The following is a 57,671-nucleotide window of genomic DNA, read 5'->3' on the forward strand; positions in this document are numbered from 1 at the left end:
CAGCGGTCATTTGGCTGGTTGGTGAAACGGCGGTTCACGCAGAAACAGCCGAGCGCCTGCGTGCATGGAGCGAGCTTCGTATCGTACCGTATGAGCTGGAAGGAAGATGGGTTGGCCGTCTTGGGGCGGATAAGCTGCTTTGTCAGGAACATGACGAGTTACATACGCTGGTTCCAAACTATACCCAGTTGGCGGAGGCGGAAGCCAATCTGCTTCGTCAGCGCTGAAGAGAGCGGTGAACAACATGGCAAAGAACATACAACGGGAAGAAAAGCTGGAGTTTCGACTGATGCAGTTGGATGATATTCCCGATGTGCTGGCGATTGAGCATGAAGCGTTCACGCTACCGTGGACGGAAGAAGCGTTCCGCAATGAATTGACGATGAATCATTTTGCTAAATATATGATTATGGAGCTGAACGGACAGGCCATCGGCTACGCAGGGATGTGGACGATTATGGACGAGGCCCATATTACGAATATAGCCGTTCGTGAGGCCTATCGCGGGCGCAAGCTTGGAGATAAGCTGCTGGACGAGCTAATGCAAACTGCCTCTTATCTGGGGATGGAACGCATGACGCTGGAGGTACGGGTGACGAATCGGATTGCTCAGGGCTTATATGAGAAAAAGGGCTTTAAGCCAGCGGGTGTCCGCAAGGGCTATTATTCGGATAATAACGAGGATGCTGTGATCATGTGGGCGGATCTTCCCGCACATGGGCCATCCGGTGAACAGGAAGGAAGCGTGCAGAAGCAATGACGCAGGAGGAAAAAGCAGGTACAGGCGCCGCCTCTGGCGAGCCTTGCTATATACTGGCAGTGGAAACGAGTTGTGACGAGACAGCTGTGTCCGTCGTGAAAAATGGCACCGAGGTGCTTTCTAACCTGATTTCCAGTCAGATTGAAACACATAAAGCCTTTGGCGGAGTTGTGCCGGAGGTAGCATCCCGCAAGCATGTGGAGAGCATTACCTACATGCTGGACGAGGCCATGCAAGCATCGGGAATTACGCCCCGCGAGCTTTCGGCGGTTGCCGTGACGCAAGGGCCGGGACTGGTTGGTGCGTTGCTGGTGGGCATTGTTGCTGCCAAGAGCGCTGCCATGGCGTTCGGCAAGCCGTTGATTGGAACACATCATATCGCAGGACATATTTATGCAAATCAGTTGGAGCATAAAATCGTATATCCGTGCATCGCACTGGTCGTGTCGGGAGGACACACGGAGCTGGTATGGATGGAGTCTGAGGGTCATTTTCACCTGATTGGGCGCACGCGGGATGATGCGGTTGGGGAAGCCTATGACAAGGTAGCCCGGGCTATTGGATTTCCGTATCCCGGCGGTCCGCACGTAGATCGAACGGCTCATGAATCCGAGGAAGCTATCACCTTGCCCCGTGCATGGTTGGAGCCGGATTCTTATGATTTTAGCTTCAGCGGCTTGAAATCGGCGGTATTGAATGTGATCAACCAGACGAAAATGCGTGGAGAAACTGTTCATGCCGGAGCTATCGCAAGAGGCTTTCAAGAGTCGGTCGTGGAGGTGCTGGTAGAAAAAGCGATTCGTGCTATGCGTGAATACGGCGCGAAGCAACTGCTGCTATGCGGCGGTGTTGCCGCCAATCGCGGACTGCGGACGGCACTTCACGAACGTTGTGAGCGTGAAAGTATCGAGTTACTTGTGCCATCTATGAAATATTGTACGGATAATGCAGCTATGATTGGTGCGGCTGCTTACGCCAAGTGGAAGCGTGGCGAATTCACCTCACTGGACATGAAAGCTGATCCCGGGCTGTCTCTGGAAGAGTGGTCCGTTCAATCTTAATTGAAGAGGCATTAGGCGAGTGAGCAGAAGGTAAGTGAAAAAAGTAGAAAGTATATTGGGACATGACTCGTTTGGGTCGTGTCTTTTTATGTTTCATATAAGCTGAACTCGAAAAATGCTTATACAGATGAACCCATTTCATAATACCCTCAGTAGCTTTAATAAAGAGTACATATAGATCAAAGTGCTTTAGATTGTCTATATGTAGTATACATTTCGTTGACTTAATCATTTATGAAATGGATTCAGATCTATATATAAAATTCAAGAGGTATAAATACAGGATTTTGAGCAGGTGAATTTCCGTGTCTAATTTCCCCGCAGCGTTCGTCATGATGTTGCACGGTTTTTCAGCATTCATCAAAAAAACCTGAAATTTAATACTCCCCGAACAATGATATGATTTGTCAAGTTGTGAACAAAGTTATCCACATATCCTATCAAAAATGTGGATAATCAAGCTCAAAGCAAGCGGATTAAGACTTTTTTAGGATACAAGAACAGGGGACATTTTGTATCTTTAGGTTTTGTGAAATCTGTGGATAATGTGGATAAAAGAGTGGATAAATTTGGTTTTCATATGAAAATGGCTTTTTATCAATAAAAAAATGGCCCCAAAGGCCATTTTTCAATACATTTCATGCACATATTCTGTGGATATCTTTGTGTATAAAAAGACGGATGGAGCAAATGTGAAATTTTTAAGTCCATGTTTTAAAGCATGCCTTAATCTTCTAACAGTTCCTCCCATGATGCGTAGGTTGCTGTCAATTCATGCTTGCGTGCGTCAAGCTGCGCCTGAATATCCTGAAGCGCTGTGTAATCCTGATAAACTTCCGGTAGAGTCATTTGCACCTCCAACCCGGTAATTTGCTCTTCCAGCTCTTTGATTTGATTTTCTAGTGTCTCCAGCTTGCGCTGGCGACTACGTTCCTCGCTCTTGGCCTGTTTGTCTGCGGCATAGGCTGCTGCACCTGTTTTGGGTGTTGTCTCATCCGTTGCGGATACAGTAGATGCTTTGCTGCGTGTTGCCTGACTGGCCTCCAGCGCTTCCTGCGCAATCTCCTCCAGCTCCTGCTTTTTGTCTACATAGTCATCATAATTCCCCAGGAAATGTTTTATCCCTTCAGGATGAAGCTCAATGACACGTTCCGCCATTTTGTTAAGGAAGTAACGGTCATGGGAGATGAACAGCAGCGTGCCGTCATAATCGATTAGGGCAGCCTCCAGCACTTCTCTACTGAACAGGTCGAGATGGTTGGTAGGCTCATCGAGAATCAGCACATTGGCTTCGCGCAGCATTAGCTTGGCGAGAGAGACACGGGCTTTTTCACCGCCGCTTAGTGTGGCTACCTTTTTGAGCACATCGTCACCGCTGAACAGGAAGTTGCCCAGCACTGTGCGGATCCGCGCTTCCTCCATATGGGGGTATTCGCTCCATAGCTCCTCCAGCACTGTATTGGCCGGGTTCAGGTTCGTTTGCTCCTGATCATACAGGCCGATTTTGATTTTTGTGCCCCAGTGAATCGACCCGGCAGCAGGCTTTAACGTTCCGGTCAGGCATTTGAGCAGCGTTGATTTTCCGATTCCGTTCGGACCAATCAGCGCAACGGTATCGCCGCGTTTTAAGTCGAAGGATGCATGCTGAAATAGCGGTTTTTTACCTTCATAGGCGACGGAGAGGTCACGTACCTCCAGTACTTCCTTTCCCGACATATAAGCTGTTTCAAAGGAAAAATGGGCTTTTTTCAGATCCCCCATCGGCCGATCCATTCGATCCATTTTATCCAGCTGCTTGCGGCGGCTCTGGGCGCGTTTGGTCGTGGAAGCCCGTACGATATTGCGTTGTACGAATGCCTCCAGACGGGCAATTTCCCCTTGCTGCTTCTCATAGTGCTTGAGATTGGTTTCGTACTCGGCAGCTTTCAGCTCCATATATCGACTGTAGTTACCTGTATACCGGGTCGAACGATGACGCTCGATTTCGATAATGGTCGTCACCAGTCGATCGAGAAAATAACGATCATGGGATACGACCAGCAGCGAGCCGGAATAGCCGCGCAAATAATCTTCCAGCCAGGTCAGTGTTTGAATGTCCAGATAGTTGGTCGGCTCATCCAGCATGAGTACGTCAGGAGCGAGCAGCAGGATGCGAGCCAGCGCGAGACGTGTTTTCTGTCCACCGCTCAGTGTGGATACAGGCGTTTCCGGTGCAAACGAGCCAAAGCCCATACCATGAAGCACACTGCGAATGCGTGTCTCCATTTCATAGCCGCCGTGATCCTTGAACCAGTCCGACCTTCTCGCATATCTTTCCAGCAGGTCTGCATAGCGCTTCTCGTTCTGCGCATTAGCCGGGTCAGCGATTTCCTGCTCCATCTTCCGCAGTTCCCGCTCTGCTTCGATCAGCGGAGTGAACACCAGCATCATTTCTGCCCATATGGATCGGTCGGAGTTCAAGCCGCTGTTTTGTGCCAGATAACCAATACTGGTTTCCTTCGCCTTGAAAATTTGCCCACCGTCATAGGATATTTCACCAGCGATGATTTTGAGCAATGTTGATTTGCCCGCGCCGTTCACACCTACCAGTCCAATACGTTCACGTTCCAATATTTGAAGGTTAATCCCGTCCAGAACGGGCTCAATTCCATAGGATTTCATAATTCCGGTTACTTGCAATAGCATCGCGTATCGTTCCTCCATTACATTATGCACAGTTTTCCCCGCTTTCTCCGCAGGGCGTCTGCCTTCCAGTTTACATGAAAATACCCACTATTGCACTGCTATCACCCAGTAAACCCTTGAGCCGCGTGTAGTCAATTTGTATAAACAATGATAAACTTAAACGAGAACTGAAAAAAAATGAAAAAAGCTTGCAAGGTACAAGATTTACTGACAATTGAACAAATAGTAACGTTTTAAAGCATTATCGACGATTGTGCGGGAGGACGGATATTTTTTGAATGTCTGTAGTGTGAAGAACGCGCTGCGCTTGCAGCAACGGGAGGCGCGGGATTCCCTGGACCGGCTGACGCGGCAGGAGGCATCGGCTGTGGCCAGTCGGCATGCAATTGAGGCATGGGAGCAGCTTAGAATAGACAGAAACGGAGATAGGCTGACGGTATTTAGCTATCTTTCTTTTGGCAGCGAGATTTCTACGACTCCCTTTATCGAGCATTGCTGGTCACGGGGGGACCGTGTGCTGGCTCCGAGAGTGGACCCGGTGACCCGGACCATGGAGCTGAGGCAGATGGGTCAGCACGGCGATATCGTGCCCGGCATGTGGAACATTCCTGAGCCTGCGCCCACATGCGAGAAATGGGTGCCTGAAATGTGGTCGGAAATCGACTGGGTTGTCGTGCCGGGTTTGGCTTTTGACCGTCATGGTGGCAGAATCGGCTACGGCGGGGGCTACTATGATCGTTTCACCGTACAGGTAGAGGCGCAGAAGTGTGACAACGGCAATGCAGGTCCGCTTTATGTTTCGCTGCTGCTGCCGGGACAATTGCAGGAGCAGGTACCCATGGAGCCGGGAGATTTGAGGGTGGATGTGCTTTTTACCCCGGAAGGTCCCATACATTGCGATATTACAAAGTCAGAAAAAACAAACGATGAATGAAGCGAAGTATGGCGTGTGAAAGGAGCTGTGAGGGAGTCGTGGATTCCTTTACTCATTTTAACGAACAGGGACGAGCTCGTATGGTGGATATTTCGGGCAAAGCATCCACGGTTCGTACAGCAGTCGCCGTGTCGCGGATTACGATGAATCCGGCTACGCTCACGGCTGTGAAAGAAGGAAGGATTGGCAAGGGCGATGTTCTTGCTGTGGCCCAGGTCGCCGGGATTCAAGGCGCGAAAAAAACGTCGGACTGGATTCCGATGTGCCATCCGCTGGCCCTGACGGGCGTGAATATTACGTTTTCTGATAACGGACATGATGTGCTTCATATTGAAGCCGAAGTGAAGACTGAGGGCAAGACAGGTGTGGAAATGGAAGCTTTGACAGCGGCTTCAGCCGCAGCGTTAACCGTGTATGATATGTGCAAGGCGCTGCAAAAAGACATGATCATCGGCCCTACCATGCTGCAATCGAAAACAGGTGGCAAGCATGGGGATTTTCAAAGGGAGGACCACCGGGAGCCTTGACATAGCCATACATGTCGCCTAGAGGGTACTGTGATGTGATGGAGGATGCAGCGTGGCTGTTTCTGATTTTCAGAAGAGAAAGTATTCTTTCATGATAGGAGAAGGGTGATCTTATGGTGTGGAAAACGGCGATCCTGACAGCCAGTGATAAAGGGGCGAGGGGAGAGCGGGAGGATACAAGCGCACAGGTCATCCGGGAACTCATCGAAGAAGAACTGGGCGGAGAGATTGTGGAGTACCGGATCGTTCCCGATGAACCGGATGAAATTATTGCGGCTTTAATCGAAATGACCGATTATTTTCATGCAGACCTGGTGCTGACGACGGGTGGAACCGAACTGGCGATCCGTGATGTGACACCCGAGGCGACTCGGCGGGTCGTGGAACGGGAAGTACCCGGCATGGCAGAGGCGATGCGTATGATTGTGATGCAGAAAAATCCGGCGGCCATGCTTTTTCGTGGCATCGTAGGGATCCGGGGGCGTACGCTGATCGTGAATTTGCCGGGAACGCCCAAGGGTGTGCATGAAAATTTGGCGGCTATTATGGATCAGTTGCCAGAGGCGCTTCTCATGGTGACAGGCCAGTTCCGGTAGAAGGCAGTATACTGAGTGTGATATGATATCCGTAAGAATTTACATGACTGTATGCGAGCAAACCATACAAGAAACATACAACGGACAAGTAGGGTACCCATAGTTGCGTCTGTGTACCAGATGCTGGTTCTTGTTTGTAGTTTTTGCCCGTCAATATAAGGAGGATAACACTCATGCCTAATATCGGAGCACCGGGTTATATCTTGTTAATCATTCTGGCGCTGCTGCTATTCGGACCGAACAAGCTGCCTGAGTTGGGTCGCGCTGTAGGGCGTACATTCCGTGAGTTTAAAAACGGAGCACGTGATATTTTGTCTGAAGACCAACGGGCTGAACACAAAGACAGTAAGGACAGCGTAGTCAAGGCATCCCAGACAGCAGCTCCAGAAGTGCAGCCCCAGCCAGAGGATAAACGGTTGTCTTAGGTTAGTTTCATTGTTAATGCTTTTACAATTTCAAGAAGAGCCTCTTCTCCAGGGAAGGGCTTTATTTTTTAGGAGGCGCATCTGCGTCCAATCAAGGAAGGAGGAATGAGTGTGATCCCGCCAGAGCATGAAATGCCGCTCATGGAGCATCTAGGCGAGCTACGCCGTAGGATCATTTATGTGCTGAGTGTATTTGTTCTGGCACTGGCTGGTGGTTTGTTCGCCGCAGGTCCTGTCTATGACTGGCTTATTCGCTCCGGTTCGGCGCAGGCTTTTCAGCTGAATGCATTTTCCTTCTGGGACGGAATAGGCATCTACATGAAGATCGCCATGCTGATCGGAATTGCGGTTGCACTGCCGTTTGCATGCTACCAGCTGTGGAAGTTTGTTAGTCCCGGCTTGCGACCGCAAGAACGGAATGCGACTTTGCGGTATGTGCCTTATGTGCTGCTGCTGTTTGTGATTGGTGCAGCTTTTGCCTATTTTATTGTTTTCCCGATGGCGATTCAGTTTACCTCGTCTGTCACTAAAAGCATGGGACTGCATGAAACGTACGGTATTGCTCAATATTTCACCTTCATGTTTAATATTGTGCTGCCTGTGGCTTTATTGTTTGAACTACCGCTGCTCATCATGTTCCTGACAGGTATTCGGGTACTCACTCCGATGAGGCTTCGCAAATGGCGGAAAATTTCTTATTTTCTGCTTGTTTTTGTTGCTGTCGTCATAACTCCCCCGGATTTTATCTCCGACTTTCTGGTGGCGATCCCGTTACTGGTACTGTATGAAGTGAGTGTGTACATGTCGGCAGTGGTATATCGCAGACAGTTGCGCGCTGACGAGGAACGGGAGGCACAATTGCGTATAGCGCCAGAGCGATAATGGGCAGGAACCCGAATTTCCGTGCAAAACGGTATTTTAGGGTTCTGGAGCTGCATGGCAAGTTGCAGAACATGAAGATCAGGGATCAGCAGATCATTAAAAGCAGCAGCTTGGCTGACTTGAAAACAGCTCATAAAAGATAGCAGCTTCGTTGCATAAAAATAACCATTAGCCTGAGGTAACGGTTATTTTTATGACGGATGGATATAATCGAGAAGGGCCGTCCATAAAAATTCCCATAAAAAATACATAAGGGACTTGAAATTCAATCTCAAGTTGAGTATCATAAAGTTGGTTGTTAGCACTGACGAGTGTCGAGTGCTAACACATACAGCATAACAACCGTATAACGGAATAAAACACTTAATAAGGAGGCTATTTTTTCATGATCAAACCTTTGGGTGAACGCGTATTGGTGGAGGCAATTGAGCAAGAGACAACGACTTCCTTCGGAATCGTACTTCCTGACTCTGCTAAGGAAAAGCCGCAAGAAGGCAAAATTATCGCGGTTGGCGCAGGCGCATTGAAAGACGGTGCCCGCATTCCTCTGGAAGTAAAAGAAGGCGACCGTGTAATCTTCTCTAAATACGCTGGAACGGAAATCAAATATGAAGGTAAAGAATATTTGATTATGAAAGAAAGCGATATCCACGCGATCATTGGTTAACCGGAATCCGGACAAGACCTGAATATAGGAATCGAACAAATCATTCATAATCCATGGGAGGTTTATCGTAAATGGCAAAAGACATTAAATTTAGTGAAGACGCTCGTCGCTCCATGCTTCGCGGGGTAGATGCATTGGCTAACGCTGTTAAAGTAACACTCGGACCGAAAGGCCGTAACGTTGTACTGGAGAAAAAATTCGGTAGCCCGCTCATTACCAATGACGGTGTAACGATCGCAAAAGAAATCGAATTGGAAGACGCGTTCGAAAACATGGGCGCTCAACTGGTTAAAGAAGTAGCAACCAAAACCAACGATGTAGCTGGTGATGGTACGACAACCGCTACTGTTTTGGCTCAAGCCCTCATCACAGAAGGTTTAAAAAACGTAACTGCTGGAGCAAGCCCAATCGGTATCCGTAAAGGGATCGACAAAGCGGTTAAAGCTGCTGTTGCTGAACTGCAAGCCATCTCCAAGCCAATCGAAAGCAAACAATCCATTGCACAAGTAGCCGGTATTTCCGCTGCTGATGATGAAGTAGGCGAACTGATCGCTGAAGCTATGGAAAAAGTGGGCAAAGACGGTGTGATCACGGTTGAAGAATCCCGCGGTTTTGCAACGGAGCTGGAAGTGGTTGAAGGTATGCAGTTTGACCGTGGCTACATTTCCCCGTACATGATTACAGATACGGACAAAATGGAAGCTGTACTGGACAATCCGTATATCCTGATCACAGACAAAAAAATCACAAACACACAAGAAATTTTGCCTTTGCTTGAGAAAATCGTACAACAAGGCAAGCCACTCGTGCTGATCGCTGAAGACATCGAAGGCGAAGCGCTGGCTATGCTCGTTGTTAACAAACTGCGTGGTACATTCAACGCTGTAGCTGTTAAAGCTCCAGGCTTTGGTGACCGTCGTAAAGCAATGCTGCAAGATATCGCTGCCCTGACAGGCGGTCAAGTGATCACGGAAGAACTGGGTCTGGACCTGAAAACTGCTTCCGTAGACCAACTGGGTACAGCACGTCAAGTGCGTATTACGAAGGAAAATACGATTGTGGTTGACGGCGCTGGTAACAAAGCCGACATCGACGCTCGTGTTAGTCAAATCCGTACACAACTGGAAGAAACGACTTCCGAGTTCGACAAAGAGAAGCTGCAAGAGCGTCTGGCTAAATTGTCTGGCGGCGTAGCAGTTATCAAAGTCGGTGCGGCTACTGAAACAGAATTGAAAGAACGCAAACTGCGCATCGAAGATGCCCTGAACGCAACCCGTGCTGCGGTTGAAGAAGGTATCGTATCCGGTGGTGGTGTAGCGCTTCTGAACGTATACAAAGCCGTTGCAGCCGTTGAACTGCAAGGCGACGAGCAAACAGGCGTGAACATCGTGTTGCGTGCTCTGGAAGCTCCAATCCGCACGATCGCTGCTAACGCAGGTGAAGAAGGCTCTGTCATCGTTGAGCGTCTGAAACGCGAAGAAGTTGGCGTAGGCTTTAACGCAGCTACTGGCGACTGGGTAAACATGATCGACGCTGGTATCGTGGACCCTGCAAAAGTAACTCGTTATGCACTGCAAAACGCTGCTTCCGTAGCAGCAATGTTCCTGACCACCGAAGCAGTTATCGCTGACAAGCCAGAACCAGAAAAGGCAGCAATGCCTGATATGGGCGGCATGGGTGGAATGGGCGGAATGATGTAAGTAAAAGGCTAAAAAGCCTGTAATACCGCTATTTAAAAGGCTCCCGAGAGGGAGCCTTTCTTCATTAAATCACGAAAAAATCACATTTCTTGCAAAGAGAGATGATCTTTCGTGAAATTGAAGTTCAATATATTTGCAAAGTGAATTCTTATTTTCTCATTTGCGTCCTTTTTCATCTTATCTGTGACGTGTGTGTAGATCTTTAGAGTTGTTTCCAGGTCATCATGTCCCACACGCTTCATAATCGTTTTTAGGTCTACTCCAGCCTCTGAGAGCATGCTTATATGGGTGTGTCTGAAGATATGGGGAGTACTTCTTTTTTGATTGATGTTTTCTTTAAGATTCTATCCATTCTAATCAAGATGTTTTTTTGGATGAATGGATATCCATTGTCACGACAGAATACGAAATCCTTGTCATGATAATCAGGGTACATTTTTCTGTTTTCCTGAACTATTTTTTGCTGTCTATTTCTATAATCGGCAAGCAAGTTCATAATGGTTTCGTCCAAGTCGAAAGTGCGGATAGACCCTTTAGTTTTAGGCGGAGTGAGTTTATATAGCTTCATATTGTTTTGCTCATTATATAGAGTCTTGGTCACTCGTATTTCATTCGTTTCAAAATTAATATCCGTCCATTTTAAGGAACATAGTTCCCCTGAACGCATGCCTGAAAAGGCGAGAAGATAAAAACGCTCTAAATCCATTGGTAGGCCATGCAGGTATACTGCCTGAAGGAACTCCGTTATTTCAGGCTTTTCTAAAAATTCGTCTTCAATGGTCGTATTTTCAATTTCTTCTACAGTCAGCATTTTGGCTGGTATGACTGCACCGGTGCAAGGATTATCCAATCGCATTTTATTTTTTATCGCATATTTCATAATCATATTCGCAGTGACATGTACCCCTTCAATTGTGGTTCGGGCATATTTTTTATCATCGAGATCATTGAGTATGTTTTGGTATTGCTTATGCGTTACCTTGTCAATATTTACTTTGGGAATGTATCTCACCAAAATTTTAATTTCTTTGCTTCTTACTCTGACGGTGCTTTCTTTAACCTTTCCTTCAGAGTAGGTTTTAAGCCAATCCCATGCAACTTCCTCGAAAGGGAGCTTTTTTACTTTCTTGGCATCCACGCCATGTTTAACAAGATCATCTAGAACTTTTTGAGCACGAGCAAGAGCTTCCTTCGAGGTATCTGCTTGCGCTTCCCCGTCACAGGATCAGGAGGGCCCTCCAACGTACATATCCATTTATATCCCTGTTTGTTATTGGCCTTAATTTTAGTATAAGATGCCATGCAGTCTATCTCCTTATACATAAGTACAAATGTTCGGTTTAATGGTGAAAAGAAAAGCCCTTGCGGGCTTAGCGGTTTTTGAGCTTCTCAATGTCAGCTTCCAAACGAAGCTGACGACGATTCAATATATCTATGCTGTGTTCATGCGTATTTAGATCAGTGGCAGCCTTTCGCTCGAAGCTGCTCTGAGAGGAATCAATTTGCTTGGTGATCGTCAGGGTTTCCAGCACCGCTTGCTTGATCAGAGGGATATCTTTCGTTTGTTCCTCGATTTTGGTTAGGCGTTTATTTGTGTTCTCTTGACTTTCTTTAATGGATTTAAGCTCAGCTAGAATTTGATTCAATATTTGTTCGCTCATGAAGCGTTCCTCCTTTAAGTGAATCACTGTAATTATTGTACCATTTCAGAAGGGGATAGAAATTTCTACTTTCAGGAATTTTACTTTGCTGCTTTTATGCCGAACGTAGCCATATTGTCATCCTGAATTTTAAATCTATATTTCACTTTGTTTCTATCAGTGGCTCCCTCAAAGTCTTGTAGATTGACATCGTTCGCTAAAAGTCCTATATCTTTCAGGACATCTTGTGCATCATTATAACTGTAATTACTATTTGTTGTCATTATTAACGTGATGATGGCTGTCATTAAATTTCCACCAGTCTCCTCTTTGAAACCTCCATTTGCTATAAACATAACTTCCTGTAATTTTTGATTGGAATCGATTGTACCTACCATGCTTAAATCGTCATTAAAAGTGTATTGAAATGTCTTGGAATCTATTTTCAATCTGGATATGTGCAAATAATCCAACTTATATTTTTCAACAACGGCATTGAATGCTTCCGTAAATTCCTCGGCGCTCATACCAAACACATACATACCTGAATCTGAAGGCGAAGTCGGGAGAACCTCGCTAGTCTCAAACACTTTTGGTGTTTCAAAGGGTGCTTGGGTATCTACTGTAGTAACAGTAGTTTGCTGAGATTCATCTTTTGGGGATGAGCCCACTTCATAGAGTCCTACCAAACTTGCGACTAAACAAATAGCTGCGGTTCCGAACTGCTTTGGAGCTTTTCCATTCTTCTTTTTTAAGGATAGAATAGCAATCGGAATGTAAACAATAAAAGCTATTAGCCCTCCAATAGCTGCAATCGTACTTATAACGTCTCTCATAAAACTCTTCCCTTTTATAACCCCATCGGTTGGGGGAGTTGCTCATTTCGTCTTGCTAAAATTATTATCGAATAATAATTTTAATTATGTAATACTTTGTAAGTTTTTACATAATGATAATAAACTATGGCTGTTCTATCATGAAGTAAAAACAACAGGAGTAGTCAGCATGATAGTAACGTGCGTAAAAATCCATGATCGGGATGGGACAGACTCGGATTTTGTCGAAATTTCGCTATACGATGTGAATTACATTGATTTGTGGCAGCCAACCAAGAGTAAGGAGTCATGTCCTGCCTACCATACCTCAACAGGCTCATACATAGGTTTGAGAACGCTAAAGGACGTCTCAAGGGCTTATGCTAAGTATGGCTTCAAATCCTATGATCGCTCAACGGTTGTGAACGAGAACATGATTAAGCGTACTGAAACGGATGCTCATGGTAGTAAAATATTCTTTGATGATGGTAGTTTTGTAGGAATAAGAACAAAACTATAGGCTTGTCAATCCCCCTTAAACATGGTTTAACCCCCCTGAAATTGGCCCTTGAAGCCGCGTATTTCGACAGACTCCGACCACCGAGCGATGCTAAAGTTAATCCTGCAAATGGTTGTACAACATATTCACCAGCAATTCGACAATGAACGAATATATATGAACCTGTGGGGAAGATCGGCATAAGTAGTTCGCGGTATAGCGAACTATTACCCGGTCGGAGTGACGTAGTGTCACTCAGTGCTGCTGAATTCGATTCGCTCATAAAGATCATCCATATGGCACCCGATAGCTGCTGCAATGTTCATAGCAGTTGTTAGAGACATCAAGCGTCTATTATTGGCGTACTCAGAGATTTGAGACTTGGTAATCCCAGTCACTTCACTCAGCCATTGTTGATCTTTTCGTATTTCACGCAATCTTTGCTTCAGCAGGCAACGACCAGGTTTTATGGCCATGATCATGCCTCGCAGAGCCTCGACGATCCTGCAAGGGGATAGAGGGACATACTGCTCAGTGCGCGCAAGGGGAAGCCCAAATATGTGGCCGCGAACAAGGATAGATCCTTGCATTCATTAGGGGCACCCGTAACGCACAGCGGTAGATCGGTAGCGGTATGCAGGCTGCGGTTAAACGGTAAGTCATTCCATGCGGGTGAGAGTGGACCCCGCCCACATTTTACATGGCACGTGCAGGCAGTAAGGAACCAGTTAACCAGAGGAAACATTAACAGCCTGGTCAGAACCCTTGTGCGGTTCAATTCCGCAGCGTGCCATATTAGGATAATGGAATCATTGTCCAATTTTTTGTTGAACAATTACAATAAAAGACTTATAATGTAAATGTATATAACTACCTGTAAAAAACTTTATTGATCATGATACTCTAATAGTTTCTATACATACTGGTTGATTGATAAAGCATGCAGGAAAAAAATCAAAGAAAGTGGGCTTATGAGTATGAAAAACATTAAAAAAGCTTCATTATTATCTGTTTTGTCTTTAGCTGTTGCAATTCCATTAACTGCTTCTGCCGCAGCCACTACGGAAGTTACACCAGCTACAACTGATTCAGCAGCAGTTTCCCAATCTGCAAACGAAACGACCGATGTGAATACACCAAAAGAGGGGGATCATGTTATTACTCCTCAAGCCACTGATCTTAGAATTGATAATGCAAAACTAGAGGGTACAGAAATGTCTAAGTCTTTCAGCATTCCTGCAGGATACGGGTATGTAAAAGTATGGGTGAATAATACTGGCGACCAACCGATTAAGATAACAGTAACCCAAGGCTCAGGTTCAGGTACAGTAAAACTTAGCGGAACCGCAGATGCACATAATCAATGGAGTTCTCCTGTTAACAGTAATGCTTGGTCTACTGGTACATTCTATGTTAACCTCACCAGTGGTAAAGCTGATATGTCGGGTAAACTTTCAGTTCGTGTAAGTAGTACAAAGGGAGAATTGGAATAATCAGTTTTTTTATGATTATTGATAAGGTCGACCAATGGGTCGGCCTTTTTATATTAAGGAGGGAGCTGCTTTGTTCCACGATCAGGAGACAGGAAAAAATGAAGGTATCCATAGAAGGTCTCTGCATTCATTGTGACAAACCATCAACGCATGTTTCATTGGGTATTCGGTTCTGTACTGTATGTGTCCAGGCTATGAAAAACGGTGAGGATATGGACAAGCGTACTGTTTGGGACGAGTGATATCGAGAAAGTGAGCAAAAGCCAGCTTATTAGGGCTTAATCCTTCATTTTCCGATATTGTCCGGTTTTTGTTCTTTGACGACCATTTTCGGTAATCAGTAAAATGGTCTTCTTCTTTAGTTACTAAGTACAATTGCTTTTATGCAACAGCGCAGCGTTTTGCATCCCGCTTGCGGGAATAGATCCTATCGCTGTTTATTTTTTCGGGTTTTAAATAAGCATTGCTTTGGTGCTGTAAATACATAGGCAGATACAAGTCACTCATTTGGGTGGCTTTTTTTATTGCCTTTTGAAAGGATTTTAGTCTTGAAGAAGAAGCAGAAGAAAGGAATTTTGCTCCCGTTGAAAGGACCACCAAAACAGCCGAAGAAATGTAAAGGTTGTGTATGGGGTGCATGGGATGGAGTTAAACAGTTTTGTTTTTGGTCTGACTGTGTGAAAAAGGATAAGCCGTCTTAATTGTCGAATCTTGGAATTAGGCAAAATTTTAAGGAGGCATACTATTTGAATGTTTTAAAAGGAGCAGACGTTGATTTGTGGGGTACTGTAGGAGGGAACAAATTGCTATTACTTTTGACTATGATAATAGCTTTGGTTCTAATGTTTAAGGTTTTCTTTAGACCTTTCAACAGAAAAACTGTAATTTCCGCTTTAGGAATCTTAGCCCTTATAGGCATTTGGGTTACGTTTTTCCTTGATTAAGAGGCACCCATTGTGGTGCTTTTTCTTTTGCCCTCATACGACAAAATATGAGCCGTTTTGAGCTTTCTTCCTTTGCTCAGGAAAATGCCGGAAGGAGTACAACAAAGAGCAGAGAGAGGGCATACACACGCTCTGACAGCCTATCAACCTGCTACCCGAATAGCGGAAACCAACTCAACTCAAACAGGGGGTTACTCAGATGGATTTTGAACCGAAAGACCAAAAGGATATACGCGTCACCGATGCTGATGGAAATGAGATTTTGTTCGTAGGTGAACTGACATTCCGCAGGCCGTTGGAGGTTGCTTATTTTAGTTATCAGGTGGTGGAAGACTAATGGAAATCAGAGTCCTACCAATAGAGAAAATCAACGCAGCGGCATACAACCCGCGAGTCGATTTACAGCCCGGTGATGCCGAATACGAAAAGCTAAAGCAGTCCATTGAAACATTTGGCTACATTGAAAGGTCATGATTTCTCTCCCTTATGCATTGACTAAATGACAAGCAATATGTATGATGAGTAAGGCAACATAAAAGCAACTAAAACAACAATTATACTATAGTTAAACAAACAGAACGAAGTGAAAAACATGCGAGGTATCGTACAATTTGAATGTGAATGAGGGATATGCTTGGGAGAGGGTATGATCAGAAAGTCTGGGTTTACTTGGGAGATGAAAGGGTTAGTTATTCCTTCTGTGCTACAAATGCTTGTTGCTAATTCATTTTCGTTAGTGAATATGCTAATGATGACCAATCTAGGTGATGGGGCGGTGGCTGTTACTGCTGCTGTGGGCAGAATCAGCTTTATTTTATCGATGATCCTTACGGCAGTCTACGGGATGACCGCGTACATAACCCAGTACCATGGAAAACAGCAGCATACGCTTATGCGAGCAACATTCGGTTTTATGCTGTTGACGGGAATTTGCATCAGTCTTTTGTCATTTGTTGTAGTATGGATTTGGAAGGAGCCGATTCTTTCTCTATTTATTAAGGACGATGAGCTACTGCCGCTTGGTATTCAATATGTCACGATTATGGTTTTTGTTTTTGTAATCAGTGCGATTAGAGATGCTTATGCCCAAGCGCTGGGATCTTTGGGGAAGGTTAAGATAACGTTATATGTCGGTTTATGTGCAATGGCGATTAATATTACACTCGACTATGGGCTGATTTACGGGAAGTTGGGTTTACCCAACCTGGGTGTTGCAGGAGCGGCATGGGGAACGTTGATAGCTTCAGGTACGAGTCTTCTGTTTTTGTTTGTTTTCATTTATTGCAAATCGTATTATTTAAATATTCGATTCCAAGAGCTGTTCAGTTTACCTCTGATACTACGCAAGCAGGTGGTGAAAACGATAACCCCACTAGTGTTTCATGAAGGAATGTGGTCGATCGGAAATATGCTGTATGCCGTAGCTTTTGGATCATTAAGCATCGCGGCATTGACTACATTCCAGCTTGCGAATACGCTACAAGGGTATTTTATGATGGGGATTCACGGATTTGCCTACGCGGCAAAAGTGATGATCGGACAAAAGCTGGGACAGGACAAGCAGGAGCAAGCGCTGGATTATGCTCGCAGATTTACTCGGATTTCGGTCATTGCGGGTATAATCGTTAGTGTTGTCATGATGATGGTTTCGCCGTTTGTGTCCTTTATTTTTCCTTACTTAAGTGAGGAGGTTCACACTTCTTTAGGAAATATCCTTCTGCTGCAGGCTGTGGCAATGACCGCATTTTTCTTGAATAATGTATGGATTGTCGGTATGTTTAGAGCAGGTGGAGATAATTTGTTTACGATGAGCATGATTTTAATTACAACATGGGCCATTGCATTACCGGCAGTATTTGTTGGGGCATATGTGCTCCGTCTGTCGCCGGAATGGGTGTATGCATTATTTTTGTGTGAAGAGATAAGTAAGGCCTTCATAGGGTATAAACGTTATCGCTCCCAGAAATGGATGCGGAATTTGGTTAAGAATGTCCCTGAGACGCCTTCCTCGGCGTTATCTTTATAATGTCCAAGTGAGTGTCTAAATGCGTGGGAATAGTAGCTAGGAAGAATAGGAGGATTTGCAATGTCTCTTGCGGGTGAAGAAAGAAAGCTAAGTATTATGAACATGCTGAACGAGCATGGGAAGGTCATTGCGGGCGACCTGGCACGCATGTTCGAGGTTACAACAGAAACGATTCGTAGAGATTTGGATGAGCTGGAGAAGGAGAATAAGCTCAAGAAGGTGTATGGCGGTGCGATCAAGCTGAAGGTAGAGGTAGAGCCAGCATTGTTTGAAAGAGCCTGTATTAACCAAGAGGCGAAGGAGAAAATTGGATATCTTGCTTTTACACTAATTGATGATCATGACGTTATCTTTATAGATGAAGGCACGACACCGCTTCAGATTATCCCGTATCTATCTCAGAAGCAGCAGGTTACCGTTCTAACGAGCTCGATCTCTGCCATGATGTCCTTGATCGAGCTCAAGAAACGAGAGCAATTCGATGGCCGAATTATTATGCTTGGCGGCGAAGTGAGCGTGAAGCATCTCCGTGTATCAGGTGCTATTGCAGAAGCAAATATGTCGGATTTTTTTGTGAATAAGGCATTTGTAACTGTAGATGCCTTATCGATGGAGCATGGATTTACAAGCTATGACTATGAAAAAGCAACGTTAACTCGCAAATGGATTCAGCAGTCGGAAACGTCTATTGTTCTGGCGGATTCATCAAAATGGTACAAACGATCGATGGTTAAGATATGCGACTTCGAGAATGTCGATGTGGTTATTTCGGAACTGGAGCCTCCATCAGAATGGAAGGCCCAACTGGAAGACTCCAATACAAAATGGATGATGCCGAGTGAATCATATACGTGAGGCTTGATTCAGGCGTAAAGCTAGTAGAGAAGAAATTCCTTCTCTACTAGCTTTTTTTGTGTTGTTTGTTGTTGTGTTAAATTTGTAATCTCTATGTTAAATATTTGGGATCGCATTGTATTGATTGTTTTTTAGCAGTAGAATAATAAAAACAACATAAATAAAAATAAAAGCAATAAAAAGCATTTTTTTATTGATGTTCATGATTTTGTGCTTCAGCAGGTTCCTAAGTAAACGGATGACTACAATAACAGGAGTGGTGACGATGAGAGACGCAGTGTATTTAGACAAAAGCAAACGAAAGTACAAAGGGAATTTGCACTTACACACAACATGGTCAGATGGATCGCAAGAGGCGCTGGATGTTGTCGCTGCGTTCAAGGATAAGGGCTACGACTTTATCAGTATAACGGATCATGATGTATTCGTTCGTACGGCTGAATATGATACGGATTCTTTCATCGTGCTGCCAGGCATGGAAAGAGGAGGTTTGAATCACGTGCCGGATAAAGACTCTGGCTACCACTTTGGAGTGCTGGGTGATCCGACAATAGAGTCGGAGAAGGAACAATTTCATCATTTGCAATCGTTTGAGATTCCCATTCCTTGGGAGGGATCACAATCTCCGCAGAAGCTAATTGATGAAATGAGGGCTCATGGAAATCTCGTCATTTTCAATCACCCGGAATGGCATTTGACACGTTTCGAGGATATGGTTCAGTACGATGGATTTTTTGCGATTGAAATATACAATCATGCCACGGAATGGACGCCAAGTTCGTCTTATGGGGCGGCCTACTGGGATCATGCGCTTCAAAATGGCAAGCGTGTGTTTGGGATCGCTGCTGATGACTCGCACAATCATGACCCAAACAGCAAAATTGCTGAGTATGGGGGCGGCTGGATTTCTGTCGAGGCGGAGGAGCTTTCGCAGCAAGGGATTATAGATGCACTAAAGAAGGGACAGTTTTATTCCAGTTCTGGACCTGAGATCCTGGATTATCGTGTAGAGGATGGGTTCGTCAACGTTGAGTGTTCGCCCTGCCAATATATTATGTTTAAAGCATTTCCACAACGCGGGCCGTTCCTCGTGCAATACGAGACAGGTGAGCTGATGACCTCTGGAAGCATGATGATTCAGAAGGACATGCAATATATTCGGGTCGAATGTGTGGACGAGAAGGGCAGAGTGGCATGGTCTAATCCGATCTTTGTGGGAGATTTGGCGGAGGAGGAACAACAATGAGAGATGCTGTTCTTTTGGATGCTGTCTGTCAAAAGTATAAAGGAAACATTCATGCACACTCTGTTCGCAGTGATGGCGAGTATACCGTAGAGCAAATGATAGAAGCCTATCGCTCTAAGGGCTATGATTTTATGTGCTTGAGTGACCATGAGATCTATTTTCATAGCGATGCGTATGACACGGAAACGTTTATTATGCTGGACGGCTATGAAATGGCTTGCGAGATGGAACGTAATACGACCGGTCAGCAGTATCATCTGCATGGACTTTTGGATCGCTCATTGTTGGCAGAGAAGCCTTTTCAGCATGATGAGGAACATGCAAAGCCGGATTATGAGAGCTTGGATACCATTCAGCAATTGATTGATGAAATGAGGAGCAAAGGAAATCTTGTCATTATGAATCATCCCGAATGGTCTAAAAATCGGGAAGAGGATTTGCTTAAACTTGAGGGCTATGCAGCGATCGAAATCTATAATCACCAATCCGAAATCCAAGAGGCGGTAGGTTATGGTGTATCCTACTGGGACTATGTACTTAAGCGAGGCAAGCAGGTAAACGCAATCGCCTCAGATGATGCTCACGGGGGGCCGACTGATATGGTGGTATCGGAATTTTATGGAGGTTGGATAGCTGTAGAGACCGATCAATTAGAGCAGCAGGCGATTATCGAGGCCATAAAAGCAGGTCATTATTATAGCTCCAATGGTCCCATGATCCATGATCTTCGCATTGAGAACGACAGGTTTAAAGTCAAATGCTCTCCTGTACGAAGCATTCGTTTTATTACTTTCCCGGACAATGGCTTGGCTGAAATGGACCCGACGAGCCAATGCATCACCGAAGCCGAATATCTCATTCAAAATAATGAGCAATATGTGCGCGTGGAATGTGTCGATGCATCGGGCAAAGTAGCGTGGAGCAATCCAATCTACCCGAAATCTGAGCGGCAGTTATTGGAGGAGCTATGAGCAATCCGTATTTATTATTAACACCGGGTCCCTTATCCACAACCTCAACGGTCAAAGAGGCGATGCTAAAGGATTGGTGTACTTGGGATCATGAGTATAAGGCGATTGTCGAGCAGATTCGTCTGCAACTATTAGAGGTTGGCCGCACTTCTAACGAGCACTATGCCGCTCTGTTCATGCAGGGCAGTGGCACCTTCGGTATTGAAGCGACGCTTGGATCTGTCATCCCGAGTGACGGCAAGCTGTTAATTTTGCAAAATGGCGCGTATGGGAAGCGCATCGAGGAAATCGCAAAGGTGCTCAAAATTCCCCATCTATCTCTTGTATTTGAAGCTAATACGCAGGTAGATCCACAAGCAGTGGAGAGGAAACTGGTTGAGGATGAAGCTATTACACATGTGGCCATGGTCCATTGTGAGACGACAACAGGTATTCTGAACCCGCTTGAAGCGGTGATGGACGTAATTAAGCGAAATAATCGAATTGCAGTCATCGATGCAATGAGCAGCTTTGGTGGCATTCCGATTGATGTCGAGGAGTTGCAAATCGACTTTATAATAAGCAGTTCAAATAAATGCATTCAGGGCGTTCCAGGCTTTAGCTTTATTCTATGTAAAAGGGATGAACTCATAAAATGCAAAGGAAGAGCGCGGTCGTTATCGCTTGATTTGTATGACCAGTGGGAGACGATGGAGAAGGATGCTGGCAAATGGCGCTTTACTTCGCCAACGCATGTCGTGCACGCGTTTGCGCAGGCGCTAAAGGAGCTAGATGAAGAGGGCGGCGTGGAAGCCCGTCATACGCGATATCGGACCAACCAGCAAATCGTCTTGGAAGGGTTGACTCAAGCTGGCATTACGGCCTACTTGCCAAGGGAGCTACAGTCTCCCATTATTACAACCTTCTTGTACCCAACACATATCCCTTTTGCATTTGAACATTTTTATAACTTCTTGAAGTCGGCTGGTTTTGTCATTTACCCTGGCAAATTAACAGATGCTAATGTATTTCGAATCGGGAATATAGGGGATGTGCATGCCAAGGATATGGAGCGATTAAGTGAGCAAATATTACGTTATGTTGGAGTGACCAAATATGAAAATTGAAGGCATTATTTTAGATTGGGCAGGGACGACAGTTGATTATGGCTGCTTTGCACCAGTGCAGGTATTTATGGATATTTTCAAGGAAATGGGCATCCCATTAACAATGGAAGAGGTTCGGGTTCCAATGGGGCAACTGAAGCGGGATCATATTCGATCGTTGCTCCAAATGCCAAGAATAGAAGCTTCTTTTCAGGTGAAATTTGGCCGTAGTTATACGGAGGCGGATATTGATGAGCTGCATGATCGATTTGAACCTAGACTGCTGTCTATTCTCCCGCAATATGGGAAGCCAAATCCACATGTTGTAGAGACTGTACATCAATTGAGACAGCAAGGCTTAAAAATTGGAGCAACGACAGGCTATACTTCGACTATGCTTTCCATAGTGGTGAAAGCAGCGAAGAAATATGGCTATGAACCCGATCATTGGGTAACTCCTGACCAAGTTATGGATAAAGGCAGACCTTATCCGTATATGATCTATGAGAATATGAAACAGCTTGGCCTGTGTCATCATGCTCAAGTGGTTAAGGTCGGAGATACGATTTCTGACATTCAAGAGGCGAATAGTGCTGGTGTATGGGCGATTGGCATTGTGAAAGGCAGCTCTATGCTTGGTCTTACGGAAGCTGAGGTAGAGCATTTGTCTCCAGAGGAAGAAGGCCAGATTATTGCTGGTGTGCGTAAGAACTATATGGAAGCGGGAGCGCATGCCGTTATTAAGGACATGTCCCAATTGCCTCTAATGATTGAGCAAATCAATGAACGATTGATGAATAAGGAGCTGCCTTATGCTAATCCGCATCAATAGTCGTATAGAAGGAGATATCAATGGAACGGATGAACGTCAAGCTTGGCAAGATGAGCATCTAAGTGAAGAGACGCTTGCTGTCTTGGACCAGGATAGCAAGCTCTTTCTTCATCAGTCGATGTCCACGCCATGTTTAAATGCCATTGTAAGTGCAGAGGGAATATACATTGAGGATGTGGATGGACGCAGAGTAATGGACTTTCATGGAAATAGCGTTCATCAGGTGGGTTACAAAAATGAGCATGTAATGAATGCCATCATTAAACAGATGCAGCAACTGCCATTTCTGCCCCGCCGATATACGAGCCAGGTTGCGATTGATCTGGCACAGAAGCTGACCGAGCTTGCACCGGGAGATTTGAACAAGGTGCTATTTGCACCCGGAGGTACAAGTGCTATTGGAATAGCACTAAAGCTTGCACGCAGAGCAACTGGTAAGCACAAAACCATTTCGACGTGGGATTCCTTTCATGGCGCAAGCCTGGATGCAATATCGGTTGGTGGCGAAGCTGTATTCAGGAGTGGGATTGGACCGTTGATGACTGGAACAGAGCATATGATGCCTTATAACAGCTATCGTTCAATCTTTGGTGAAGGAGAAACGGCTGCTGCCAAAAATCTGGACTACCTATCCTATATGTTGGAACGAGAAGTTGATGTGTGCGCTGTCATGCTTGAGCCCATTCGCAGCACGGATGTACAGATTCCAAGCGTTGCCTATATGCAACGACTTCGTCAAATCTGCGATGATTATGGCGTGTTGCTCATATTGGATGAAATACCGACGGCATTAGGTCGTACAGGCAAAATGTTCGTTCACGAGCATTATGATATTGTTCCAGATATCGTTGTCATTGGTAAAGGTTTTGGAGGCGGGATTTTTCCGATGGCGGGCATCGTTGCGAGAGAGTATTTGGATATTGCGGGCGACATTTCACTCGGACATTATACCCATGAGAAAAGCGCTGTAGGCTGTGCGGCAGCTTTGGCTACCATTGAATACATCGAAAAGGAAAACCTGCTTGACCATGCGCAAAGTATGGAGAAATGGCTGCTTTTTCATCTTGGGGAGTTGCAGAAGAAGTATGCCGTAATAGGTGATGTTCGGGTTAAAGGCATGCTTGCGGCAATAGAACTCGTATCTGATCGCGAGACAAAAGAGAAGGAAGTGACAGGCGCTGAGAAAGTTCTCTATGAATGCTTGTCCCGAGGACTAAGCTTCAAGGTATCCAGCGGAAATGTCATTACGCTTGTCCCCCCACTAATTACCAGTATTACACAAATGGAGGAAGCTATTTTGATTTTGGATCAATCGCTGGAGCAAGTGTTCACAAAAGGAAAACAGATTAATAACTCTTAAAAACAACATGAATACAATTAAAAATAAAATAAAACAAATAATTGATGTGTAATTGACACGGTTTTTACAATTCTCCGTTATAGTTTAGTTATGCCAGTGATAGCTGGAAAACGAGGAGGGTTTAGAAGCATGAAGAGGCTTGCACTTGGATTAGTTAGTATAATTACAAGTATTACATTGTTAGCGGGATGTAGTACAGGCTCAAATTCTGGTTCGGTTACAGAGTCTTCTAGCAATGATGGGAATATGAAAGAGATCGTGATCTCCGTTCGCGAGAACACATGGGGAGCGCGTAAGGACAATTTTATAGAAGCAGAAAAGCGTTTGAACGAAGAATTGAAGTCAGAAAATGTACAGATCAAAATAGACTGGTGGCCTGGCGTTGGCGATGATGAGCTGATTTTGCAAGCGCAAGCCAAAAAAGTAGCAGATGTGTTTATTAACTCCAGCGTAGATATTGGGTGGCAGTTGAACGCCGGTCTAATCCGCGATGTGGATTGGGTTGGGACATCAGATGTGTTCAAAAACATGCCAAAATCCTACGATAACATTATGAAGTACCAAAACCACTATTATGGCGTTATTCAGGATATGGACGCTTCTCCCGTATTCATTAGCCGAAAGGCACTGGAAGGCTTGGGCTGGACAGCCGCGCAAATCGATGAGCTGAAGGCTCGCGTTGATGCCGGCAGTTTTACATTCGGTGAGCTTGTTGATCTTGCAGATGCGGCTGTTAAGCAAAAGCGTGTTAAGGTAGGCTTTGGAGTTGAGGATACCCGATTTGAGGGCTGGAATTATACATTCGGCAACTTCAATTATAATGCGGAACAGAACAAGATGGTGCTGTCGCCAAATACGCAGAAGGTCTATGAGTTTTGGTATGACGCACTTCAGCGCGGCGTAGTCACGGAGGGGATTGCTGATATTGATACGGACAAGGCTGCGGAGCTGTTCATTAAGGGCCAGCTATTCGCTGAATTTGCCCGTACTGAATTTTATCAAGTCATGCGTAAGCAACTTGGCATGGATGATGACTTGGCTGGCTATGAAAAATGGTTTAAGGAAAATGCCATCTGGATTCCGGTTCCGTCAGTTCAACAGGGAGGAAAGCCTGTATCCTACAGCAATCCTGCGATGATCTATGTAGGAGCTAATGTGGATGATGAAAAGATGCCTTATGTTCAAAGGCTGATTGAGCATGTGCTGGATGCAGATTTGCAGATTAATCATACGCTTAAGAGCGGCAAGCTGCCTGTAACGGCGGCAGCACAGGAGGATCCGCGCTTCCAAAAAATGAGCTTCTACAAAGATCATGCTTATTTAATCAATTTTACGAAAACTCGCCCGGCTCAAATGGATTATGCGGTCTATATGAAATCTTTTACGCTTGGAATTGATGCTATTCTGACAAAAGGTCAAACAGCATCTCAAGCCTATGAGCTATTCAAAAAGGATGTACAACAAAATGTACCAGCGGACAGTCTCATTGTAGAATAACGATGATACAGAAAAGGTGCTCTGCTTGCATGAGCACCTTTTCTGTATATTTTCTTTATAGGAAGCAGGTGCAGATCTCATTATGGAGATCCCAGTGGCTTTGGCCAAGACGGCTTACAAGAAGCCTTTTACCAAGAAAGTGTACCCATATTTATTCATTATGCCCTTTGCTCTTCTGGTGCTAGTCTTTTTTATTCTTCCGGCTATTGCGACCATTATCATGTCCTTCACGAATTTGAATGCATCAATGAAAATCAACTTTGTTGGTTTGGACAATTTCAAGCGAATATTTTCCGATTACAGCATGCCTCAAATTTTATGGAACACCTTCATATTTGCAGTTGTTACGCTCGTGTTCTCTTTGTTCTTTGGTTTATTTATATCGATTGCGACCCAGTACTTCTTAAAAGGTAAATTTACGGCAGTCATTTATCGTGTCCTTTGGTTAATTCCGAGCATCATTCCTGCTGTTGTATATGTTACGTTCTGGAAATATTTATTTGATCCTACGGATGAGGGGTTTATCAATAAGGTTCTGCTCTTATTCCAGCCAGATGGCGATCCCATTTCGTGGTTTACGAAAATCGCTATGGCTGTCGTGATCATTGCTACCATTGTATCTACAACTTCAGGCGGCATGATTCTGTTATCGGCTGCAATTAGCTCCATACCTGAAGATTTGTATAAGGCTGCCAAAGTAGATGGAGCAAGTGAAAAATCGGTCATCACTAAAATTATCCTTCCTTCATTAAAATGGCCGCTAATGTATATTACGATATCCGACCTTATCGGTTTTGTGTCCTCCTATTTCTTCATCTTACTACTGACCAATGGCGGGCCTATGCGAGATACGACAACGTTATCTTTATATGCGTATCAGCAGGCCTTTAATTTAAAATATTATGGCTACGGTGCCGCTCTTTCTCTTGTGGTAGTTCTGATCTCGCTTATTTTGACATTATGGCTGCTGAGGCTGTTTGATTTCGATGAAATGATCAAGCCATCACGCATTGAAGATTAGGAGGGCCAAGATGTCGACAACTACTGTAAAAAAGCTGCTTGTGCACACATATCTGCTGTTATTCACCATGCCTATCGTTGGAATGATTATATGGTATTTTCTCTCGGCAACCTTTAATAGCACGACGGGCCAATTCTCACTGGAGAACTTCAATTTTGTCAAAGAACCTGTCGAGTATGCGGGGGTTAACCTGCCGGCGATTTGGCCTATTGTTCTAAATACATTAGTCTATTCGTTTCTTATTGTAGTGATTGAAATTTTTATTGCCGTACCTGCCGCATATGCATTCTCCAGGCTTGATTTCAAAGGAAAGCTGGGCGCAATGAAGTTCCTGTTCCTGATGCGCTCATTTCCAGGCATTACGCTCATTATCGCTACCTTTTTCATCCTTGTTCAAATGAATCTGGTGAACACGTACTTAGGCGTTATTCTTGTTGCGATATCAGGATCATTGCCAGGCAGAGTGTATATTATGAAAGGTTTCTTCGACGAGGTACCGTGGGATTTGGAATGGGCGGCTATGGTCGATGGATGTACGAGATTTAGAGCCCTCATGAAGGTGCTCGTTCCGTATGTATTGCCAGGCATCGGGGCGATTGCAGTGTTCGCCTTCTTAGGCGCCTACGGTGAATGGTTTCTATTCAAGCTTTTCATATTCGATGATAATATGCTGACGCTGGCTGGCTATCTGTCTCGTCTGGTAACGAAGGAAAATGTCATTATGAACTATGGATTGATCACGGCGATTGGTTTGTTTTACACGATTCCGCTAGTTGTGTTCTATATCTTTACTCAAAAAGTATTCCTGAAGGTCAATTTGGGAGGAGCAAAGCAGGTATGATTTCTCTTGTAAATATCGTAAAAAACTATGATGGTAAGCAAAACGAAAGCCGTGCAGTTGACGGGTTGAATCTTGAAATTGAAAAAGGTGAATTTGTTGCGCTGCTAGGTCCTTCAGGCTGCGGGAAAACGACTACACTTATGATGCTGGCTGGGTTACTGAAGCCAACTTCCGGGGAAATTTATTTTAAGGATAAGCTTGTTAATCATGTGGATCCGAAGGATCGAAATATTGGTATGGTGTTCCAGTCCTATGCGCTTTATCCTCATTTGACGGTTCGTGACAACATCGCGTTTCCGCTTCGCGAGCGGAAAATGTCTAAGAAGGATGCGTACGAGCGTGCTCTGCAAACGAGTAAAATTTTGCAAATCGATCATCTGCTCGATCGCAAGCCTTCGCAGCTATCAGGCGGCCAGCAGCAGCGTGTCGCCATGGCGCGAGCATTGTCCAAGGACCCGGAAATTTTACTACTGGATGAGCCGATGTCCAATTTGGATGCGCGATTAAAATTGGATGTACGAGATGAAATTCGGAAAATCCAACGCAAATTAGGAGTAACGACGATTATTGTCACGCATGACCAAGAGGAAGCTTTAGCCATCTCTGATCGGGTAGCTATTCTGAACGGCGGAAAAATTCAGCAATACGCACCCCCGAATGAACTATTCCATCATCCGTCTAACCTGTTCGTTGCAAGCTTTCTAGGCAATCCGCCTATGAATTTGATTGATGGAACAGTGGAGCTGAGAGAGAACCGACAGTGGGTGAAGACGAAATTGTTCGAATTGGAGATCCCTCCGGCACGCAGGATTGAGGAGCAGCACATAGGGAAAGCGGTTAAGCTGGGCGTACGTCCTCATGATTTGTTCTTTCCGGAGCAGCCCCATGAAGCATCTATTATGCTAGAAATTGATCTTATTGAGCATTTAGGTAATGGGCAATTAGTTAAAATGACGGATCCAGCTGGACAGTCCGATATTATGATTCGTTTACTGACCGATAACGAGAAACTGCTAAAGGAGCGCGAGACGGTCTGGATCGGCATTAGGCCAAATAAATTCCATCTTTTCGATATGACAGACGAAGGGCGTAATCTTTTGCAGTTTCAATAGAAATAGAAATAGAAATAGAAATAGAAATAGAAGGAGTAAAGGATGACAATACCCAATCTCTTAATCGATCAGCATGTGCATTCCTCCTATTCGCCTGACTCCAACTCAACGCTGGAGGAGCTTGTGCGATATGCGCTCGCACTGGGGAAGCCTGCTATCGTTACGACAGACCATTTAGAGTATGATTGCAAATATTTCAAGCAGGATGTTCATATTGATTGGAAGAGCTACCATAGAGAAGTGGAAGAGCTATTACTGTGTTATCCTATAGAGATTCGCAAAGGCATCGAGGTTGGCTTTCGAAGCGACTATAAAGACGTCATAAACGAATATTTGGCTCAGCGCGAGTTTGACGTCATTTTGCTTTCTGCGCATAATGATGGTTACCTTGATTTTTCCGAAAAGGCTTATCATGATCTGCCCATGCAACAAAGGCTTAAACACTATTTTATGCAGGTAAGAGAGGCTGTCGACCAGATGGATAATTATGATATCGTTGCCCATTTGGATTATGTTACGAGATATACGACTTATCCAGTTGATGAAGAAGATATTGTGGCTTGCAAACCTGTTTTGTATGATATTTTGAAGCTAATCATCGAGAAGGGAAAGGTGCTTGAGCTGAATACGACAGGACTATATCGACAAGGCTGGATTCACCCTCATCCGTATATTCTCGACATGTATGTGAATTTAGGCGGCAGAGCGGTATCCATTGGTTCGGATGCACATCAAGTAGGGGATGTTGAGCAAGGCTTTGCGGAAGCGGTAGAGCTGCTGCATGGCCTAGGCATTCAAGAGGTTGTGCAATTTAAGAGAAGAGCGCCGTATTTGGTGTCCATATAGTAATGACAACCACTGTCAATGTTAATGGCAGTGGTTGTTGTTAGGATGGACAGAAGAAAGAGCATAAACCGAATTTAATTGATGGCCTGAAAGAAGTGAAGATGTGCAAGTGTAAAGGATTCAAAAATCCTGTAATTGGGTTACTGTGGAAAGGGGCACTAAGGGGAGGCCTTCCCTACTCTTCGAAAACATTCTTTAATCGTACTTTCAAATACAGAGTACACCAGAAGCAGTAATGTAATACCTCCACAATCATATGAACTGTTTCTGGCAAACCCAATGAGGATAACGCTTTGGAACACAGCGTACCAACGATAAGAATGGCTTCAAAAACGAAAATGTCCACCAACAGCACCATGGCTGTACGGGATTTGGCTCGTTGGAAGAGCTTTAGCGTTTTGAAATTCCAGCCTGTAGCGATCAGCTCCAGTGTTATGATTCCCAGGGACATGCCGGTATACCCGAGCTCGGGAATAGCAAGTATGGAGTAAAGAAGGATGAAATTAGAAAGTACACCTGCGCAAAGGCCAATAAAGGGAGTTTTCTTTCGATTTTGTGCCCATAACACGCTGGTTGTGATTTCCCGCAATCCGACGAGTAGGGGTAACATAGCCAATGATTTAATGGGGATTTCGGCATTTTGTATACCAAAAACAAACAGGGAGATTTCTGAGGCATATTCAAAAATGAAAAAACCTGAGGCTAATCCCCAGACCCATGCTACCTGAATGGCGGTATGGCTTTTTTTGTAGAATGAGTTATATTTCTTATTTTGCCAGTCTGCGGTTATTTTCATCGTGAGCGTATGTGTTAATGCACCTGTAATCAAAGTAGGCATATAAGCGACGACCAGGGCGATACCCGTGACAATACCGAACATCTCCGCTGCTTCTTTGGAAGAAACCCCGGCAACCTGTAATCGTTGGGGGATAATGATCGCATCCATAAAGTCGGAAGCAGGGATAAGCAAGCGTGTAAGCGCAATAGCAAAGGAAGCTTGTACCACTAAAGGTAAATCTGCTCGACTTGATGGGGGGGATAAAGCTACAGAGGGACGGTTGTACATGAAAAAAGCAGTAAGCACAGCAAAGGCTAACAACGCGCCTGTAAAAGTTCCCAGTACCGCTCCGCCTACAGCAAACTCGATGCCGGATTGAATAAATAGTGGCACTAGCCACATTAAAGTACCGATCCTGGCGGTTTGTTCTATGATTTCCGAAAGGGCAATTGTGGTGTATCTTTCAAGCCCTTGCAAATATCCGCGCAGCAGACTTAGCAAGGGAACGGCCAGTATAGCAGGGGAGAGGCAACGAATTACAAAATCGAGCTGTGGATAGCCGAGCAAAATTGCGATCGGCTTTGATAGCCAAAAGGTTAAGATACTGCATGACAATCCTGTGAGAATCAGGAATATTGCAAAAACTTTAAACAACCGCCAGCCTCTTGCTGTATGCTTAGCTGTAAACATACCCAAAGCTGTTGGCAATCCCCCTGAAATAATCATCAGTATTAGGCTATAGAAGGAATAGGCTAGCTGATACAGGCCCATTCCTTCAGCTCCAACAAGTCGCGTCATAAATACTTTTCCAACCAAACCGATGGCTTTTACGACAATCATCGCATTAGCCCTCACCATGGTCTGTTTTAATATAAGAGGTAATTTCAAATCATTTTCCACCCCAATTAGAAGCTGTCCATTTTATTCCTATGACAGCAACCTCCGGGATATGAACAAGTCTTAAGGATCAGATGCTTAATCTTGTATATGAATCAACAAATATTTGGTATTTTTATCCCACCCCAAGTCGAAGGGGACTCTAAAACGGTCTGCGGTGTGGGAGTTGACTAAGGGATAGCCACTCTGATCAAATCCGACTACAACCGAGAAGTGGTCTACGTCTCCTTGTAATACGTAAGCAATTAAATCACCTGGAAGCAACTGGGGCTTGTTAAGATGCTGCTGTCGTTTATTGACCGATTGGACAATATCGGAGAAGCTTCCTTGTTCTATAATCCTTCCATAGCCGGAGCGTATCAGAAAATTTTTAAATGCGTCCGTTTGAACCCAGGCTTGACTTCCACCGTTGCGATACAAGTAATGCCACCCTGATCTCATAGGCAGGCCTCCGCCTTCCTCCTTGTCTCCGATAACTTGGGAGGAGAAGTTGGTGCAATCGCCGCCTTTGGAGTTATAATCCAGGTATTTTTGATTATATCGCTGACCATTACCTGCTCCCCATGTCGTCCCTGCATATTTGTTCGCATAGTCAACGGCGCGGCCCCTGTTGTATTTATGATTAACCCTTTCTGGTGTTACCGGATCTTTATGGGGAGTAAAAAATAAATCGGATTGTTCAATCTTCTTTGAATTTTCTTCCAGAGGATCTGAATACCATTCACGTTCCACGTACCAACGATTATCTTTTTTTCTCAGTGTAATGCCATGACGTGTTCCAATTCCAAAATCATGCCGACCGGGATAGCTATCGATATACTCATAACTCAATTTCAAGGATTGAACAAGTGACACCTTTGCCGTATCGCCCAACACCTCTGCACGGGCTATCCGAATGGAGCTTTCCGCATTCACGAATTTCATTTTACGATGCTTGGCCCATTCTTGAATATATTCCGCTCTGTTCATTTCATGAAGGTACGCGTAGTTGCTTCGTTTATCTGTTAACAAGTAATGGTCCTCGATATGCGTTTTATCCTGATCCATCAACAGCCGGGTACGGTCATCAAACAGTTCTTGAAGAAAGGGGATAACGTTATCTTGTTTAGCTGGTTCGGCTTGTGCACGAAATAAAGAAAAGCTGTAAGCGGGGATCAATATTAAGATCATGCACAGCAGTTGCAATTTTGCCATCCTAAGCACATTTATTCATTCTCCTTGAAAATGGTTGAATTGATTTTGGAAGCGTCCTTGTCTTGAACGGTAAGCTTCTCACATGCTGAATTCATGTGTGCCAATTTGGTGTAAACTACCAGTCTTCCCTCGTGTTCTTTCCTGCTTCGGCTATAGCGCCCTGCGCAGGTAATCAAGTTCAAACGGTGCTCTTCTGTCGAGCCAAAAATGGTCTGAATCGGTGCTTCGGAGGTTAAGTAAAATTTTACGGACTCGACAACAAACTGAACCTTACAGCCGTCAGCGCCAGTCACATACACAAAATCCCCTTTTTTCAGTTTTTTAAGAGGATAAAAAACCGCCGGTCCCGTGTATGTATCAACATGTCCGTCCATAATTGCATTACCTGCCGCTCCTGGCAGTACACCGGTAGATAAATAGCCTACTCGATCCGTGTTACCCGGAACGCCCATTTGACCATTTTCTAAATAGGTTACCGGTTCTATAATCGAATGAATTCGAACCGCAGGAATATCGATTTTATGTGGAACGATCCCTGGAAAAGGTTTATTTTTAACTTGTAAGGGCTTCGTCGTTTTAATTTGTTGAATTTCAGGCTTAGCCGGGGTGTGGCTGGAGTTAGCATGGGAGCTACCTTGAGGTTCAGCCGAAGATGAACAGCTCGTACTACCCAGCAAAATCAATAGCACAATAATACGAATAATCCACTTATTGTTCATATGAAGAAAGAGAGAGGGCCTACAAGCTAACCCTCTCCTTTTAACCCTCCCTAATTCATTTGCTCGCTCGCGCCACCAAATCCGGTTTTTGGTAATTTAGTAGCCTTTGCTTTCATACTTTTCGCATGAATGCTTTTTCCTCCGATCATTTTGGCAGGAGCAGCCTCACGTGCATGCAGCTTGTGAACTTTCTCATGTTTGCTCTTGGCATGCAGCTTGTGTTCATGTTTTGCATGAGCCTTAACCTTATGCTGGTGCATTTTGTGTTCATGCTTTTCCGTTGCGGGTGCTGCAGATACCATCGATCCTACTGACAGAAGTACAGCCAGGGACGCTACAGTCAATATTGCTTTTTTCATTGTATTGCCTCCTTTGGATAATTGGTAATTCATCAATATAGTTTCCGTACGAAGAAGGTTTTATGTAGCCAATGATTTCAAAGGAAAGGATTGGCTTGGAATTTTTCGACTCTTCACTTATTGACCTCAATCAGTCCTTCGGGAGTCCTACGATTGGCGAGCAGTTCGGATACGGTGACAAAGGTAAACCCTCTTTTTTTCAGCTCAGGTAAAATGATTTTGAGGGCTTCAACGGTTTGTGTACTTTTATATACATAATCGTGCATGAGGACGATGTCGCCGTTGCGGGCATTACGAAGCACCTTATTGACGATTCGGTGTACACCGGGCTTTCGCCAATCCAGGGTGTCCTGATGCCAGGACCATAAAATCATTTTCTGTCCTTTTTCTTTGGATAGATTCACGAGTGTGTCAGTGTATGAACCGCCGGGTGGACGAAAAAGATGGGTTCCTGAGCCGGTGGCTTGAACGATACTCGCCTGGCCCTGGTCTATCTCGGAAAGAGCCTTTTTACGGGAAATATGCTGAAAGGATGGATGATGGAACGTATGGTTTCCAATCTCATGGCCTTCTCTCCGTTCCCGCTTCACAATGTCAGGGAGTTTTTCAACGCGGCTGCCAACGACAAAAAAAGTCGCCTTGGCGTCATATTGCTTGAGCAAATCCAGAATGGCGGGTGTTTTACTTTCATCCGGTCCGTCGTCGAATGTGAGGGCAATCATCTTGCGATGGGTAGGAACCTCCCAAATAATGTCCCCTCGTTCTTCGTAGTAGGCTCTACCCTTTGTAGGAGCAGGGGAGGCGTACGATGCGGCTTGTACAGTATTGGTATAGGGTGTGGGGCATAGGGTGGCACAGAACAAGGAAACAGCGATACTTGCAGACAGTACTCGGTTATATTTCATCAGGCTTCTTCTCCGTTCTGACGTTTTCTCACATTAGCTTGCCAAGAAGGAACGTATACCATTCCTCGTCTCCGAAAATTACCTTCTACAAATAAATTCACTCCTGTTCCTGTCCAAAATGTAAAATAAAAACGTAAAACCTCCAGCTTCGTAATATGCCGAAGGTTCGGCTGTTCACGAAGCTGGAGGTTTTTTTGTTTAGAGACGAAATGGATCGAGCGTTAGCTCAGTAGTGTTACCACCAGCAGATTGTACAGCACCAACGGCAGAATGACGTCTCTGTAGGCATAGGAACGATAGGGAGTGGGGGTGCCTGGGGAGGGCGTGTGGTGCGGCTGAAGAACGCTCAAATACAAGTGATCCACGTCGATGTGGACAATCCTTCCTTCATACACGTGATGATCTATCGTTTGAATCCGGACGGTGTGATTGACGTAAGGATCCAACTGGTGATGCAGATGATCGCGGACTCTTTTGAGTTCTGTCTGTAATTCCGGTCTGGCCTGATATAAGGTTTGCGGATTGACAGTGTTGTACGGCATTCGCCTCTGACCTCCATACTCATAGAATAATGTATCGTATGCAGAAGCCTATGCTATTGTGCGGGTACCCTGAGACAGGTTTTACAAAGGGTTGAAACATTAACATTCTGCTCCAGCCCGCTTGATGTTCCCATTACATCAAAACGATACACTTACTGAGGTTGGTTTGAAAAGAAAGGGGCGCTCCGTTTTGGGTGAGCTTAACAAATCTATGGGACTCGGAACGAGGAGCCAGCAACAGACTTCGTCTAAGGCCCGCGTACGCACGGGTTCGCTAAAAATTCAGAGACTGCGCGAAAACGCGCTGGCGTATACGTTTTTGGCTCCATCGCTCATTTTGTTTGCTGTATTTATGTTTTACCCGATGATCAAGTCGGTTTATCTCAGCTTGCACTCCACAGATCCCGCAGGAAATGTTGCAGCTTATGTTGGGTTAGATAACTTTGCTACACTTTTCAGCTCGGGTCAATTCCTGCAAGGAATCAAGGTTACGCTCCTGTTTGCTCTGCTGACGGTGCCAGTAGGTATTTTACTGGCGCTGGTGCTGGCTGCACTTACACATAGCAAGCTGCGGGGGATGCGTATCTTCCAGTTCGCTTTTTCGCTGCCGATGGTGCTGTCGGTCGGCTCATCTGCGGTCATTTGGAAATTTCTTTTTCATCCGACGCTGGGGATGTTTAACTACGTGCTTTCCCTACTACATATCAATCCGGTTCCGTGGCTGACTAGCCCGGATTGGGCATTGTTCTCCGTAGCGATCATGACCATCTGGATGAATCTAGGTTTTAATTACATTATTTTATCAAGCGGACTTCAAGGGATTCCAGATGACATGTATGAGAGTGCCAAAATGGACGGGGCAGGCCCGCTGGTGACGTTCTGGCGTATTTCCATGCCGCTGCTGTCGCCAACGATCTTCTTTGTAACTGTAGTATCCATCATTGGAGCTTTCCAGTCTTTTGCTCAAATTAACATTTTGACCAAGGGCGGTCCGGTGAACAGCACGAATGTGTTCGTGTATTCCATTTATCAGGAAGCCTTCGTTAATTTCCGATTCGGAACGGGCAGCGCACAGGCGATTGTACTGTTTATCGTTATCCTGCTGCTTACGATGATCCAGTTCAAATGGGTGGAAAGAAAGGTGCATTACCAATGAAACGACATCTTAATTCAACACTCGTGTATGTGTTGCTTACGATTGCGGCTGCTTTGATTTTATATCCGGTCATTTATACGTTTTTTATGGCTGTCATGTCGCCGGAGGAAGCAAGCGCCTATCCGCCGAGCTTTTTCCCGCATTCCTTTCATATGGCCAATTTTACTGAGGTGTTTGAAATCGTTCCGATTGCAGCGTTCATCGGTAATACCTTTCTCATTTCAGGCTTAACCATGATCGGTCAGTTGATTACAGCCAGCTTGGCGGCCTATGCCTTTGCCAAAATGGAATTCAAGGGGAAGAACTTCATTTTCAGCATGTTTGTCGCAACGATGATGATTCCTTGGGAAGTGACCATTATTCCAAACTACCTGACCGTACGTAGCTGGAATTGGCTTGATACTTATCAAGGGCTGACGGTTCCGTTTCTGGCAACAGCATTCGGAACGTTCCTGCTGCGACAATTTTTTCTCCAGCTTCCCAAGGAATTGTTCGAGGCGGCTCGTATGGACGGGTGTGGACATGTTCGTTACTTCCTGTTCCATGTGCTTCCGCTATCGCGTCCGGCGCTCGGAACACTGGCTGTGTATTCGTTCCTGAACATGTACAATTCGTACCTATGGCCATTGTTGATCACGAATAGCGAGAATATGCGTACGGTACAGATCGGAATTTCCATGCTCGAATTTCAGGAGTCCACTTCATGGAATCTCGTGTTCGCGGGTACGGCCCTCGTCATTTTACCGTCACTGCTTCTGTTGATCTTTGGTCTGAAGCAGTTGGTGCGCGGGATGGCAGCGGGTGCACTTAAAGGTTGATCTTGGAAGTGATTTCCTTTCGGCAAGTAGCAACATCTGCGCAAGCAGCCTATATAAAGCTTGATCAATATTCATGAATCATTTAACCAAGGGAGAGAAGAGAGATTATGAGATTTTTTCGTCTGAAAAGTGCTTTGACCTTGCTCATTCTGACTGCAATGGTTGTTGCAGCAGGTTGTAGCAATAACACGGCGGATGAGAAGCCAAGCAACGGTAGCGATGCGGGAGCAGCAGCAGGTTCTCCAGTGAAGCTGACGTGGTGGCATTCTATGTCCGGTAACGGCGAAAAAGCGATCAAGCAAATCGCCGCTGATTTTAACGCCAGCCACAAGGACATTCAGGTAGAGCCAGTATACCAAGGCAAATATGATGACAGCTTGAACAAGCTGAAAGCGTCGCTTGGCTCCAACAGCGGCCCGGACATCATTCAGGTGTATGAAATCGGAAGCAAATTCATGATCGACTCCAAGATGATCACTCCTGTACAACAATTTATTGATGCAGACAAGTTCGATCTGTCGCAGCTTGAGCCGAATATTACACGGTATTACACCATTGACGGTAAACTGAATGCAATGCCATTCAATACGTCGAATCCGATCTTGTACTATAACAAGGATGCTTTTAAGGCGGCGGGACTTGATCCGGCTAATCCTCCGAAAACCTATGATGAATTCGAGAAGGCTGCCAAAGCCTTGAGCAAGGACGGAAAATCCGGTGCATCCATCGCCATCTATGGCTGGTTTATGGAGCAGTTGTTTGCTAATCAGAATGCGGATTATGTGAATAATGGCAACGGACGCAATCAGGCGGCAACGGAATCGCTGCTGAATTCGGATGCAGGTGTGAAAACCCTGACTTGGTGGAAAAAAATGATCGACGAAAAGGTTGTATCTAATCTGGGACGTAACTCCGATGATACTGCCAAAGCTTTTTCCGCAGGGCAAATTGCCATGACACTGGATTCCACCGCTTCGCTGCGTAATATTGTGGAGCAGGTTGGCGATAAATTCGAGGTAGGCACTGGCTTTCTGCCAAGAGCGAACGAAGCAAAAGAAGGCGGCGTGGTTGTAGGTGGCGCGAGCTTGTACATCATGAACAACAAGCCTGAAGCCCAGCAAAAGGCAGCATGGGAGTTCATTAAATTCGTTGCTTCCCCGGCTGTACAGGCACAATGGAGTGTGAATACGGGGTACTTCCCGATCACCAAAGCAGCTTATGACGAGCAGGTACTCAAGGACAATATGGTGAAATACCCGCAATTCCAAACCGCTGTTGACCAATTGCACGCATCGGCGCAATCGATGGCTACACAAGGCGCAGTGATGGGCGTATTCCCGGAAGCGCGTCAAATCGTAGAGGGCGCAATTGAGGCCGTCTTGAGTGGACAGCAGCAGCCAAAACAGGCATTGGATCAAGCCGCACAAGAGATCACAGGCAAAATTGCGCAATACAATCAAACGGTAAAAAAATAATCGTCCTTCCCTTAAAACCGCCTGGTAAACTTAATACGCGCCCCCTTTACCAGCCGGTTTTATAAAATAACAGACCGAATAAGTGACCCCCTCACTTGTTCGGTCTGTTTTTTGTATGTCCGCATCCTCCTGTTTTTAGAACGTCCGTTTAGACGGACTGTCTAAAATTGTTTATTTTGTACATTTCCTATTGCTGGATAACTAAAAGTGGGCTTATAATGAATACATAATTTTTGTACTGGACGGTCAGTTCAAAAAAAAGGAGGAAACATGAAAAACCAGACGAAGGAAATTATTTTTAATGGTGCGCTCAAGGCTTTTTCCGAGCGTGGCTTCAATGAAACCAATATGGAGGAAATCGCCAAGGTATGCGGTATTGCTAAAGGGACTCTGTATTACAACTTCAAAAATAAACAAGATCTGTACATTTATATTTTGAAGATGGGGATGGAGCGCTTTGTTCAGGATATCCGTGAAGCGATGGCTCAGGTTCCTATGGATCAGGTAGAACTTAGGGTTCTTAAGCTGATCCAAGTACATATTGATTTTATTGGGAGAGAGCCAGACTTTTGCCGTCTATTGGTTAGTAAGGGATGGGTTTCGCAGGAACAGCATTTTAATATCAGGCAGGTATTGGCTGACTATTTTGATTTTATGGAAGCGGAGATTGATTCCGGTAAGCTTTACGGGAAAATTTCGAGTAAGCTGGATGCGAAAACGACGGCAAACTGCTTATTTGGTATTTACATTTTTGCTCCGATGCGGTCGATGGTTTGGGGCGAAACCATGAATCTGCAGGAGGTTCGCGAAAGTATTGAAGTATTTGTATGTAACGCGCTGGGTATGCAACATTAATAGACAGATGGAGTGATGAGAACATGAAAGCTAAAAAATATACGATCTATGCCGTACTTATCGTTTTAATTGCTGTAGGAATTTATGCTTTGACTGCTTTTCAAAAGGGTGGCAGCAGCTTGTCTGCGGATGAGTCTTCTTCCATTCCGACAGCTTATGTAGAATCAGATACGCTCAATGCCAGCTTTAAGTTGGCGGGACGTATTGATCAGATGCTTGTGAATGAGGGCGACAAGGTGAAAAAAGGACAGGTGTTAGCACATCTGGAAAGCCGTGAGCTGGAGGACAAGGTGAAACAGGCACAGGCGGCATTGCTGGCAGCCCAGAGTAATGTGTCCAAAGCGAAGGCTGGCGTATTGCAGGCCCAAGCGGGGGTGGGGCAGGCACAGGCTACCGTGAGTGCAGCTCAGGCCAAAAAGAGCCAGGGCACCGCAGCAGTCGGCGTGACTGCACAGTCTTCATCCAGCCAGATCGAACAGGCACAAGCGGCTTCGGCTGCCGCAAAAGCGAAGCTGGATGCCCTCAAGAGCGGCGCAAGACCGCAAGAGCTGGAGCAAGCACAAGTGAGTGTGAAGGCTGCCAAGGAAACGCTGGATTTGACCACTAAAAATCTGGAGCGTGCCAAAAAGCTTCAAGAAGCCGGGGCAGCAACCCAAGCCTCACTGGATCAAGCGACGCTGGACCATCAACAGGCGGAAGCCAAGTACAATTCAGCATCTCAGCAACTAAATATGGTACGCGAGGGAAGCCGCAAGGAAGAAATTACGGCGGCTGAAGCACAATACCGTCAGGCATTGGCTGCGGTGAAGGAAGCACAGGCAGGAGCGGGCAAGGTTACTTTACAGCAGGAGGATGTCAAAGCCGCACAGGCTTCGGTAGAACAGGCGCAATCCGCTGTGAAGGCGGCTCAATCCACGGTAGAGCAGGCACAGTCGGCGGTTGCAGGTGCCAACGCACAAGTAGCTCAGGCAGAAGCTGCCCTTCAGGAAGCTCAGACCTACTTGAGCTACACCACGCTACGCGCATCTGAGGACGGCATTGTAAAATCCAAATCGCTCAGCTTGGGCGAAATGGCCAGTGCAGGCTTCCCGGTCTATACGATTGAAACTTCGACGCAGCGTTGGGCTAAATTCTATGTGCCGGAAACGTCCTTGAATGGTCTCCAGGCAGGGGACACTGTGCAAGTTAAACTGCTGTCGGGCGGCAAGGAGCTGAAAGGTAAAGTTATTTTGCTGGAATCGGCTGCCGACTTTGCTATTCAAAAACCGAGTCAAAGCTCCGGTGATAAGGATGTACGTTCCTTTGGCGTTAAAGTAGCATTGCCCGATCTTGCGGCTTCGGTTCCGACAGGCTCCACGGTTCTGTTTACAGGCAAAGGGGCGCAGTAATATGCAGGATCAACAGGAAAGACTTCGTATCCGCGATGTGTTTCGTGAAGAATGGCTGAGCATCTTCCGGGATCGACGCTTTATGGCTATTCTGCTGATTACGCCGATTGTGTATACCATCTTGTTCGGCTTCCTGTATTCTCATCAGCGGATTACCGAGATGCCTGTCACGGTGTATGACGGAGACAATTCGCAGCTCAGTCGTCAGATCATTCAGGCATTCGATGCGACAGATTCATTTGCCGTTACACGGCAGGCCTCCAATCAGGAGGATGTTGTCCGTCAGGTAGAAACCGGGGAAGCCAAGGTAGGCATCGTCATTCCGGACAATTTTACCACCCGGCTTAAGCATGGTGAGAACCCGCCTGTGCTGACCCTGATAGACGGCAGTAACATGATGTATTCCAACAGCGCAAGCCGGATCGCAAATCAGGTCATCAGTAGCGTGAGCGCCGGGGTTTCGGTCAATTCCATGAAGCAAAAGGGAATGAACGCTGATCAGGCGGCGTCAACGCTGAGTACCATCCCGTTCCGGTCCAGAGTGCTGTTCAACCCGGTATATGATTACAAGCTGTTCATGCCTCTCGGGGTCATTTCTGCGGCTCTCCAGCAGTGTTTGCTGCTCGGTATTGCTTTGTCCTGTACGCGGGATAAGGAGGCAGGGACTTGGGGGAGATTTGCCGCATGGAAAAATACCCCTTGGCGACTCGCTATTGCCAAGCTGACACCGTATTATGTGGCGGGAGCTTTCAATGTGCTGACTGTATTCAGTATTAGCGCCCTAAGCTTTGATATTCCGTTCAGGGGGCAGGTGCTGCCGCTGATTCTGGTGTCGCTGGCCTTTAACTTTGCCTTGTGCGGTTTAGGGTTCCTGTTCAGTCTCTTTTCCAAGACCAGAGTGGATGCGACCCAGACCCTCATGCTGATTGCCGTTCCTTCCTTTATGCTGTCAGGCTACACGTGGCCGCTGGAAGCGATGCCCGGCTTCTTGCGGGGGGTTGCCGAAATATTGCCACTAACGTATTTTCTGGATGCTGTAAGGAATATCACCCTCAAAGGACTGGATATCACATTCGTCTTCAAGGATACGATTGCTCTGGGCGTAATAGGCTGTGTGAGTCTGCTGGTGTCCTTCGCAATCTATCCACTATTCTTTAGACAGCGTCAGACGGCAGACCAACATAATGATGTATCTTCTCAAGAGGGAGTTACACTAAAAGGTTAAAAGCCTAAGAGTAACTTAATACGCATATTAAAAGGCAGATCAGGTTTTTTTACTCTGATCTGCCTTTTGTTTTTAAGTGCTATATCGTATTCGTCGATTGAATTATTATTGCGTTTTTAAGTCTTCAATAGAATCAACGGGTACGTAGGATGGAACCACAAGCCCGGACATAACGCCAGTCATGCTGGTTCCGATGTCGTCCACTTGATTCTTGTACTTTGCCCAGTAATCGGCATGTGTCAGTGGAAGCCACGCGGCTGCGGTAGCATCCACACTCCCGCCTGCAACGCCTGTCCACATTGGGCCAATCTCTACCTGAAGGGCGGTCACTTTGTAGCCCAATTTTTGCTCCAATACATATTTCAATACATTCGTACTGGCAATTTCAGAATCCCAGGCAGCATAGCTCAGCTTCAAAGGATCGCCATGGACAGGCTGCAAGCCCTTGATCCATTCCTGCACCTTGTCTGGATGTTTATCTGCCCAGTTCTTGGCGGCCTGCTGCGGAGCAGTACCGTCCTGAATGGCGATCATCACTTCACCCATATCTTCGGCAGTCCAATTGAAGCGGCTTAGAAATTCATAGGCAGCAGGAGCATCCTGTTTCAAGCCTTTGCGGGCAATCGTATGAATTTCTTCCTTATCACCATACGCCTTCTTAGGGTCCTTCAAGTATTTCAAATTATACTTATTAAACATCCAGTGAGGAGTCCAGCCTGTTACAACGATGGGCTGCCTGGCTTTGATCGCCTTATCCAGTGTAGCTGTCATAGCAGCCCCGGAGCTTTCAAGCAGCTTCCAGTCAGACAAGTCGTATTCCTTCATAGCTTTGGCAGTCAGCTTCATGAGACCGGCACCGGGGTCGGTACCTACAATACGGTAGCCGACCTCCTTGCCAAAGTCCCCAGCAGCGGCAGAAGCCGGAGCGGCTCCGTTGCCTTGCAAATCCGTAATAGATTTGACATTCATATAAACTGGAACAACCAAGCCTGTTTTGACACCCGTCATATTAGCGCCCAGATCATCAAGCTTATCCTTGTATTTAGCCCAGTAATCCGCATGTGTCAGTGGCAGCCATGCAGCCGGAGAAGCATCCACATCCCCACTGGCGACACCCGTCCACATTGGACCTGCTTCAACTTGCAACGCGGTTACTTTGTAGCCCAATTTGTTTTCTAAAATATATTTTAGCAAATTCGTACTGGCAATTTCAGAATCCCAAGCCACATAACTGAGCTTGAAGGTGTCACCATTGACAGGTTGCAGTCCTTGGGTCCATTCCTGCACCTTATCGGTATGCTTTTCAGCCCAATCCTTTGCAGCTTGCTCAGGGCTGGTTCCGCCTTGAATAGCAACCATCATTTCACCCATGTCTTCCGGTGTCCATTTGAACCGTTTTAGAAACTCGTAAGCAATAGGAGCATCCTGTTGCAGTCCTTTACGGGCAATCGTATGAATACCCTCGGCCTCACCATAAGATTTTTTAGGGTCTTCCAAATATTTGAGATCATACTTGTTGAACATCCAGTGCGGCGTCCAACCTGTAATAATGATCGGTTTTTTCGCTTTTATGGCTTTGTCCAGTGTTGCAGTCATCGCTGCACCGGAACCTTCTACCAGCTTCCAGTCGGACAAATTGTAGTCCTTTAACATCTTGGCAGTTGATTTCATAATACCTGCCCCGGCATCAATTCCGATAATTTTGTAGCCGACTTCTTCGCCAACCGGGTTGGCAGCAGCGTTTCCTTTGCCAGATGCAGAATGGTTCGATTCAACAAAATATTGCGATGCGCCAGCGATCAGAATGAAAGCCGTAACCGCAGAGGTAATCCATACCTTTTGTTTGGTAGATACGCGGCTTTTGCCTCTTTTCGCTGGTTTGAACAGGTTCTGCGTGAAACGGTCAAGCACGATAGCCAGAACAACGACAGCCAATCCGGCCTCAAAACCTTTACCAATTTGGAGCTGTGTCACGGCACGGTATACAACGGCACCAATACCTTCCGCACCGATCATAGAAGCAATAACAACCATAGACAGTGACAGCATAATCGTCTGGTTAATACCAGCCATCAAGGTTGGCATAGCCAGCGGAAGCTGTACTTTGAACAGCTTTTGCGCCGAGGTTGAACCGAATGCGTCGGAGGCTTCGACCAATTCACCTGACACTTGCATAATCCCCAAATTCGTCATGCGAATGGTTGGAGGGATCGCGAAGATAACAGATGCGATTACACCTGGTACAACACCAAGGCTGAAAAAGGTAACCGCAGGCAGCAAATATACGAACGCAGGCATCGTCTGCATGAAATCAAGCAAAGGCGTAATAATGCGTGACGCCGTTTTGCTGTATGCACACCAGATTCCGATTGGAATCCCGATGACAATGGATACGAGTGCGGACGTAATGACCAGTCCGAGCGTATTCATCGTTTCGCTCCAATAGCCCAGGTTGTCAATCAGCAGGAAGCCGATGACGGTAAACAGCGTAAGCTGAACCCGACCGATCATAAACGCGATAATCCCGATGATCACGATGAACACCAGAGGGTGCGGAAGCATGAACAGGCCAGAGAAAAAGCCTACAACAGCTTCAATTACAGAAGAAATAACATTAAACAATCCGGCCAGATGAATACCCATCCAGTCTACAATGGTTTGAATCCACTCAGCGATTGGCAGTTTCGGTATCAAGGGCATTCACCTCCTTCATGGTGGTTACATCTCCGCCAAGTGCGCCCAGCAAAGCTCCACGGACGATAACACCTAATAGCTTCTGTTTGTCATCGACCACAGCCAGAGGGACCTTGGACGAGCTTGTAATTTCGAACAAGTCATTAATGACGGTTTCAGCAGCAACCTGCGGTCCATCTGTCATGAGAATATCTTCAATTTTCAAATTATTGCGAAGCGCATGGACAGCATCTTCAGCATTGATAACGCCCAACAGCTTCTTGGTACGATCAATGACGAATAGATTGGAAATCCCCCGTTCCCGCATCAATTCGAGAGCAACACGTGGACCGCGATCCATTGTGATCGTTTCTGGACGAAGCATAACATGAGCAGCCGTCAATACCTTGGACAAATCCACATCCTCGACGAAGCGGGCTACATAAGAGTTAGCCGGTTGGATCATAATTTCTTCCGGTGTACCGATCTGCACGACCGATCCGTCCCGCATCAATGCAATCCGGTCACCGATCCGCAGCGCTTCATCCAGGTCATGGGTGATAAACACAATCGTTTTCTTCATTTTATCTTGAAGCTCCAGCAGCTCATCCTGCATGTCACGGCGAATGAGGGGGTCCAGTGCGCTGAATGCTTCATCCATGAGAAGCACTTCAGGGTCATTAGCCAACGCACGTGCCAGACCGACACGCTGCTGCATACCGCCACTCAGTTCATCGGGCATTTTATCGCCCCAGTTTTTAAGACCAACCAGTTCCAGCGCTTGCTGTGCTTTTTCCTTACGTTTCGTTTTTTCTACCTTTTGTATTTCAAGGCCGTATTCTACATTTTCCAATACAGTCCGATGTGGGAACAGGGCGAATTTTTGAAAAACCATGCTGATGGTTTTACGGCGAACTTCGCGGAGTTGTTCTTTGTTCATCTTACGGAGATCCTTGCCGTGGACCAGAATTTCACCGGAGGTAGGCTCAATCAAGCGATTTAGCATTCGCACTAAAGTGGACTTGCCACTTCCCGAAAGACCCATAATAACGAAAATTTCACCTTGCTTAATTTCCATGTTGGCCTTATTAACACCAACGGTAATTTGTTTTTCTTTGGCCAGCCTTTCCTTGCCCCAGCCTTGCTCCAGGAGCGGAACACCTTGCTCTGCGTGAGGACCAAAGAGTTTGCTGACATTTTTGACTTCCAAAATCGTCATACATACACCTCTTCTTTCTATACTTTGCTTGGTATTAACCCCGTGTTGCATTAAGGATCGAGTATAAAAAATCAATATTTTGAGCATCCTGAACGGTTAATGACAAAATTAATTGTAACAGAAGCATTGCTTACTTTTCAAACAAAAAAACTGTTCATAAAGTACGTACGGAAAAAACTGTACGAACTTTCCTTTCATATGCTTCTTTGTTCTTTAGAATGCTCAACCATCCGAAACTTTACAACCGATAGCTCTTTTTTTAAAATAGACAATGAAATATAACCATAAGCAAAAGATTTATGTACATCCATAATTTAAAAAGTTTACTATCATTAGCAATTTTGCGAATTATGATTTTGAACGACCCATGCTGTTGTAATATAGACAGAAGCATTGTTTTTGAAACATTTCATTTTCAATTGAAAGATTTCATGCGTTGCGTCAAAGCCAACGGTTACGGGCAAAAGTCGTTCATACATTTTTGGAGAATTGCTCTAAAATTAGGAGGTTGCAAGCATGAGCTTGTACCAGTTAGGTGATGAGCAGCAGGCTTCGCTGCAAAAAATTCGCAAACGTGTCATAGAAGCTATAGGTAAAAATATGGACTTGTATGGGATCACCTTGTCAGCGGGGCATTTGTACGGTTTGCTTTTTTTTGCGGATAAACCGATGACGCTGGACGAAATGGGACGTGAAATGGAAATGAGCAAAACGAGCATGAGTACCGGTGTCCGAACGCTGTTGGATCTGAAAATGGTCAACAAGGTGTGGGGCAAAGGCTCGCGTAAGGATTTGTATGAAGTGGAATATGACTGGCATCAAACGTTCACAGATTTCTTTGCTATTAAATGGAGAAAAGCGGTTGAAACGAATTTGCTGGTGCTGCGCAAGGCCATTGAGGAGCTGGACAGATTGCTGGAGCAGGGCGGGGAATATGAGGAGTTTAAGGCTGTTCTCCAGCAGGATCGTTTGAAAATGAAGCAGGCTGTTGCCTATTACAAGTGGCTGGACCGACTGATTGATTCGATGGAAAACGAAGAAATATATAAGCTGATCCCGAAGGAAGAGGTTCGTGATTAATCGCTTATCCTCTTTTCTTTCCATAAAAATGCCGGAGCGTAAAAAGCGTTCCCGGCGTTTTTTTTGTGTTTGGCTTTGTAAACTTTGGATTTGTTTTGTTCGATTTTGGTTTGGCCCTGCACAAAGGGTATAATAGAGTAAAAGGAGGCTACATATATGGAGAGGGAGAGTATTACAGTACATACCCGCCTGGGTCAGCTTCGTGGAGAAACGGTGAATGGATATCATGTATGGAAAGGCATCCCATATGCACAGCCTCCTGTGGGAAAACTGCGTTTTCACGCGCCTCAGCCTTTGAGGCCTTGGGAAGAGGTACGGGATGCGACAAGCTTTGGGCCGATCTGTCCGCAGCCTAAGCCATCTGCTGAGAGTATGACCGGGAATCTGGTTGAACCGCCTGAGCAGTCGGAGGATTGCTTGTACCTGAACGTCTGGACGCCTGCTTCGGAGGCACCTGCAAAGGGACGACCCGTGATGGTGTGGATTCACGGCGGAGCCTTTGTAACCGGGTCGGGAATTATTCCATTATATGATGGGGCACGGATGGCGGAAAATGGCGATGTTGTCGTCGTTACGCTCAATTATCGACTCGGGCCGTTGGGCTTTTTGCACCTGACTCCACGGGGAGACGGACTGACCTCTAATGCGGGGCTGCTGGATCAGATTGCTGCTTTGGAATGGGTCAGGGACCATATCGCCGCATTTGGAGGTAACCCGAACGAGGTGACGGTGTTCGGTGAATCAGCGGGAGCTATGAGCATTGCTGCGTTATTGGCTATGCCGGCCGCAGAGGGCCTGTTCCAGCGTGCTATTTTACAGAGCGGAGCATCGCAGGTGCTGCCGACTTCACAGGCGGAGCAAGTCACGGCTGCATATCTCCAGCAGTTGGGGGTGGACACCCTGCATCCGGAACGATTGTTTACACTGCCGACGGAGGCGCTCATGCTTGCCACGGTCAAGACGCATGAAATGATCGGATCGGGGCTGGCGATGCTCTATCAACCTGTTGTGGACGGTGTGACCTTGCCAGAGGCACCCTTATCTGCGATTGCCAAAGGATCAGCCAAGCAGGTATCCGTTCTGATCGGAACGAATTTGCACGAGGGTGCCTATTTTGTTCGCAAGGAATCCCATCTGATGAACAAGTCAATGGCGAGTCAGGCATTGGAAATGATGACGGGCATGCCAGATGTTGGCGAGTTAATGGAACCTTTTCCTGTTACGATTGAGGGGCAAGCGCAGATGCTGACCGATCTGTTTTTCTGGCGGCCTGCGCTGGCCCTGGCGGTTGCACAAGCCCTGTATGCCCCGGTGTGGATGTACCGTTTTGACTGGACGCTGCCGGGGCATTCTGTATTCGGACAAGCGGTTCATGGCGCGGAAATTGCGTTTGTTTTTGATAATCTGGAGCTGCTGGGCAAGCTCGGATTAGACGTTCATTCGCCTATGCGGACACTGGCTCACAATATGCAGCAGGCATGGGTTGCTTTTGCACGGGATGGAAAGCCTGTGCTGCCGGAAGAGGAGTGGCCCATGTACGACAGGGAAACGCGGGCTACGGCCATTTTTTATCAGGACATCTCGGTGCAGCATGACCCGAAAGGGGAAAGACGCCGTCGGTTGACCGGACAAATGAGCATCTGAGCCAAGGACAAGGATTGGGATACCACCCAACAGCTAACATACTAAAAGCCTTCGCCCGTATTTTTGTATACGGACGAAGGCCTTTTTAGACTGAACAGATACAGATGTATCGCAGGAACTAAATCTTGAAACGCTTCACCAGCTCTTGCAAATCCTGCGCCATATTGGACAGCTCCTGAGAGGAAGAAGCGATTTCTTCCATCGCCGCCATTTGCTCCTGTACGGCTGCGGAAGTCGTCTGTGAGCTATCCGCCGAATTGCGGGACAGGCTTGCCAGATGGGTAACAGTTGCCGAAACTTCCTCTGTACTGGCCGAAATTTGTTCAGCGGCTGCGGACACGCTTTGAATCTGTTCCACAATATGAGATGTGGAGCGCTCAATATTCGTGAAGGCACCTTCTGCATCTTGGCTAATACGCAGCCCCTCACCCACCTGGTTACGGACATTACCGTTCATCGTAGCCGTGGAGCGCTGGATCAAATCCAGCATCTGTGTAATGATCTGGCTGATGGAATCTGCGCTTTCCTTGGATTGCTCCGACAGCTTACGGACCTCCACGGCTACCACAGCGAATCCACGCCCGGCTTCGCCTGCTCTGGAGGCTTCAATCGACGCGTTCAGCGACAGCAGGTTGGTCTGCTTGGCAATGGCAGCAATCGCGCTATTCATCTGCTTCGCATCGTCAGAGAGCTGTGACAGCTCATCCATCAGGCTGGCGGTTTGGGTCACAGCTTCCAGAATACGGTCCATCTGTGTGCGTACGCTGCCGATCATTTGGCTGCCTTTGGCTACGTCATGCTCAGTCTGTCCTGCCGAATCTACAATGGAGCTTGCCGATTCCGCAATGGTGCTGACACCCTTGGCCATTTCCTCAACGGCATTGGCTGTTTGTTCGGATGCCTCTGCACTGGTGGTCGCATTTTCTGCGGATTCCATAACTGTTTCCGCTACATGCTGCACGGATTCCGTCGTTTGCTCTGTACTTTCCTTAATCATCAGAGAAGAGGATGCGAGTCGTGATGACGTCTGGTTGACCTCGGAAACCATCGTATGCAGTGCATGTGTCATCTGGTCAAAATTTTGCGCCAGCTCGCTGAATTCATCCTTGCCGGACAAATTGACCCGTGCGGTGAGATTGCCGTCACGGACATCGCGGGTTCCATTTTGCAGCTTGCCTAGTGGAATCAGGAACGAGCGAATCATCAGGATAATAACAATAGCAGCAGCCAGCACGGATATAGCAATAACGATCAGGCTTTGCTTCAAGATCGGTTGGGCTGCATCACTGTAATCCTCCAGATCGGACAGGGCGATAATGTTCCATCCAGTGAGGGGATCAACGATTGAGAAAGCCTCCACGGTTCTATTCATAAACTGAATTTGTTTTATGGAAGGAGCTTCTTGAGATTGTCCTTGAGCTGTTTTTGGCAATTCAGGTAATCCGGTAATGGTGTCTGCCGGTTTTTTACCCGTGTTCTTGAACGCTGCTCCAGCCCCGGATACGAGCTTGTGCTCGGCATCCACAATAAACAGTCCGCCGCGCTGACCAATGCTGATCCCGCTCAAGCTCTCGCTCATCTTATCCAGACTCAGGTTCAGTGCTATGGCCCCCTGTCCCTCCGTCAGGGTTCTTGATATAGTGACTACCAAATTACCCGTGGAGGCACTCGCCTTAGGAACTCCAACGATTACTTTACCGTCCTGTGCTGTAGCCAGCTTGTACCAAGTTTTTTGTCGGGGATCATAGTCTGTGGATTCTTTTTTCGGTGAACGGATGTATTCGCCCTTCGCATTACCCAGAATCACACCATCCAATTCAGGATGAGCCTTGGTGATTAGATCCAGCCTGGCCTGAATGGTGTCAGCGTTTGTGATAAAAGAATCGGATTGAAATTCAGATGCAAATACATCCATATCCTTCATAATGGGGGATACATATTGATTAATATTGCCTTGGATCAAATTCAAGTTCGTATTGACCGAGCTAGCCATTTGCTGGCGAAGCTGTGTTTCGGCACTCTGATACGAAAAATATCCAATAAGAATACTTGGAATCAATAGGACTGCCAAAAAAGATACAATCAATTTTGTCCGCATTAAATAGAACTGTTTGAGAAACCTGGCCCACCATGGAATTGTTTGTTTTACGTTAGTCATAGTTCTTGCTCCTCTGTGTGTGATGATCACTACATTGTTTTATTCGACAAAAGCTAAAGGATTTTATAGATGTAATCTCTGGGAAACGAGGAATAGTTGCATGTTTAGGACGTTTTTATCTAAAAATAGTTCTAAAGTAGTATATTAAATATTAATACTTATACATAAAAAGCCAAATCGGAGATGCAAAAGCATCTTCTCGATTTGGCTTGGGTGAGGGATAAAATGGACATTGAACCTATTCGTTTTTTTGCTGACGAGAAATCATAAAGAGTGTAATCCAGATAAGCATAAAGCCAGTCAATTGCGCTACCGTAACGATCTGCTGGAAAGCGATCCAGTTAATTACAACGCCGACCATCGGGAAGCTTAGTTCTGCCATCGTGGCATAAGACGCCTTGGTCGTACTGAGGCCCTTGTAATACAGTAACAGGCTGAGAAGACCGGGGAGCAGCGCCTGCAGCAACAGGTTGATAATCACGGCTGCGCCCGCCCATGTGCCAGCAGGCATATTCCAAGGTGCATGCTCCACAGAGGTGAGAACGATCAGCAGAGGCAGAGCCATCATGAAGCGCAGGGAGGTCACCGTCTCATATTTCATCGAACGAAGCAAGTAGCTTCCCATCACTGTCGAACCGCCCCACAGGACCGCAGCTCCAAGTGCAAGCAGGCTGCCGACGTGGACGAAATCATGAACATGTCCAAAAGGGAGCGACCAGCCGAAGGTAAGAAGATACGTCCCAAACAGAGCCACGACAATTAATATTCCAAAATTACGCGGCAGCATTTCCTTCAATATAATGCGGGCCAGAATAATAGCGACCAACGGTTGAAGCTTTTGGAGCAGCAGCACAGCGTTAAGATCACCGTTGCTGAGTGCCATTGTGAAAATCACGCTGGCTAGAGCCGAGCCGCCCCACGAGACGAACAAAATAGCCAAAATCTGACGAAGCCGTACCGCTTTAAGCTCCTCGCGATGCTTCCACAGCACTGGTGCCAGGGCGATAAAGAGCAGCACATGCTCCATCAGCACAATTTGTGTAGAGGTAAATGATTTGAGCAAAATAATACGAAACAGCGGGTCCGCGCCCCACAAGGCCGCTCCAATCGCGACTAGCCAAAAACCGCTTTTCATGTGGGAGCTACGATCAAAACCTTTGGATGTTAGTACAGTTGATGATTGACTCATACTCAATTAGCTCCTTGCGAATACAGGACCGGTGGCACAAAAACCCCCGTCCATGGCGATAGGCCATGCAAGACGGGGGTTGATCAAATAAACTTGCCGCTTTATGCAAGTTAAGAAGTTGCTGCAAAACCAAGAATGCAGCATTCATCCACTTGACGGCATGTTCATGCTTCGATCTTCTTCCATCCGGACTTTACCGTCGGCTTTGGCATCTCACCAAATCAGTCCGTATCTTGTTGCCAGATACAGAGTCGCGGGCTTAGCTCCATGAGCCATACCGCCGGTTGGGAATCACACCCTACCCCGAAGATCCTTATTCCGTTTTTTAATTTCTCCTATAGGATATACCTGTTTTAGAATGAAGTCCAGTGAAAAATATGTGTACATCGAACAAAGGTTTTCATTTATTTTTTGAAATCGTTTTACAAAATTACATATTACGAGGTAATATCTTTGTACTCGATACGACGGATGGCCGCATAAGCTACGAGCATCCCCAGCGCGGCAAAGCCGATCTGTACAAGTGCAATGGAGCTAAGTGTAGCGCCGTTATTATTCGAGAACAGCAGGGCTACGATTAGGATCGAGCTCACGATGGTGGTGGGTATCGAGTATTTTCGCATTCCCATGTACAGCGGAACCAGCCCCATAAAGCTTGCTGCAACCGCATTGATCAGTGTCCGCACTGATTGCTGTCCTAGTGTAGTGAGGCTAAGCTTATCTGGTACAATAACGACGAACTGATTTAATAGATGAAGGGCTGCCGTAATGATGATTTCCGATAAAATAATGGACAGGAACGTAAACAGCAACACGACCAAGAGTTTGGCGACCATTAGCTTTTTGCGGTCAATCGGGTACATGAACAAGATGTTAATCGACTTGGACTTAAATTCGCTCACAATAAAGCGGCACAGCAGGACGGAGGCAAATACAATAAACGTGGCCCTCACCATATTGTCCATGAGATTGAGAAGCTGAGCGTACTGTGTAAATTCGGGTACTCCTTCAATGTGGCTGTCCTGCGCAATAGTACTGAGCAACCCTAGAATGCAGGCGTTGGCGATCAGCGCCGAACGGATATATCCCGCCAAATGAAACTTTTTCAACTCCAGTTGCATCAGTTTAAGCATGGAGTTCACCTCCATGTAACAGCCGCACGAAGTAGTCTTCCAGCGTACTGTTTTTTTGGTGGATGGAATCCACCTCTACCTCATTTAAAATGAGTGTTTTCGTAATTTGCTTCTGCGGTACACTTGTATCGTAAATGCGTATATTCTGATCATTCAGCACCCGGATATTCGTCAGATTCAGGTGATGGGAGAGGACGTAGGTCGCTTTTTTGCAGTCATTGGTCGTAAATTCGATGTATTCCGTATTGGTTTCCCGCACCTGTTCCATCGACACTTCCTCAATCAATCGACCGTGATTAATCACACCCACCGTATCAGCAATTTGCTCGATTTCCACTAAAATGTGGCTGGACACAAGGATCGTCATGCCATATTCCTTGCACAGCATGTGAAATAATTGGCGGATTTCCTTGATCCCCACCGGGTCCAATCCATTAATGGGTTCGTCCAAAATCAGCAGCTCCGGCTTGGTCGCAATCGCTCGGGCGATCCCGAGACGCTGCTTCATCCCCAGTGAGAAATCCTTTACCGGCTTGTCATCTGCATTTCGCAGGTTCACTAGCTCCAGTGCATCCCGAACAGCCTGCTTGTTATAATAGCCCATGTATTGACAATGAAGTTCGAGATTTTGCCGGGCCGTCAGCCTGTCATAAAAAATCGGATATTCAATAATCGAGCCCATCCGGCCGAGCAGGTGGTACGACTTTGGCGTTAATTTTTCACCGAACAATTCAATCTCACCCGAGGTCGGCTTGAGCAGGTTCGTAATCATTTTCATAATCGTTGTCTTGCCCGCCCCATTGGGACCGAGAAAGCCATAAGTTTCCCCCTGGCGCACATTCATGCTGACCCCCGTTACAATTTCGTTGCCCTTCAGGGCCTTGGTCAGTTGATGCGTCCGTAATATGTAAGTCATGGGTGTTCTCCCTTCGTATACTGTTGATAATTCAAGGATAAAGGGCGAAATGTTCATTTTTCTTTCCCGTTTCTTACAAAATTATTAAGTTCGATTAATAGTTGATTTTTTTCAATGTAAAAGAGAAGATCGTCCGCTCATAAGGTATGCTGCTCAAATGAATTTCTCCGTTCATCGTCTCAACCAGACGTTTGGCAATCGTAAGACCCAGCCCGCTGCCCTGTATCGCCTTATTGCGGGAATCCTCAAGCGTGTACATACGTTCAAAAACCTTGTCCTGCTCAGGCTCCTGTATGCCTTGCCCCCGATCCCATACCTCTATACGCACCGTGTCCTGCTGTTCCGTTAGAGTCAGTCCCAGTGTCCGACCATCGGCACCGTAGCGAATCGCATTGGAAATCAGATTGTTCAGCACCCGCCCAATCGCTCCTTCGTTCCCCAAGGCATGAATGGGGTGCTCCGGGATATCAATATGCACAGCAAACCCCTGCGCGGTCAGCAGATCATAAAACTCCAAAATGCTGCGTCTGCACAGCTCTCCCACCTCCAGCCGGGTCAACGGAATGTCCGTATCATTAGCCTCCAGCTTTGCCAAGCTAAAAAAGCTTCCGATCAGCTCAATCGCTTCGCTTGTCTTCTGATGAATCCTGGATAGCAGCTTTGCACGTTCTTCCGGCAAAATATGCGGATCGGCATCCAGCATCTCGGCATACCCGAGCACCACCGTCAGCGGGGTCCTGAGATCGTGGGAAATGTTTGAAATCATTTTGCGCATGGCGATTTGGCTTCGGTTGTAATCCACAGACACTCTCAAATTCAAGTCCAGCAAACGGTTAATTTCCGTCATGAGGCGTTGCAACTCAGCGTCACCCGTGACATATAGCAGCTTTTCCGCATGATTAACAGTTACAATCCGTTCCAGTGCGTTTCGGATATCCTTTATTTTGCGCTTTTGCGCCACACGCTCCCGCCAGAGCCATACAATAACGACGGATAGGATGAGGACGACGATCCATTCAGAGATGCTCTCGATGTTCATATCACCCGTTCTCCCATTTGTAGCCAATGCCCCATAAGGTCTTAATATGAACAGGGTGGGAGGGGTCTTCTTCGATTTTCTCACGTAAGCGGCGGATATGGACGTTAATCACATTTTCGTCACCCATATAGTCCTCTTTCCAGATAAACCCGTATAATTGCGCTTTGGTAAATACACGGTTCGGATGGGTTACAAATAGCTTGAGAATATCAGATTCCTTAGCTGTTAACTGAATTTGGATTCCGTTGCGGGTGACCATAAAATGATCAAAATCAATGCGCAGATTTCCGTAGGTCAGGACCTGTGCTTTCGGCTGTTCCTCCTGTTGTTGCTGGCGTGCATAGGTAGTGGCTCTGCGGATTGCAGACTGAATGCGTGCTGTCATTTCCAGCATAGAAAAGGGCTTGGCGACATAATCGTCTGCTCCGAAGCCCAGTCCAAGCGCTTTATCCACGTCGCTATCCTTAGCTGACATAATCAGAATCGGGACAGCGCTGTGGGTACGGATTCGACGGATGACCTCCATACCATCCACCTTGGGCATCATCAGATCCACCAATACCAGATCGTAGGTGTGACGTTCAAAGGCAAGAAGCCCTTCTTCCCCGTTATAGGCGGTGGTTAATGTGTAACCTTCCTTGGTGAGTGCTTTGAGTAGCATTTCGGCAATGGATGTATCATCTTCAATGAGTAAAATATGTTGTGACATAGGTGTGGAACACCCCTAATTTTTAGATTAAGCTCGTGTGACGAGCTGTACCTGAATTATATAGAGCAGTGGAGGGAATTTCTATAAAAAATATCCATGGAAGCTATAGAGTTCAGAAATTATAATATTAAACAATCTCATTATAATAAAGTGGAAAAATGAGAAATGGAGAATACAGGATTATATATTACATAATGCAAGAAATTGTGATAAAGTGAATATGGGCTTTGGTAGGTTCTTACAAATGTATTGATGTAATATATTTGTGATTTTGGATTTTACCAAGATTCTCTAAACAATAAGAAGCTTCTTACCTTGTGATCTATTACTTGTTAATAGATATTTAGTAATTATCAAGAACCTACTTCAGCCTATTCTAATACAAGGAGGAAATTTATTTGAGAGCATTTGAATTGTTTTACGAACTCTATAAAATCGAAAACTTAAGAGAAGTCTATTCTGAAAGAATCAAAAATAATTCTTCCCCGGGCCTAGACAGAATTAATAGACGAATATTTGAAAGAGAGCTTGATAAAAACCTAAGTATTATTAATAGTAAGGTAATTAACGGTACATACAAGTTTACAAAATACAAACAAAAATTAATTTCTAAGGGGGAGGGTAAAAACCCAAGAGTTATTTCTATGCCTACAATAAGAGACAAAATAACACTGGCTGTAATGAAAAATATACTAGCTCAAATCTATAACAATGAGGTATCTTATTCTGTTATACATAGAATTATTAACCTTATAGTCGGAACTTTACAAAATGAGAATTATAACCATTATTTCAAAATAGATTTGTCTCAATTCTATGACACTATTAATCATCAAATTTTATTGTCAAAAGTAAAAAGTAAAATACGAAAAAAAGCTTTTATTCAGTTGATAGAAAGAGCTATAAAAACACCAACAGTGGAGGAGAGCTATTCTAAAGGTTTAAAAAAAACAAATGGAGTAGGGGTTCCTCAAGGGTTATCAATATCTAATATTCTTGCTGGTCTATATTTATCTAAGTTTGATAAAAAACACAATAATAAAATTCATTATAAGTATTTTAGATTTGTAGATGACATTTTGATTTTATGCCATAAAGAAGATTTTATCGGTTTAAAAAAAGCAATTGAGCAGGAGTTGGAAAGGAAATATCTTCTAAAAATAAATAAAGACAAGACAGAAAGCGGCATAGTACAAAAAAAAGAAATCTCATATTTAGGATACTTGATTAGTAAAGATCAAATTTCAGTTAGGCCAAGTTCTGTAAAAAAGTTGGAATTATCCTTAGAAAAATTATTCAAAGAATATGCAATATATAAAAAATTAGGAAAGGAACTATTTATATGGAAATTGAATATTAAAATAACTGGTCTAATTAAAGATAGTAAGAAAAGAGGGTGGACATTTTTCTTTTCGCAAATTACAAATGAAAGAGTCTTGTTTCATCTCGATTGGCTAATTAAGCAATATATTAAACGTTTTAATTTAGAAGAAGATTTTGAAGAAATAAAGATAAAAAAGTACGTCAGAACCTTTAAAGAAATAAAAAACAATTTACATGGAACCACATATATACCCAATTTAGATAATTTTACCGTAGATGATAAGAGAGCTTTTATTGAAAAAGTACTAGGGTTGCCAACTACCTTCTTTAGTGATGAAGTAATTGAAGAAATGTTTGATAAAGAAACGTATAAATTTATTAGAGAATTAGAAAGAGATTTGCAGCATTTTTCATGAACGGGGGCGCAAGAAAGTATGGATAACTTAACTGAATTTAAAAGAAAGATATGGATAACAAGAAAGAGCAGAATTCAAGCATCAGAAAGAATATTGAGAAAATACAACGTTTACCAAGGGGTACTAATATATTATTCAATAGTAATAGTAATATATTCGATTTGGAATATACAGCCCGTAAACACTAATGGGCGTATAACGGAAGCAGCTCTTTTTTTAATGATCATTTCAGTGATTTTTTCATTGTTTTCATTGTTTGTTTCTACCAAAAACTTGCAAGAAAAGTTTTTTAATTTAAAAATTAACTATATAGAGTTAGAAAAACTATATGGACAACTAAGCGTATTAAAGCCAGAAAGTGTCCATGAAATTACCAATGTCCGAAATCATTATAATAATTTGTTATCAGCAGTTGATAATCATGAGACAATAGATTATTACAGAGTCTTATTAAATGATACGGAAGAATCAAATAAATTGAACGAAGAACAAGTTGAAAGATATAAAAAGACTATTTGGAAAACGGGTATTTATGATAAGT

57 protein-coding genes and 1 riboswitch (2 of these 58 only partly in view) are annotated in these 57,671 nt (G+C 45.4%); of the genes, 37 read left to right on the forward strand and 20 right to left on the reverse strand.

Annotated elements, in window-relative coordinates; translation table 11 throughout:
* The 3 genes in view from tsaB to tsaD are tightly spaced (at most 17 nt apart) and all read left to right on the forward strand, a layout consistent with a single transcriptional unit that may run on beyond the window.
* Window positions 1-227, forward strand: the 3' portion of a protein-coding gene (gene tsaB, locus NST83_RS06065; RefSeq protein ID WP_342416966.1) for a tRNA (adenosine(37)-N6)-threonylcarbamoyltransferase complex dimerization subunit type 1 TsaB. Its footprint begins 610 nt before the window's first position; the window shows 227 of its 837 coding nt (coding positions 611-837); the start codon falls outside the window, past its left edge; it ends in the stop codon at window positions 225-227.
* A 17-nt stretch (window positions 228-244) separates the two neighbouring features.
* Window positions 245-760, forward strand: a complete 516-nt coding sequence (gene rimI, locus NST83_RS06070) for a ribosomal protein S18-alanine N-acetyltransferase (protein ID WP_342416967.1) — start codon at window positions 245-247, stop codon at window positions 758-760.
* Entirely contained in the window at window positions 757-1,821 is a 1,065-nt protein-coding gene (gene tsaD / locus NST83_RS06075; protein WP_137061963.1) for a tRNA (adenosine(37)-N6)-threonylcarbamoyltransferase complex transferase subunit TsaD, read from the forward strand. The genes rimI and tsaD overlap by 4 nt, the downstream gene beginning before the upstream one ends.
* 726 nt (window positions 1,822-2,547) lie before the next feature.
* On the opposite strand, the gene NST83_RS06080 is transcribed toward tsaD, so the two are convergent.
* The gene (locus NST83_RS06080; RefSeq protein WP_342416968.1) at window positions 2,548-4,506 is read right to left on the reverse strand and encodes an ABC-F family ATP-binding cassette domain-containing protein; all 1,959 of its coding nucleotides are present in this window, start codon (window positions 4,504-4,506) and stop codon (window positions 2,548-2,550) included.
* 274 nt (window positions 4,507-4,780) lie between these two features.
* Between NST83_RS06080 and NST83_RS06085 the strand changes: the two genes are divergently transcribed.
* The 7 genes from NST83_RS06085 (at window position 4,781) to groL (ending at window position 10,237) form a co-directional block, all read left to right on the forward strand.
* Complete coding sequence (locus NST83_RS06085; protein WP_342416969.1) at window positions 4,781-5,440, forward strand: 5-formyltetrahydrofolate cyclo-ligase; 660 nt, start codon at window positions 4,781-4,783, stop codon at window positions 5,438-5,440.
* Between the two features lie 38 nt (window positions 5,441-5,478).
* Window positions 5,479-5,967 carry a cyclic pyranopterin monophosphate synthase MoaC gene (gene moaC, locus NST83_RS06090; protein WP_137061965.1) on the forward strand — a complete coding sequence of 163 codons (489 nt, stop codon included), beginning with the start codon at window positions 5,479-5,481 and terminating at the stop codon, window positions 5,965-5,967.
* A 113-nt stretch (window positions 5,968-6,080) separates the two neighbouring features.
* Window positions 6,081-6,563 (forward strand): MogA/MoaB family molybdenum cofactor biosynthesis protein, encoded by a 483-nt coding sequence (locus NST83_RS06095; RefSeq protein WP_013309212.1) that lies wholly within the window; start codon window positions 6,081-6,083, stop codon window positions 6,561-6,563.
* Window positions 6,564-6,736: 173 nt separating this feature from the next.
* The gene (locus NST83_RS06100; protein WP_137061966.1) at window positions 6,737-6,988 is read left to right on the forward strand and encodes a twin-arginine translocase TatA/TatE family subunit; all 252 of its coding nucleotides are present in this window, start codon (window positions 6,737-6,739) and stop codon (window positions 6,986-6,988) included.
* Window positions 6,989-7,099: 111 nt separating this feature from the next.
* Window positions 7,100-7,870, forward strand: a complete 771-nt coding sequence (gene tatC, locus NST83_RS06105; protein WP_137061967.1) for a twin-arginine translocase subunit TatC — start codon at window positions 7,100-7,102, stop codon at window positions 7,868-7,870.
* Window positions 7,871-8,255: 385 nt separating this feature from the next.
* Complete coding sequence (groES, locus tag NST83_RS06110; RefSeq protein ID WP_007429271.1) at window positions 8,256-8,537, forward strand: co-chaperone GroES; 282 nt, start codon at window positions 8,256-8,258, stop codon at window positions 8,535-8,537.
* 71 nt (window positions 8,538-8,608) lie between these two features.
* On the forward strand, window positions 8,609-10,237 hold the full coding sequence (groL, locus tag NST83_RS06115) for a chaperonin GroEL (RefSeq protein ID WP_013309215.1): 1,629 nt from the start codon (window positions 8,609-8,611) through the stop codon (window positions 10,235-10,237).
* Window positions 10,238-10,317: 80 nt separating this feature from the next.
* On the opposite strand, the gene NST83_RS06120 is transcribed toward groL, so the two are convergent.
* From NST83_RS06120 to NST83_RS06135, 4 genes are all read right to left on the reverse strand, one after another.
* Complete coding sequence (locus NST83_RS06120) at window positions 10,318-10,515, reverse strand: tyrosine-type recombinase/integrase (protein WP_342416970.1); 198 nt, start codon at window positions 10,513-10,515, stop codon at window positions 10,318-10,320.
* 2 nt (window positions 10,516-10,517) lie between these two features.
* The gene (locus tag NST83_RS06125; protein WP_342416971.1) at window positions 10,518-11,375 is read right to left on the reverse strand and encodes a tyrosine-type recombinase/integrase; all 858 of its coding nucleotides are present in this window, start codon (window positions 11,373-11,375) and stop codon (window positions 10,518-10,520) included.
* A gap of 232 nt (window positions 11,376-11,607) precedes the next feature.
* Entirely contained in the window at window positions 11,608-11,898 is a 291-nt protein-coding gene (locus NST83_RS06130; protein ID WP_342416972.1) for a hypothetical protein, read from the reverse strand.
* An 80-nt stretch (window positions 11,899-11,978) separates the two neighbouring features.
* The gene (locus NST83_RS06135) at window positions 11,979-12,713 is read right to left on the reverse strand and encodes a hypothetical protein (RefSeq protein ID WP_342416973.1); all 735 of its coding nucleotides are present in this window, start codon (window positions 12,711-12,713) and stop codon (window positions 11,979-11,981) included.
* Window positions 12,714-12,882: 169 nt separating this feature from the next.
* On the opposite strand from NST83_RS06135, the gene NST83_RS06140 reads away from it, so the two are divergent.
* Entirely contained in the window at window positions 12,883-13,212 is a 330-nt protein-coding gene (locus NST83_RS06140) for a LytTR family transcriptional regulator DNA-binding domain-containing protein (RefSeq protein WP_342416974.1), read from the forward strand.
* Window positions 13,213-13,442: 230 nt separating this feature from the next.
* On the opposite strand, the gene NST83_RS06145 is transcribed toward NST83_RS06140, so the two are convergent.
* Window positions 13,443-13,667 carry a helix-turn-helix transcriptional regulator gene (locus NST83_RS06145; protein WP_342416975.1) on the reverse strand — a complete coding sequence of 75 codons (225 nt, stop codon included), beginning with the start codon at window positions 13,665-13,667 and terminating at the stop codon, window positions 13,443-13,445.
* 501 nt (window positions 13,668-14,168) lie between these two features.
* On the opposite strand from NST83_RS06145, the gene NST83_RS06150 reads away from it, so the two are divergent.
* The 16 genes from NST83_RS06150 to NST83_RS06225 all read left to right on the forward strand — a co-directional run bounded on the left by NST83_RS06150 (window position 14,169) and on the right by NST83_RS06225 (window position 29,320).
* Window positions 14,169-14,684 carry a hypothetical protein gene (locus NST83_RS06150; RefSeq protein WP_342416976.1) on the forward strand — a complete coding sequence of 172 codons (516 nt, stop codon included), beginning with the start codon at window positions 14,169-14,171 and terminating at the stop codon, window positions 14,682-14,684.
* 746 nt (window positions 14,685-15,430) lie between these two features.
* Complete coding sequence (locus NST83_RS06155; protein WP_342416977.1) at window positions 15,431-15,628, forward strand: hypothetical protein; 198 nt, start codon at window positions 15,431-15,433, stop codon at window positions 15,626-15,628.
* Window positions 15,629-15,827: 199 nt separating this feature from the next.
* A complete protein-coding gene (locus NST83_RS06160) occupies window positions 15,828-15,965 on the forward strand; it encodes a hypothetical protein (RefSeq protein ID WP_342416978.1) in 138 nt (45 codons plus the stop codon).
* Window positions 15,965-16,102 (forward strand): hypothetical protein, encoded by a 138-nt coding sequence (locus NST83_RS06165; RefSeq protein WP_342416979.1) that lies wholly within the window; start codon window positions 15,965-15,967, stop codon window positions 16,100-16,102. Before NST83_RS06160 ends, NST83_RS06165 begins: the two co-directional genes overlap by 1 nt.
* Before the next feature lie 172 nt (window positions 16,103-16,274).
* Window positions 16,275-17,654 (forward strand): MATE family efflux transporter, encoded by a 1,380-nt coding sequence (locus NST83_RS06170; protein ID WP_342416980.1) that lies wholly within the window; start codon window positions 16,275-16,277, stop codon window positions 17,652-17,654.
* Between the two features lie 60 nt (window positions 17,655-17,714).
* Window positions 17,715-18,509 (forward strand): DeoR/GlpR family DNA-binding transcription regulator, encoded by a 795-nt coding sequence (locus NST83_RS06175; RefSeq protein ID WP_342416981.1) that lies wholly within the window; start codon window positions 17,715-17,717, stop codon window positions 18,507-18,509.
* 265 nt (window positions 18,510-18,774) lie between these two features.
* Window positions 18,775-19,755, forward strand: a complete 981-nt coding sequence (locus NST83_RS06180) for a CehA/McbA family metallohydrolase (protein WP_342416982.1) — start codon at window positions 18,775-18,777, stop codon at window positions 19,753-19,755.
* On the forward strand, window positions 19,752-20,726 hold the full coding sequence (locus NST83_RS06185; protein WP_342416983.1) for a CehA/McbA family metallohydrolase: 975 nt from the start codon (window positions 19,752-19,754) through the stop codon (window positions 20,724-20,726). Before NST83_RS06180 ends, NST83_RS06185 begins: the two co-directional genes overlap by 4 nt.
* Window positions 20,723-21,832, forward strand: a complete 1,110-nt coding sequence (gene phnW, locus NST83_RS06190) for a 2-aminoethylphosphonate--pyruvate transaminase (RefSeq protein ID WP_342416984.1) — start codon at window positions 20,723-20,725, stop codon at window positions 21,830-21,832. Before NST83_RS06185 ends, phnW begins: the two co-directional genes overlap by 4 nt.
* On the forward strand, window positions 21,822-22,643 hold the full coding sequence (gene phnX, locus NST83_RS06195; protein WP_342416985.1) for a phosphonoacetaldehyde hydrolase: 822 nt from the start codon (window positions 21,822-21,824) through the stop codon (window positions 22,641-22,643). Before phnW ends, phnX begins: the two co-directional genes overlap by 11 nt.
* Window positions 22,624-24,003: an aspartate aminotransferase family protein gene (locus NST83_RS06200; protein WP_342416986.1), complete on the forward strand. Its 1,380-nt coding sequence runs from the start codon at window positions 22,624-22,626 to the stop codon at window positions 24,001-24,003. Before phnX ends, NST83_RS06200 begins: the two co-directional genes overlap by 20 nt.
* 129 nt (window positions 24,004-24,132) lie before the next feature.
* Window positions 24,133-25,500: a hypothetical protein gene (locus NST83_RS06205; protein ID WP_342416987.1), complete on the forward strand. Its 1,368-nt coding sequence runs from the start codon at window positions 24,133-24,135 to the stop codon at window positions 25,498-25,500.
* A gap of 82 nt (window positions 25,501-25,582) precedes the next feature.
* Window positions 25,583-26,521 (forward strand): sugar ABC transporter permease, encoded by a 939-nt coding sequence (locus NST83_RS06210; protein ID WP_342416988.1) that lies wholly within the window; start codon window positions 25,583-25,585, stop codon window positions 26,519-26,521.
* A gap of 10 nt (window positions 26,522-26,531) precedes the next feature.
* Entirely contained in the window at window positions 26,532-27,362 is an 831-nt protein-coding gene (locus NST83_RS06215) for a carbohydrate ABC transporter permease (protein WP_052646828.1), read from the forward strand.
* Complete coding sequence (locus NST83_RS06220) at window positions 27,359-28,474, forward strand: ABC transporter ATP-binding protein (protein ID WP_342416989.1); 1,116 nt, start codon at window positions 27,359-27,361, stop codon at window positions 28,472-28,474. The genes NST83_RS06215 and NST83_RS06220 overlap by 4 nt, the downstream gene beginning before the upstream one ends.
* 42 nt (window positions 28,475-28,516) lie before the next feature.
* Window positions 28,517-29,320 (forward strand): histidinol-phosphatase HisJ family protein, encoded by an 804-nt coding sequence (locus NST83_RS06225; RefSeq protein WP_342416990.1) that lies wholly within the window; start codon window positions 28,517-28,519, stop codon window positions 29,318-29,320.
* 175 nt (window positions 29,321-29,495) lie between these two features.
* Here the strand turns inward: NST83_RS06225 and NST83_RS06230 are convergent, their stop codons facing one another.
* From NST83_RS06230 to NST83_RS06255, 6 genes are all read right to left on the reverse strand, one after another.
* Window positions 29,496-30,986 carry an oligosaccharide flippase family protein gene (locus NST83_RS06230; RefSeq protein ID WP_342416991.1) on the reverse strand — a complete coding sequence of 497 codons (1,491 nt, stop codon included), beginning with the start codon at window positions 30,984-30,986 and terminating at the stop codon, window positions 29,496-29,498.
* Window positions 30,987-31,073: 87 nt separating this feature from the next.
* Complete coding sequence (locus NST83_RS06235) at window positions 31,074-32,198, reverse strand: amidase domain-containing protein (protein ID WP_342416992.1); 1,125 nt, start codon at window positions 32,196-32,198, stop codon at window positions 31,074-31,076.
* A 2-nt stretch (window positions 32,199-32,200) separates the two neighbouring features.
* Entirely contained in the window at window positions 32,201-32,878 is a 678-nt protein-coding gene (locus tag NST83_RS06240; RefSeq protein ID WP_342416993.1) for a class F sortase, read from the reverse strand.
* Between the two features lie 80 nt (window positions 32,879-32,958).
* Complete coding sequence (locus NST83_RS06245; RefSeq protein ID WP_137061980.1) at window positions 32,959-33,267, reverse strand: hypothetical protein; 309 nt, start codon at window positions 33,265-33,267, stop codon at window positions 32,959-32,961.
* 113 nt (window positions 33,268-33,380) lie between these two features.
* On the reverse strand, window positions 33,381-34,172 hold the full coding sequence (locus tag NST83_RS06250) for a polysaccharide deacetylase family protein (RefSeq protein ID WP_342416994.1): 792 nt from the start codon (window positions 34,170-34,172) through the stop codon (window positions 33,381-33,383).
* Between the two features lie 221 nt (window positions 34,173-34,393).
* The gene (locus NST83_RS06255) at window positions 34,394-34,714 is read right to left on the reverse strand and encodes a hypothetical protein (protein WP_342416995.1); all 321 of its coding nucleotides are present in this window, start codon (window positions 34,712-34,714) and stop codon (window positions 34,394-34,396) included.
* A 190-nt stretch (window positions 34,715-34,904) separates the two neighbouring features.
* Between NST83_RS06255 and NST83_RS06260 the strand changes: the two genes are divergently transcribed.
* The 6 genes from NST83_RS06260 to NST83_RS06285 all read left to right on the forward strand — a co-directional run bounded on the left by NST83_RS06260 (window position 34,905) and on the right by NST83_RS06285 (window position 41,631).
* Window positions 34,905-35,870, forward strand: coding sequence for a sugar ABC transporter permease (locus tag NST83_RS06260; RefSeq protein ID WP_137061983.1), 966 nt, complete (start codon window positions 34,905-34,907; stop codon window positions 35,868-35,870).
* On the forward strand, window positions 35,867-36,688 hold the full coding sequence (locus NST83_RS06265; RefSeq protein ID WP_342416996.1) for a carbohydrate ABC transporter permease: 822 nt from the start codon (window positions 35,867-35,869) through the stop codon (window positions 36,686-36,688). Before NST83_RS06260 ends, NST83_RS06265 begins: the two co-directional genes overlap by 4 nt.
* A 107-nt stretch (window positions 36,689-36,795) precedes the next feature.
* On the forward strand, window positions 36,796-38,163 hold the full coding sequence (locus NST83_RS06270; protein ID WP_137061985.1) for an ABC transporter substrate-binding protein: 1,368 nt from the start codon (window positions 36,796-36,798) through the stop codon (window positions 38,161-38,163).
* A gap of 270 nt (window positions 38,164-38,433) precedes the next feature.
* Entirely contained in the window at window positions 38,434-39,018 is a 585-nt protein-coding gene (locus NST83_RS06275) for a TetR/AcrR family transcriptional regulator (protein WP_137061986.1), read from the forward strand.
* A 23-nt stretch (window positions 39,019-39,041) separates the two neighbouring features.
* Window positions 39,042-40,406, forward strand: coding sequence for an efflux RND transporter periplasmic adaptor subunit (locus NST83_RS06280; RefSeq protein ID WP_137061987.1), 1,365 nt, complete (start codon window positions 39,042-39,044; stop codon window positions 40,404-40,406).
* 1 nt (window position 40,407) lies between these two features.
* The gene (locus tag NST83_RS06285) at window positions 40,408-41,631 is read left to right on the forward strand and encodes an ABC transporter permease (RefSeq protein WP_137061988.1); all 1,224 of its coding nucleotides are present in this window, start codon (window positions 40,408-40,410) and stop codon (window positions 41,629-41,631) included.
* Between the two features lie 105 nt (window positions 41,632-41,736).
* On the opposite strand, the gene NST83_RS06290 is transcribed toward NST83_RS06285, so the two are convergent.
* Both NST83_RS06290 and NST83_RS06295 read right to left on the reverse strand, forming a co-directional pair.
* Complete coding sequence (locus NST83_RS06290; protein WP_342416997.1) at window positions 41,737-44,325, reverse strand: glycine betaine ABC transporter substrate-binding protein; 2,589 nt, start codon at window positions 44,323-44,325, stop codon at window positions 41,737-41,739.
* A complete protein-coding gene (locus tag NST83_RS06295) occupies window positions 44,300-45,523 on the reverse strand; it encodes a glycine betaine/L-proline ABC transporter ATP-binding protein (RefSeq protein ID WP_137061990.1) in 1,224 nt (407 codons plus the stop codon). The genes NST83_RS06290 and NST83_RS06295 overlap by 26 nt, the downstream gene beginning before the upstream one ends.
* Window positions 45,524-46,039: 516 nt before the next feature.
* Between NST83_RS06295 and NST83_RS06300 the strand changes: the two genes are divergently transcribed.
* Both NST83_RS06300 and NST83_RS06305 read left to right on the forward strand, forming a co-directional pair.
* Window positions 46,040-46,603, forward strand: a complete 564-nt coding sequence (locus NST83_RS06300) for a GbsR/MarR family transcriptional regulator (protein WP_137061991.1) — start codon at window positions 46,040-46,042, stop codon at window positions 46,601-46,603.
* A gap of 156 nt (window positions 46,604-46,759) precedes the next feature.
* A complete protein-coding gene (locus NST83_RS06305) occupies window positions 46,760-48,247 on the forward strand; it encodes a carboxylesterase/lipase family protein (protein WP_342416998.1) in 1,488 nt (495 codons plus the stop codon).
* Between the two features lie 118 nt (window positions 48,248-48,365).
* On the opposite strand, the gene NST83_RS06310 is transcribed toward NST83_RS06305, so the two are convergent.
* The 6 genes from NST83_RS06310 to NST83_RS06335 all read right to left on the reverse strand — a co-directional run bounded on the left by NST83_RS06310 (window position 48,366) and on the right by NST83_RS06335 (window position 55,391).
* Window positions 48,366-50,405 carry a methyl-accepting chemotaxis protein gene (locus NST83_RS06310; RefSeq protein WP_342416999.1) on the reverse strand — a complete coding sequence of 680 codons (2,040 nt, stop codon included), beginning with the start codon at window positions 50,403-50,405 and terminating at the stop codon, window positions 48,366-48,368.
* Window positions 50,406-50,643: 238 nt separating this feature from the next.
* Window positions 50,644-51,594 carry a DMT family transporter gene (locus NST83_RS06315; protein WP_137061994.1) on the reverse strand — a complete coding sequence of 317 codons (951 nt, stop codon included), beginning with the start codon at window positions 51,592-51,594 and terminating at the stop codon, window positions 50,644-50,646.
* A 170-nt stretch (window positions 51,595-51,764) separates the two neighbouring features.
* Window positions 51,765-51,909: riboswitch (FMN riboswitch) on the reverse strand.
* Window positions 51,910-52,031: 122 nt separating this feature from the next.
* Complete coding sequence (locus tag NST83_RS06320) at window positions 52,032-52,727, reverse strand: ABC transporter permease (protein ID WP_342417000.1); 696 nt, start codon at window positions 52,725-52,727, stop codon at window positions 52,032-52,034.
* Window positions 52,720-53,643, reverse strand: coding sequence for an ABC transporter ATP-binding protein (locus NST83_RS06325; RefSeq protein ID WP_342417001.1), 924 nt, complete (start codon window positions 53,641-53,643; stop codon window positions 52,720-52,722). Before NST83_RS06325 ends, NST83_RS06320 begins: the two co-directional genes overlap by 8 nt.
* A gap of 94 nt (window positions 53,644-53,737) precedes the next feature.
* Complete coding sequence (locus tag NST83_RS06330) at window positions 53,738-54,682, reverse strand: sensor histidine kinase (RefSeq protein WP_342417002.1); 945 nt, start codon at window positions 54,680-54,682, stop codon at window positions 53,738-53,740.
* Window position 54,683: 1 nt separating this feature from the next.
* Window positions 54,684-55,391, reverse strand: coding sequence for a response regulator transcription factor (locus NST83_RS06335; RefSeq protein ID WP_342417003.1), 708 nt, complete (start codon window positions 55,389-55,391; stop codon window positions 54,684-54,686).
* A gap of 398 nt (window positions 55,392-55,789) precedes the next feature.
* Between NST83_RS06335 and NST83_RS06340 the strand changes: the two genes are divergently transcribed.
* Complete coding sequence (locus NST83_RS06340) at window positions 55,790-57,130, forward strand: reverse transcriptase/maturase family protein (RefSeq protein ID WP_342417004.1); 1,341 nt, start codon at window positions 55,790-55,792, stop codon at window positions 57,128-57,130.
* A gap of 18 nt (window positions 57,131-57,148) precedes the next feature.
* Window positions 57,149-57,671 carry the 5' portion of an SLATT domain-containing protein gene (locus NST83_RS06345; protein ID WP_342417005.1) on the forward strand. Its footprint extends 95 nt past the window's final position, so the window shows 523 of its 618 coding nt (coding positions 1-523); its start codon is at window positions 57,149-57,151; its stop codon lies beyond the right edge, outside the window.

Origin of the sequence: Paenibacillus sp. FSL R10-2782, assembly GCF_038592985.1 — a bacterium.
GTDB classification, from domain to species: domain Bacteria; phylum Bacillota; class Bacilli; order Paenibacillales; family Paenibacillaceae; genus Paenibacillus; species Paenibacillus terrae_C.

What these genes read in the sequence shown, in the direction of transcription:
- rimI (WP_342416967.1), top strand. Translation starts at nt 245, where the DNA reads ATGGCAAAGAACATACAACGGGAAGAAAAGCTGGAGTTTCGACTGATG.
- tsaD (WP_137061963.1), top strand. Translation starts at nt 757, where the DNA reads ATGACGCAGGAGGAAAAAGCAGGTACAGGCGCCGCCTCTGGCGAGCCT.
- NST83_RS06080 (WP_342416968.1), bottom strand. Translation starts at nt 4,506, where the DNA reads ATGCTATTGCAAGTAACCGGAATTATGAAATCCTATGGAATTGAGCCC.
- NST83_RS06095 (WP_013309212.1), top strand. Translation starts at nt 6,081, where the DNA reads ATGGTGTGGAAAACGGCGATCCTGACAGCCAGTGATAAAGGGGCGAGG.
- NST83_RS06100 (WP_137061966.1), top strand. Translation starts at nt 6,737, where the DNA reads ATGCCTAATATCGGAGCACCGGGTTATATCTTGTTAATCATTCTGGCG.
- groES (WP_007429271.1), top strand. Translation starts at nt 8,256, where the DNA reads ATGATCAAACCTTTGGGTGAACGCGTATTGGTGGAGGCAATTGAGCAA.
- groL (WP_013309215.1), top strand. Translation starts at nt 8,609, where the DNA reads ATGGCAAAAGACATTAAATTTAGTGAAGACGCTCGTCGCTCCATGCTT.
- NST83_RS06120 (WP_342416970.1), bottom strand. Translation starts at nt 10,515, where the DNA reads ATGCTCTCAGAGGCTGGAGTAGACCTAAAAACGATTATGAAGCGTGTG.
- NST83_RS06130 (WP_342416972.1), bottom strand. Translation starts at nt 11,898, where the DNA reads ATGAGCGAACAAATATTGAATCAAATTCTAGCTGAGCTTAAATCCATT.
- NST83_RS06135 (WP_342416973.1), bottom strand. Translation starts at nt 12,713, where the DNA reads ATGAGAGACGTTATAAGTACGATTGCAGCTATTGGAGGGCTAATAGCT.
- NST83_RS06140 (WP_342416974.1), top strand. Translation starts at nt 12,883, where the DNA reads ATGATAGTAACGTGCGTAAAAATCCATGATCGGGATGGGACAGACTCG.
- NST83_RS06145 (WP_342416975.1), bottom strand. Translation starts at nt 13,667, where the DNA reads ATGGCCATAAAACCTGGTCGTTGCCTGCTGAAGCAAAGATTGCGTGAA.
- NST83_RS06150 (WP_342416976.1), top strand. Translation starts at nt 14,169, where the DNA reads ATGAAAAACATTAAAAAAGCTTCATTATTATCTGTTTTGTCTTTAGCT.
- NST83_RS06160 (WP_342416978.1), top strand. Translation starts at nt 15,828, where the DNA reads ATGGATTTTGAACCGAAAGACCAAAAGGATATACGCGTCACCGATGCT.
- NST83_RS06165 (WP_342416979.1), top strand. Translation starts at nt 15,965, where the DNA reads ATGGAAATCAGAGTCCTACCAATAGAGAAAATCAACGCAGCGGCATAC.
- NST83_RS06170 (WP_342416980.1), top strand. Translation starts at nt 16,275, where the DNA reads ATGATCAGAAAGTCTGGGTTTACTTGGGAGATGAAAGGGTTAGTTATT.
- NST83_RS06175 (WP_342416981.1), top strand. Translation starts at nt 17,715, where the DNA reads ATGTCTCTTGCGGGTGAAGAAAGAAAGCTAAGTATTATGAACATGCTG.
- NST83_RS06180 (WP_342416982.1), top strand. Translation starts at nt 18,775, where the DNA reads ATGAGAGACGCAGTGTATTTAGACAAAAGCAAACGAAAGTACAAAGGG.
- NST83_RS06185 (WP_342416983.1), top strand. Translation starts at nt 19,752, where the DNA reads ATGAGAGATGCTGTTCTTTTGGATGCTGTCTGTCAAAAGTATAAAGGA.
- phnW (WP_342416984.1), top strand. Translation starts at nt 20,723, where the DNA reads ATGAGCAATCCGTATTTATTATTAACACCGGGTCCCTTATCCACAACC.
- phnX (WP_342416985.1), top strand. Translation starts at nt 21,822, where the DNA reads ATGAAAATTGAAGGCATTATTTTAGATTGGGCAGGGACGACAGTTGAT.
- NST83_RS06200 (WP_342416986.1), top strand. Translation starts at nt 22,624, where the DNA reads ATGCTAATCCGCATCAATAGTCGTATAGAAGGAGATATCAATGGAACG.
- NST83_RS06205 (WP_342416987.1), top strand. Translation starts at nt 24,133, where the DNA reads ATGAAGAGGCTTGCACTTGGATTAGTTAGTATAATTACAAGTATTACA.
- NST83_RS06210 (WP_342416988.1), top strand. Translation starts at nt 25,583, where the DNA reads ATGGAGATCCCAGTGGCTTTGGCCAAGACGGCTTACAAGAAGCCTTTT.
- NST83_RS06215 (WP_052646828.1), top strand. Translation starts at nt 26,532, where the DNA reads ATGTCGACAACTACTGTAAAAAAGCTGCTTGTGCACACATATCTGCTG.
- NST83_RS06220 (WP_342416989.1), top strand. Translation starts at nt 27,359, where the DNA reads ATGATTTCTCTTGTAAATATCGTAAAAAACTATGATGGTAAGCAAAAC.
- NST83_RS06225 (WP_342416990.1), top strand. Translation starts at nt 28,517, where the DNA reads ATGACAATACCCAATCTCTTAATCGATCAGCATGTGCATTCCTCCTAT.
- NST83_RS06245 (WP_137061980.1), bottom strand. Translation starts at nt 33,267, where the DNA reads ATGAAAAAAGCAATATTGACTGTAGCGTCCCTGGCTGTACTTCTGTCA.
- NST83_RS06250 (WP_342416994.1), bottom strand. Translation starts at nt 34,172, where the DNA reads ATGAAATATAACCGAGTACTGTCTGCAAGTATCGCTGTTTCCTTGTTC.
- NST83_RS06255 (WP_342416995.1), bottom strand. Translation starts at nt 34,714, where the DNA reads ATGCCGTACAACACTGTCAATCCGCAAACCTTATATCAGGCCAGACCG.
- NST83_RS06265 (WP_342416996.1), top strand. Translation starts at nt 35,867, where the DNA reads ATGAAACGACATCTTAATTCAACACTCGTGTATGTGTTGCTTACGATT.
- NST83_RS06270 (WP_137061985.1), top strand. Translation starts at nt 36,796, where the DNA reads ATGAGATTTTTTCGTCTGAAAAGTGCTTTGACCTTGCTCATTCTGACT.
- NST83_RS06275 (WP_137061986.1), top strand. Translation starts at nt 38,434, where the DNA reads ATGAAAAACCAGACGAAGGAAATTATTTTTAATGGTGCGCTCAAGGCT.
- NST83_RS06280 (WP_137061987.1), top strand. Translation starts at nt 39,042, where the DNA reads ATGAAAGCTAAAAAATATACGATCTATGCCGTACTTATCGTTTTAATT.
- NST83_RS06285 (WP_137061988.1), top strand. Translation starts at nt 40,408, where the DNA reads ATGCAGGATCAACAGGAAAGACTTCGTATCCGCGATGTGTTTCGTGAA.
- NST83_RS06295 (WP_137061990.1), bottom strand. Translation starts at nt 45,523, where the DNA reads ATGACGATTTTGGAAGTCAAAAATGTCAGCAAACTCTTTGGTCCTCAC.
- NST83_RS06300 (WP_137061991.1), top strand. Translation starts at nt 46,040, where the DNA reads ATGAGCTTGTACCAGTTAGGTGATGAGCAGCAGGCTTCGCTGCAAAAA.
- NST83_RS06305 (WP_342416998.1), top strand. Translation starts at nt 46,760, where the DNA reads ATGGAGAGGGAGAGTATTACAGTACATACCCGCCTGGGTCAGCTTCGT.
- NST83_RS06310 (WP_342416999.1), bottom strand. Translation starts at nt 50,405, where the DNA reads ATGACTAACGTAAAACAAACAATTCCATGGTGGGCCAGGTTTCTCAAA.
- NST83_RS06315 (WP_137061994.1), bottom strand. Translation starts at nt 51,594, where the DNA reads ATGAGTCAATCATCAACTGTACTAACATCCAAAGGTTTTGATCGTAGC.
- NST83_RS06320 (WP_342417000.1), bottom strand. Translation starts at nt 52,727, where the DNA reads ATGCTTAAACTGATGCAACTGGAGTTGAAAAAGTTTCATTTGGCGGGA.
- NST83_RS06325 (WP_342417001.1), bottom strand. Translation starts at nt 53,643, where the DNA reads ATGACTTACATATTACGGACGCATCAACTGACCAAGGCCCTGAAGGGC.
- NST83_RS06330 (WP_342417002.1), bottom strand. Translation starts at nt 54,682, where the DNA reads ATGAACATCGAGAGCATCTCTGAATGGATCGTCGTCCTCATCCTATCC.
- NST83_RS06335 (WP_342417003.1), bottom strand. Translation starts at nt 55,391, where the DNA reads ATGTCACAACATATTTTACTCATTGAAGATGATACATCCATTGCCGAA.